The 57,156-nt window shown below is 46.4% G+C and carries 52 protein-coding genes, 1 tRNA gene and 1 other RNA gene (1 of these 54 cut by a window edge); 35 read left to right on the top strand and 19 right to left on the bottom strand.

Annotation, left to right across the window (positions count from 1 at the left end):
* Positions 1–32: 32 nt before the first annotated feature.
* From ACVA54_RS08385 to rpsU, 5 genes are all read right to left on the bottom strand, one after another.
* A tRNA-Ile gene (locus ACVA54_RS08385) sits at positions 33–108 on the bottom strand.
* A 144-nt stretch (positions 109–252) separates the two neighbouring features.
* Entirely contained in the window at positions 253–2,118 is a 1,866-nt protein-coding gene (rpoD, locus tag ACVA54_RS08380) for an RNA polymerase sigma factor RpoD (protein WP_099078819.1), read from the bottom strand.
* Positions 2,119–2,217: 99 nt separating this feature from the next.
* Entirely contained in the window at positions 2,218–3,981 is a 1,764-nt protein-coding gene (gene dnaG, locus ACVA54_RS08375; RefSeq protein WP_119464091.1) for a DNA primase, read from the bottom strand.
* 138 nt (positions 3,982–4,119) lie between these two features.
* Positions 4,120–4,563 (bottom strand): GatB/YqeY domain-containing protein, encoded by a 444-nt coding sequence (locus ACVA54_RS08370; RefSeq protein WP_099078820.1) that lies wholly within the window; start codon positions 4,561–4,563, stop codon positions 4,120–4,122.
* Between the two features lie 27 nt (positions 4,564–4,590).
* On the bottom strand, positions 4,591–4,806 hold the full coding sequence (gene rpsU / locus ACVA54_RS08365; protein ID WP_001145625.1) for a 30S ribosomal protein S21: 216 nt from the start codon (positions 4,804–4,806) through the stop codon (positions 4,591–4,593).
* Positions 4,807–5,036: 230 nt separating this feature from the next.
* On the opposite strand from rpsU, the gene tsaD reads away from it, so the two are divergent.
* The gene (gene tsaD / locus ACVA54_RS08360; RefSeq protein ID WP_099078953.1) at positions 5,037–6,053 is read left to right on the top strand and encodes a tRNA (adenosine(37)-N6)-threonylcarbamoyltransferase complex transferase subunit TsaD; all 1,017 of its coding nucleotides are present in this window, start codon (positions 5,037–5,039) and stop codon (positions 6,051–6,053) included.
* Positions 6,054–6,175: 122 nt separating this feature from the next.
* Positions 6,176–6,991, top strand: coding sequence for an alpha/beta fold hydrolase (locus tag ACVA54_RS08355; protein ID WP_099078821.1), 816 nt, complete (start codon positions 6,176–6,178; stop codon positions 6,989–6,991).
* Between the two features lie 40 nt (positions 6,992–7,031).
* Here the strand turns inward: ACVA54_RS08355 and plsY are convergent, their stop codons facing one another.
* Complete coding sequence (gene plsY, locus ACVA54_RS08350) at positions 7,032–7,643, bottom strand: glycerol-3-phosphate 1-O-acyltransferase PlsY (protein ID WP_099078822.1); 612 nt, start codon at positions 7,641–7,643, stop codon at positions 7,032–7,034.
* A 264-nt stretch (positions 7,644–7,907) separates the two neighbouring features.
* Between plsY and folB the strand changes: the two genes are divergently transcribed.
* The 3 genes from folB to ACVA54_RS08335 are packed head-to-tail and all read left to right on the top strand — an operon-like array spanning position 7,908 to position 9,565.
* A complete protein-coding gene (gene folB, locus ACVA54_RS08345; protein ID WP_099078823.1) occupies positions 7,908–8,270 on the top strand; it encodes a bifunctional dihydroneopterin aldolase/7,8-dihydroneopterin epimerase in 363 nt (120 codons plus the stop codon).
* A complete protein-coding gene (folK, locus tag ACVA54_RS08340; RefSeq protein ID WP_099078824.1) occupies positions 8,264–8,746 on the top strand; it encodes a 2-amino-4-hydroxy-6-hydroxymethyldihydropteridine diphosphokinase in 483 nt (160 codons plus the stop codon). The genes folB and folK overlap by 7 nt, the downstream gene beginning before the upstream one ends.
* A gap of 15 nt (positions 8,747–8,761) precedes the next feature.
* Positions 8,762–9,565 carry an undecaprenyl-diphosphate phosphatase gene (locus tag ACVA54_RS08335; RefSeq protein WP_446649519.1) on the top strand — a complete coding sequence of 268 codons (804 nt, stop codon included), beginning with the start codon at positions 8,762–8,764 and terminating at the stop codon, positions 9,563–9,565.
* Between the two features lie 67 nt (positions 9,566–9,632).
* On the opposite strand, the gene ACVA54_RS08330 is transcribed toward ACVA54_RS08335, so the two are convergent.
* Positions 9,633–10,874 (bottom strand): multifunctional CCA addition/repair protein, encoded by a 1,242-nt coding sequence (locus ACVA54_RS08330; RefSeq protein WP_099078826.1) that lies wholly within the window; start codon positions 10,872–10,874, stop codon positions 9,633–9,635.
* 137 nt (positions 10,875–11,011) lie between these two features.
* Here ACVA54_RS08330 and ACVA54_RS08325 point away from each other — a divergent pair, with 137 nt between their 5' ends.
* A complete protein-coding gene (locus ACVA54_RS08325) occupies positions 11,012–12,631 on the top strand; it encodes an AAA family ATPase (protein WP_446649518.1) in 1,620 nt (539 codons plus the stop codon).
* Complete coding sequence (locus ACVA54_RS08320; protein ID WP_119464046.1) at positions 12,631–13,341, top strand: general secretion pathway protein GspB; 711 nt, start codon at positions 12,631–12,633, stop codon at positions 13,339–13,341. Before ACVA54_RS08325 ends, ACVA54_RS08320 begins: the two co-directional genes overlap by 1 nt.
* 76 nt (positions 13,342–13,417) lie before the next feature.
* Here the strand turns inward: ACVA54_RS08320 and ACVA54_RS08315 are convergent, their stop codons facing one another.
* From ACVA54_RS08315 to ACVA54_RS08305, 3 genes are all read right to left on the bottom strand, one after another.
* Positions 13,418–14,029 carry a TIGR04211 family SH3 domain-containing protein gene (locus tag ACVA54_RS08315; protein WP_099078954.1) on the bottom strand — a complete coding sequence of 204 codons (612 nt, stop codon included), beginning with the start codon at positions 14,027–14,029 and terminating at the stop codon, positions 13,418–13,420.
* Positions 14,030–14,220: 191 nt separating this feature from the next.
* Positions 14,221–15,480, bottom strand: coding sequence for an inorganic phosphate transporter (locus ACVA54_RS08310; protein ID WP_446649517.1), 1,260 nt, complete (start codon positions 15,478–15,480; stop codon positions 14,221–14,223).
* A 130-nt stretch (positions 15,481–15,610) separates the two neighbouring features.
* Positions 15,611–16,291, bottom strand: coding sequence for a TIGR00153 family protein (locus ACVA54_RS08305; protein WP_172438090.1), 681 nt, complete (start codon positions 16,289–16,291; stop codon positions 15,611–15,613).
* 206 nt (positions 16,292–16,497) lie between these two features.
* Here ACVA54_RS08305 and ACVA54_RS08300 point away from each other — a divergent pair, with 206 nt between their 5' ends.
* Positions 16,498–18,030 carry a CYTH and CHAD domain-containing protein gene (locus tag ACVA54_RS08300; protein WP_446608938.1) on the top strand — a complete coding sequence of 511 codons (1,533 nt, stop codon included), beginning with the start codon at positions 16,498–16,500 and terminating at the stop codon, positions 18,028–18,030.
* A gap of 32 nt (positions 18,031–18,062) precedes the next feature.
* Here ACVA54_RS08300 and ACVA54_RS08295 read toward each other — a convergent pair whose 3' ends face one another.
* On the bottom strand, positions 18,063–18,836 hold the full coding sequence (locus ACVA54_RS08295) for an ion transporter (protein ID WP_409119917.1): 774 nt from the start codon (positions 18,834–18,836) through the stop codon (positions 18,063–18,065).
* An 83-nt stretch (positions 18,837–18,919) separates the two neighbouring features.
* On the opposite strand from ACVA54_RS08295, the gene ACVA54_RS08290 reads away from it, so the two are divergent.
* From ACVA54_RS08290 to hldE, 3 genes are all read left to right on the top strand, one after another.
* Complete coding sequence (locus ACVA54_RS08290) at positions 18,920–20,176, top strand: methyl-accepting chemotaxis protein (protein ID WP_119464049.1); 1,257 nt, start codon at positions 18,920–18,922, stop codon at positions 20,174–20,176.
* A gap of 101 nt (positions 20,177–20,277) precedes the next feature.
* Complete coding sequence (gene glnE / locus ACVA54_RS08285; protein ID WP_119464050.1) at positions 20,278–23,121, top strand: bifunctional [glutamate--ammonia ligase]-adenylyl-L-tyrosine phosphorylase/[glutamate--ammonia-ligase] adenylyltransferase; 2,844 nt, start codon at positions 20,278–20,280, stop codon at positions 23,119–23,121.
* 66 nt (positions 23,122–23,187) lie between these two features.
* Positions 23,188–24,618, top strand: a complete 1,431-nt coding sequence (gene hldE, locus ACVA54_RS08280; protein WP_099078835.1) for a bifunctional D-glycero-beta-D-manno-heptose-7-phosphate kinase/D-glycero-beta-D-manno-heptose 1-phosphate adenylyltransferase HldE — start codon at positions 23,188–23,190, stop codon at positions 24,616–24,618.
* Positions 24,619–24,881: 263 nt separating this feature from the next.
* On the opposite strand, the gene tolC is transcribed toward hldE, so the two are convergent.
* Positions 24,882–26,210 (bottom strand): outer membrane channel protein TolC, encoded by a 1,329-nt coding sequence (tolC, locus tag ACVA54_RS08275; protein WP_446596602.1) that lies wholly within the window; start codon positions 26,208–26,210, stop codon positions 24,882–24,884.
* Between the two features lie 231 nt (positions 26,211–26,441).
* Between tolC and nudF the strand changes: the two genes are divergently transcribed.
* The 6 genes from nudF to parC all read left to right on the top strand — a co-directional run bounded on the left by nudF (position 26,442) and on the right by parC (position 33,463).
* Positions 26,442–27,068: an ADP-ribose diphosphatase gene (nudF, locus tag ACVA54_RS08270; RefSeq protein ID WP_099078837.1), complete on the top strand. Its 627-nt coding sequence runs from the start codon at positions 26,442–26,444 to the stop codon at positions 27,066–27,068.
* Between the two features lie 23 nt (positions 27,069–27,091).
* The gene (locus tag ACVA54_RS08265; RefSeq protein ID WP_099078838.1) at positions 27,092–27,535 is read left to right on the top strand and encodes a DUF1249 family protein; all 444 of its coding nucleotides are present in this window, start codon (positions 27,092–27,094) and stop codon (positions 27,533–27,535) included.
* A gap of 62 nt (positions 27,536–27,597) precedes the next feature.
* Entirely contained in the window at positions 27,598–28,404 is an 807-nt protein-coding gene (gene cpdA, locus ACVA54_RS08260; RefSeq protein WP_099078839.1) for a 3',5'-cyclic-AMP phosphodiesterase, read from the top strand.
* A 54-nt stretch (positions 28,405–28,458) separates the two neighbouring features.
* Positions 28,459–29,043, top strand: coding sequence for an esterase YqiA (gene yqiA / locus ACVA54_RS08255; RefSeq protein ID WP_119464053.1), 585 nt, complete (start codon positions 28,459–28,461; stop codon positions 29,041–29,043).
* Positions 29,044–29,293: 250 nt separating this feature from the next.
* Positions 29,294–31,174 (top strand): DNA topoisomerase IV subunit B, encoded by a 1,881-nt coding sequence (parE, locus tag ACVA54_RS08250; protein ID WP_099078841.1) that lies wholly within the window; start codon positions 29,294–29,296, stop codon positions 31,172–31,174.
* Between the two features lie 3 nt (positions 31,175–31,177).
* On the top strand, positions 31,178–33,463 hold the full coding sequence (gene parC / locus ACVA54_RS08245; protein WP_446644154.1) for a DNA topoisomerase IV subunit A: 2,286 nt from the start codon (positions 31,178–31,180) through the stop codon (positions 33,461–33,463).
* A gap of 39 nt (positions 33,464–33,502) precedes the next feature.
* Here the strand turns inward: parC and degS are convergent, their stop codons facing one another.
* The 3 genes from degS to zapG all read right to left on the bottom strand — a co-directional run bounded on the left by degS (position 33,503) and on the right by zapG (position 36,750).
* Positions 33,503–34,570 carry an outer membrane-stress sensor serine endopeptidase DegS gene (gene degS / locus ACVA54_RS08240; RefSeq protein WP_099078843.1) on the bottom strand — a complete coding sequence of 356 codons (1,068 nt, stop codon included), beginning with the start codon at positions 34,568–34,570 and terminating at the stop codon, positions 33,503–33,505.
* 119 nt (positions 34,571–34,689) lie between these two features.
* Positions 34,690–36,057 carry a Do family serine endopeptidase gene (locus tag ACVA54_RS08235; RefSeq protein ID WP_446649516.1) on the bottom strand — a complete coding sequence of 456 codons (1,368 nt, stop codon included), beginning with the start codon at positions 36,055–36,057 and terminating at the stop codon, positions 34,690–34,692.
* Between the two features lie 249 nt (positions 36,058–36,306).
* Positions 36,307–36,750: a Z-ring associated protein ZapG gene (gene zapG / locus ACVA54_RS08230; RefSeq protein WP_099078845.1), complete on the bottom strand. Its 444-nt coding sequence runs from the start codon at positions 36,748–36,750 to the stop codon at positions 36,307–36,309.
* Between the two features lie 196 nt (positions 36,751–36,946).
* Here zapG and zapE point away from each other — a divergent pair, with 196 nt between their 5' ends.
* The 8 genes from zapE to sspB all read left to right on the top strand — a co-directional run bounded on the left by zapE (position 36,947) and on the right by sspB (position 43,487).
* On the top strand, positions 36,947–38,050 hold the full coding sequence (gene zapE / locus ACVA54_RS08225; RefSeq protein ID WP_119464055.1) for a cell division protein ZapE: 1,104 nt from the start codon (positions 36,947–36,949) through the stop codon (positions 38,048–38,050).
* Positions 38,051–38,283: 233 nt separating this feature from the next.
* Positions 38,284–38,712, top strand: a complete 429-nt coding sequence (gene rplM / locus ACVA54_RS08220) for a 50S ribosomal protein L13 (RefSeq protein ID WP_099078848.1) — start codon at positions 38,284–38,286, stop codon at positions 38,710–38,712.
* 15 nt (positions 38,713–38,727) lie between these two features.
* A complete protein-coding gene (rpsI, locus tag ACVA54_RS08215) occupies positions 38,728–39,120 on the top strand; it encodes a 30S ribosomal protein S9 (RefSeq protein WP_005436094.1) in 393 nt (130 codons plus the stop codon).
* A 544-nt stretch (positions 39,121–39,664) separates the two neighbouring features.
* A complete protein-coding gene (petA, locus tag ACVA54_RS08210; RefSeq protein WP_099078850.1) occupies positions 39,665–40,255 on the top strand; it encodes a ubiquinol-cytochrome c reductase iron-sulfur subunit in 591 nt (196 codons plus the stop codon).
* Positions 40,255–41,520 carry a cytochrome b gene (locus tag ACVA54_RS08205; protein ID WP_099078851.1) on the top strand — a complete coding sequence of 422 codons (1,266 nt, stop codon included), beginning with the start codon at positions 40,255–40,257 and terminating at the stop codon, positions 41,518–41,520. Before petA ends, ACVA54_RS08205 begins: the two co-directional genes overlap by 1 nt.
* Positions 41,517–42,254 carry a cytochrome c1 gene (locus ACVA54_RS08200; protein WP_446632321.1) on the top strand — a complete coding sequence of 246 codons (738 nt, stop codon included), beginning with the start codon at positions 41,517–41,519 and terminating at the stop codon, positions 42,252–42,254. Before ACVA54_RS08205 ends, ACVA54_RS08200 begins: the two co-directional genes overlap by 4 nt.
* A gap of 96 nt (positions 42,255–42,350) precedes the next feature.
* Complete coding sequence (gene sspA, locus ACVA54_RS08195; protein ID WP_005372897.1) at positions 42,351–42,986, top strand: stringent starvation protein SspA; 636 nt, start codon at positions 42,351–42,353, stop codon at positions 42,984–42,986.
* Between the two features lie 18 nt (positions 42,987–43,004).
* Entirely contained in the window at positions 43,005–43,487 is a 483-nt protein-coding gene (gene sspB, locus ACVA54_RS08190; RefSeq protein ID WP_099078853.1) for a ClpXP protease specificity-enhancing factor, read from the top strand.
* Between the two features lie 62 nt (positions 43,488–43,549).
* On the opposite strand, the gene ACVA54_RS08185 is transcribed toward sspB, so the two are convergent.
* From ACVA54_RS08185 to ACVA54_RS08170, 4 genes are read right to left on the bottom strand one after another with little or no spacing between them, the layout of a single operon-like run.
* Positions 43,550–44,146: a BON domain-containing protein gene (locus tag ACVA54_RS08185; RefSeq protein ID WP_099078854.1), complete on the bottom strand. Its 597-nt coding sequence runs from the start codon at positions 44,144–44,146 to the stop codon at positions 43,550–43,552.
* A gap of 21 nt (positions 44,147–44,167) precedes the next feature.
* Entirely contained in the window at positions 44,168–44,758 is a 591-nt protein-coding gene (locus tag ACVA54_RS08180) for a phosphoheptose isomerase (RefSeq protein WP_099078855.1), read from the bottom strand.
* Between the two features lie 3 nt (positions 44,759–44,761).
* Positions 44,762–45,130: a YraN family protein gene (locus tag ACVA54_RS08175; RefSeq protein WP_099078856.1), complete on the bottom strand. Its 369-nt coding sequence runs from the start codon at positions 45,128–45,130 to the stop codon at positions 44,762–44,764.
* Complete coding sequence (locus ACVA54_RS08170; RefSeq protein WP_446649515.1) at positions 45,117–46,928, bottom strand: penicillin-binding protein activator; 1,812 nt, start codon at positions 46,926–46,928, stop codon at positions 45,117–45,119. The genes ACVA54_RS08175 and ACVA54_RS08170 overlap by 14 nt, the downstream gene beginning before the upstream one ends.
* A 68-nt stretch (positions 46,929–46,996) precedes the next feature.
* Here ACVA54_RS08170 and rsmI point away from each other — a divergent pair, with 68 nt between their 5' ends.
* The 10 genes from rsmI to ftsW form a co-directional block, all read left to right on the top strand.
* Positions 46,997–47,860 (top strand): 16S rRNA (cytidine(1402)-2'-O)-methyltransferase, encoded by an 864-nt coding sequence (gene rsmI, locus ACVA54_RS08165; RefSeq protein ID WP_099078858.1) that lies wholly within the window; start codon positions 46,997–46,999, stop codon positions 47,858–47,860.
* Between the two features lie 174 nt (positions 47,861–48,034).
* An RNA gene (rnpB, locus tag ACVA54_RS08160) (RNase P RNA component class A) lies at positions 48,035–48,428 on the top strand.
* Positions 48,429–48,604: 176 nt separating this feature from the next.
* A complete protein-coding gene (gene rsmH / locus ACVA54_RS08155; RefSeq protein WP_119464056.1) occupies positions 48,605–49,555 on the top strand; it encodes a 16S rRNA (cytosine(1402)-N(4))-methyltransferase RsmH in 951 nt (316 codons plus the stop codon).
* A 5-nt stretch (positions 49,556–49,560) separates the two neighbouring features.
* Positions 49,561–49,878, top strand: coding sequence for a cell division protein FtsL (gene ftsL, locus ACVA54_RS08150; RefSeq protein WP_099078860.1), 318 nt, complete (start codon positions 49,561–49,563; stop codon positions 49,876–49,878).
* A complete protein-coding gene (locus ACVA54_RS08145) occupies positions 49,875–51,674 on the top strand; it encodes a penicillin-binding transpeptidase domain-containing protein (protein ID WP_099078861.1) in 1,800 nt (599 codons plus the stop codon). The genes ftsL and ACVA54_RS08145 overlap by 4 nt, the downstream gene beginning before the upstream one ends.
* A gap of 51 nt (positions 51,675–51,725) precedes the next feature.
* A complete protein-coding gene (murE, locus tag ACVA54_RS08140; RefSeq protein ID WP_119464057.1) occupies positions 51,726–53,207 on the top strand; it encodes a UDP-N-acetylmuramoyl-L-alanyl-D-glutamate--2,6-diaminopimelate ligase in 1,482 nt (493 codons plus the stop codon).
* On the top strand, positions 53,204–54,568 hold the full coding sequence (locus ACVA54_RS08135) for a UDP-N-acetylmuramoyl-tripeptide--D-alanyl-D-alanine ligase (RefSeq protein ID WP_446608933.1): 1,365 nt from the start codon (positions 53,204–53,206) through the stop codon (positions 54,566–54,568). Before murE ends, ACVA54_RS08135 begins: the two co-directional genes overlap by 4 nt.
* Positions 54,568–55,650, top strand: a complete 1,083-nt coding sequence (gene mraY, locus ACVA54_RS08130; RefSeq protein ID WP_099078864.1) for a phospho-N-acetylmuramoyl-pentapeptide-transferase — start codon at positions 54,568–54,570, stop codon at positions 55,648–55,650. Before ACVA54_RS08135 ends, mraY begins: the two co-directional genes overlap by 1 nt.
* Before the next feature lie 50 nt (positions 55,651–55,700).
* Positions 55,701–57,014: a UDP-N-acetylmuramoyl-L-alanine--D-glutamate ligase gene (gene murD / locus ACVA54_RS08125; RefSeq protein ID WP_099078865.1), complete on the top strand. Its 1,314-nt coding sequence runs from the start codon at positions 55,701–55,703 to the stop codon at positions 57,012–57,014.
* A gap of 18 nt (positions 57,015–57,032) precedes the next feature.
* Positions 57,033–57,156, top strand: the start of a protein-coding gene (gene ftsW, locus ACVA54_RS08120; protein WP_099078866.1) for a cell division protein FtsW. It continues 1,067 nt past the right edge of the window; 124 of the gene's 1,191 nt are visible here — the first part of the coding sequence; its start codon is at positions 57,033–57,035; the stop codon falls past the right edge of the window.

Genomic DNA, 57,156 nt, shown 5'->3' with positions numbered 1-57,156 from the left:
GCATGAATTTCTCCATACGCCTTATCAAGAATTGGTGGCCCCTATGTGACTTGAACACATGACCAATCGATTATGAGTCGACTGCTCTAACCACTGAGCTAAGGGGCCTTGTTAGGTCAACGATTATAGGGGAAGCGTTGCAAGGTGTCTAGCCACAAGGTAGGGAAATTGCGCTTAGTTTTTATTCACTTAGCACTGCAAATAATAAAAAAGGTGACCTAAGGTCACCTTTTTTGATTCTAATCGCTTGGATTATTCGTCTAAGAAGCTACGCAGTGTTTCTGAACGGCTTGGGTGACGAAGCTTACGTAGAGCTTTTGCTTCGATCTGACGGATACGTTCACGAGTAACGTCGAACTGCTTACCCACTTCTTCTAGAGTGTGGTCAGTGTTCATGTCGATACCAAAGCGCATACGAAGAACTTTTGCTTCACGTGGCGTTAGGCCTGCAAGTACGTCTTTTGTTGCCATTTTCAGGCTTGTCGCCGTTGCGGAGTCTAGCGGCAGTTCTAGTGTCGTATCTTCGATGAAATCACCTAGATGCGAATCTTCGTCGTCACCGATTGGTGTCTCCATTGAGATTGGCTCTTTAGCGATTTTCAGTACTTTACGAATTTTGTCTTCTGGCATTTGCATACGCTCTGCCAGTTCTTCCGGTAGCGGCTCACGGCCCATCTCTTGTAGCATTTGACGAGAGATACGGTTTAGTTTGTTGATCGTTTCGATCATGTGTACCGGAATACGAATCGTACGTGCTTGGTCCGCGATTGAACGAGTGATTGCCTGACGGATCCACCACGTTGCGTAAGTCGAGAACTTGTAGCCACGACGGTATTCGAACTTATCTACCGCTTTCATCAGACCGATGTTACCTTCCTGGATCAGATCCAAGAACTGTAGACCACGGTTGGTGTATTTCTTAGCGATAGAAATTACCAGACGTAAGTTCGCTTCAACCATCTCTTTCTTCGCACGGCGAGCTTTCGCTTCACCGATAGACATACGACGGCTGATGTCTTTGATACTTTGTACTGTTAGAGACGTTTCCTCTTCAATCATCCTTAGTTTGGTGATTGAACGGCGGAGATCTTCTTCACTACGCTTGATCTTCTCAGCGTATGGCTTATCTGATGCTAACACTTCATCTAACCAAGCTTGGTTTGATTCGTTGCCAGTAAATAGCGCGATGAACGATTTCTTCGGCATTTTGCCGTATTCAACCGCCGCTTTCATGATCAAACGTTCTTGAGTACGAACGCGATCCATAGCGGTACGCAGTTCATTTACAAGGTGATCGAACTGTTTTGGTGTTAGGCGGAATTCTTTGAATACGTCTAGCATCAATTCGTTAGCAACGGTCGCTTTCGGGCTGTCATAGCCGTGTTCGTTAATTGCTAGCTGAAGGTTTTGGTACGTGCTGCGTAGCTGGTTGAATTTCTCAAGCGCTAACTCTGGGTCAATACCAACATCTTCTTCAGATTCGCCTTCTGAATCGTCGTCGCCATCCTCATCTTCATCGACATCTCCGTCGTCTTCATCTTCTAGTTGAGATTCAGACAGTTCAGAGCCGATGTGCGTTGCCGTTGGCGCAGTTGTATCTTCTGCGTCAGGATCAACAAATCCAGAGATTAGGTCAGTAAGACGCAGTTCTTCTGCTTGAACTTTATCAAACTGTTCAAGAATGTATGGGATAGTGCCAGGGTATTCCGCAACAGACGATTGAACTTGGTTAATACCTTCTTCAATACGTTTTGCGATATCGATTTCGCCTTCGCGTGTTAGTAGTTCTACAGTACCCATTTCACGCATGTACATGCGAACTGGGTCTGTTGTACGACCAATTTCACTTTCTACGCTAGAAAGTGCAGCAGCAGCAGCTTCAGCTGCATCTTCATCGGTAATATTTGTGTCATCGTTCAGTGCGAGATCATCAGCATCAGGAGCAGTTTCTACTACCTTGATACCCATATCGTTGATCATCTGAATGATATCTTCTACCTGTTCTGAATCTACGATTTCAGCAGGTAGGTGGTCATTTACTTCGGCGTAGGTCAGATAGCCTTGTTCCTTGCCTTTAATAACAAGTGACTTTAGCTGTGACTGCGGATTTTGATCCATAGACGGTATCCAACTTCGTAATCTGGTGAAGGAATCAGTATGCGAAATGCAAACCACTTACTATAACAAATTAAATTGTTGCTGACTAATTAATCAGGGTTACGCTTTCAAGTCTCTCATGATTAAATCTTGAAGCTCCCTTTTTTCTTCGGTTGATAAACCGACACTTCTTGCTTTGGCCTGCAGGTTTTCAATTTGTTTTTCTACACACTGGGCAATAATTTTGTCCAGTGAGTCAAAAAATATTTCTTCTTGATTGTCTTCATCGAGGGGAATATCCCAGCTCGCAAGACGAGACAGAAGGGTCTCATTCTGGTTGTTACGCCAATGCTCTAATAATTGGCCTGTATTGATATGGGGATGCGCCTGACATTTATCAAGTACATCAACAAATAAACTTAGACCTGGTATGGATAACTCTCTAACGGTAGAGAGATCCGGTACCATTTGAGCATAGCTCGGATTTTGAATAAGTAGAGCGATAACCTCGCGCATTGGAGTACGTTTAATCTCCTTGTGCGGTTGAGGTCGAGATTCACTGCTCTTTCTACGTGATTGACGCAGGTTGTTGTCAAAGCCCGTGCGCTCATCAAGCAGTTTTTCAAGTAACTCCTGAAAGTATGGGTCAGGAATTTTGTCTATCAAGGCACTGGCGTAAGCTCGCAGTGCTGATTTCCCCTCATGGTTACCCAGATTGATTTGGTGCAGTTCAATCAGGTTATCAAATAGGTAGCTTGATAGCGGGGTTGCTTGCTCAATCTGTTGTTCAAATGCCGCTTTGCCATATTTACGAACATAGCTGTCCGGGTCTTCACCGTCAGGCAAGAATAAGAACTTCAGAGTGTTGCCTGTTTTTAGGTACTGAAGTGCGTTCTCCAATGCGCGCCAAGCGGCTTCTTTACCGGCGCGGTCACCATCGTAACAACAGACAACGGTGTTGGTTTGACGAAACAGCAGTTGAACGTGGTCGCCAGTAGTGGAGGTACCCAGCGAGGCGACAGAGTAATCTATGCCATATTGCGCAAGTGCTACAACATCCATATACCCTTCAACCACCAAGATTCGTGGTGGCTCACGATATGCCTGTAATACTTCATAAAGGCCGTAAAGTTCTTTGCCTTTATGAAAGATTGGCGTTTCTGGTGAGTTAAGGTATTTTGGTGTGCCATCGCCAAGTACGCGACCACCAAAACCAATCACTCGGCCACGACGATCGCGAATAGGAAACATAATACGGCCACGGAAGCGGTCGTAACGGTTGCCTTTATCGTTTTCAATCAACATGCCGCCAGTGACGAGCATGTCCTGATTGTCTTTTTGTTGGCCGAAGTTTTTACGTACCAAGTCCCATTCATCAGCGACGTAGCCGATGCCAAATTTCTGCACTATTTCACCAGACAGTCCGCGATCTTTTAGGTACTCAATGGCCACTTTGCTGGCTGGCTGTTTGAGTTGATTGCGATAAAACTGAGCAATACTGCCCATTAAATCGTAAAGACTGCGTTTTTCACTGCTGCTGGCTTGTGGGCCGGAATTCGATGGGCCGCTACCACCGCTGCGTTGTTCACGTGGTACATCCAAACCAAGATAAGAGGCCAGTTCTTCAATGGCTTCGACAAAGTCTAAACGTTCGAACTCCATGATGAAGTCGATGGCATTACCGTGCACGCCACAGCCAAAGCAGTGATAAAACTGTTTCTCTTGGCTTACGCTGAATGAAGGGGTCTTTTCGTTATGGAAAGGGCAACAAGCGCCGTAGTTTTTGCCTTTTTTCTTAAGTTTTACGCGTGCGTCGATGATATCGACAATATCAAGCCGAGCTAGGAGGTCATCAATAAAACTACGTGGGATGTGTCCAGCCATAAAACCTAACAAAAAAAGAAAACAGTGAGCAGAGAGATGGAACCAGCTTGAGAATGGCTGATTGTCTTCCATTCATCCAGATACAAACAAGCCGTGCGCTCCAAAGGATAGCACGGCTTGCTGCAATTGGGTGGGGTGTTAAGCTAATTTAGCGCGAACTAAACCGCTCACTTTACCCATATCTGTACGCCCTTGAATTTGCGGTTTCAGAACGCCCATTACTTTGCCCATGTCTTGCATGCCAGCTGCGCCAGATTCAGCGATTGCATTCTCGATAAGAGTTGCAACTTCTTCATCGGTCAGTGGTTGAGGCATAAAGTCCTCAAGAACGGTAATTTCTGCTTGTTCCGCATCAGCAAGATCTTGACGACCCGCTGCTTCAAATTGCGTGACAGAGTCGCGACGTTGTTTAACCATTTTGGTCAGCACAGCAATAATGTCGTCATCGTTCAGAGTAATCTGTTCGTCAACTTCACGTTGCTTAATTGCTGATAGGGCTAAACGAATAGTACCAAGGCGCAATTTGTCCTTGGCTTTCATCGCTAATTTTTGCTCTTCTTTGAGTTGATCAATCAGAGCCATAACTAAATTCCTACCGGAGCTCAGTTATTAGTACAGGCGAACGCGACGAGCGTTTTCGCGAGCTAGCTTCTTAGCGTGACGCTTTTGAGCTGCTGCTTTAGCGCGTTTGCGAACTGTAGTTGGTTTTTCGTAGTGCTCACGACGACGCACTTCAGAAAGGATACCTGCTTTTTCGCAAGAGCGCTTGAAACGACGTAGTGCAACGTCGAACGGTTCGTTTTCACGTACTTTAACTACTGGCATATGCCTTTCACCTCAGGGGTTATTCGTTAACGCTGGCATTCAATGGACCAAATCACAAATGTTTGATCACTTACCAGCTTGATCAAAAATGGTGCGGAATTTTAATCCGATCACTACAGCTTTGTAAAGTGTTTTATCGCTTATTGTCTGTACAAAATTTGTTTGAAGTGGAAAGGCAGGGTAATATGACGCTCAAATTTCCCCTAGACAGAAAACATACTGAGAAAACCATGCGCATTATCGGTATTGAAACCTCTTGTGACGAGACGGGCATCGCGATTTATGACGATGAGAATGGTCTGTTGTCACACAAGTTGTATAGCCAAGTAAAGCTACATGCAGATTACGGTGGCGTTGTGCCGGAACTGGCTTCACGTGACCACGTTAAGAAAACGATTCCTCTTATTAAAGAAGCGCTAAAGGAGGCCAATCTAACCCCGAAAGACATTGATGGTGTGGCGTACACCGCTGGTCCAGGTTTAGTCGGTGCTCTGTTGGTTGGCGCGACCATTGGTCGTAGTATCGCTTACGCTTGGGGAGTGCCAGCGGTGCCGGTTCACCATATGGAAGGCCATTTGCTTGCTCCTATGCTAGAAGACAATCCACCGCCATTTCCATTTGTGGCGGTATTGGTGTCGGGTGGCCACTCTATGATGGTGGAAGTAAAGGGCATTGGGGAATACAAAATCCTCGGCGAGTCGATTGATGATGCAGCAGGTGAAGCTTTCGATAAAACTGCGAAGCTGATGGGCTTGGATTACCCTGGTGGACCGTTGCTATCCAAGCTGGCAGAAAAGGGCACGCCGGGTCGCTTTAAGTTCCCACGCCCAATGACGAACGTACCCGGTTTGGATATGAGTTTCTCTGGCTTGAAAACCTTTACTGCGAATACCATCGCGGCAAATGGTGATGACGAGCAAACACGCGCGGATATCGCGTTAGCATTCGAAGAAGCGGTATGTGCAACGCTGGCAATCAAGTGTAAGCGTGCACTAGAGCAAACAGGCATGAAGCGTATCGTGATTGCTGGTGGTGTCAGTGCGAATCGTCGTCTGCGCGCAGAGCTTGAGAAGCTAGCGAAGAAAATCGGTGGTGAAGTGTATTACCCACGCACTGAATTCTGTACCGACAACGGGGCGATGATCGCTTATGCTGGCATGCAGCGGTTGAAGAATGGTGAAGTGGCTGATATGTCTGTAGAGGCGCGTCCTCGCTGGCCAATCGACCAACTAACGCCTATTGCGTAACGGCGATTAAAGTGAATGGTTAATGCGAAAGGTCTCTGAAATCAGAGGCCTTTTGTTTATGTTTCTTTGGAACATGATTTTGGTGATGGAACGGTTCATACCAAAAGAAAATGGAAATATGCATGAATAAATTTGAAATTGAAGGCCAGCAACTTGCTTATTTAGATATCGGCGAAGGTCCGGTGCTGTTGTTTGGTCACAGTTATTTGTGGGATAGCCAAATGTGGGCGCCTCAAATTGAAGTATTAAGTCAATCTTATCGTTGTATCGTGCCGGACTTATGGGCGCATGGCGAATCAGAAGCCGCCCCAGTGTCAACCCACTCTTTGGTGGATTACGCTCAGCATATGTTAGCGTTGATGGATCATCTCGAGATCGAACAGTTCTCTGTTGTTGGGTTATCTGTTGGTGGAATGTGGGGCGCAGAGTTGACATCACAAGCGCCGCAACGAGTGAAGTCATTGGTACTGATGGATACGTTTATCGGCCTTGAGCCGGAAGTGGCGCATAAGAAGTATTTCGCCATGCTGGATACCATCAGTCAAGTTCAGGCAGTTCCTGCGCCTATCGTGGATGCTGTGGTGCCTCTGTTTTTTGCCAATGATGCGGAGCAAACCAACCCTGAGATGGTATTGTCGTTCAAACAAAGCCTTGAAAATCTGAAAGGTGAGCGTGCGGTTGAAGTTGCTCGCATTGGTCGAATGGTGTTTGGTCGCCGTGATGTGATAGAAGACTCTGAAATGTTTGCTTTGCCAACCTTAATTGCGGTAGGTCGTGAAGATAAACCACGCCCGGTATTTGAGTCTTACTTGATGAGTGACTGCATCACTGGCAGTAAGTTAGTAGAAATTCCGCAAGCGGGCCACATTAGTGCGTTAGAGCAGCCAGAATTTGTGAATCAGATGCTATTGGACTTCCTAAATCAAGTACATGCTTAATTTCACCCTATGCACTTAACGCTTTAAATAAAGCTCGGCATTACGCCGAGTTTTTTTCTGCCAACTTCTTCTCACCGATTTTAGGCTCTTCACCAGACAACAATCGGCGTATGTTTTGGTGATGCTTAAACACAATCAAACAGCACAGCATGGCGACAGGCAATGTGTATTGTGGTTTGAACATCCAAGCGTAAAAAGGGGTCACCAACACCGTGACTAAGGCTGCGAGGGAAGAGTAGCGGAACAAAATGGCCACAGATAGCCAAGTGAGCATCACAAGGCCGGTTAGATCTAAACCGATAGGTGCGATCGCGCCCAATGCGGTCGCGACGCCTTTACCACCTTTAAAATGGAAGAAAATCGGATACATATGGCCTAAGCAGGCGGCAATGGCAATAACGCCAAGGATAATTGGGTCGATACCCAAGAAGTAACCACTCCAAACAGGAATGGTGCCTTTGAGCATATCGCACAGCAATACAGACACCGCAGCGCCTTTACTACCAATGCGCAAGACATTCGTGGCTCCTGGGTTATTGGAGCCGACTTTGCGTGGGTCTGGCAGTTTTAGTAAACGACAGATCAAAACCGCACTGGAGATCGAACCCAGCAAATAGGCAGCCATTGTCATTATCAGTGCCAGTGCGTCCATAGAAGTCCTTGATGGATTGGAAATTAATGCTCAGTTCCCGCGTAGTTGCTATCATAGCGCGAATCGGTGATGAGCAAAATCACTCTCTGCGATAGAGCTTGCATAATAGTCGTTCTTGTATATAAAGAGTCGTCGCAGTTTATACCCAAGTAACTTTTTATTTCTAAGTGTTTTGCTCACGAGCACTTAGGTTGCTTCGGTATAGAATATTACGATCAAATTACCCTTATCGGGTATCCGACCTCTGGGATTAAAGGACATAAGATGGCCCTAGATAAAGTATTTATTGAGCAGTTAGAAGTGATCACCACGATTGGTGTGTACGATTGGGAACAGCAAATTAAGCAAAAGTTAGTACTAGATATCGAAATGGCACACGATAATAAGCCTGCGGGTAAAAGTGATGACGTTCAAGATGCGCTTGATTACTCACAAGTGAGCCAAGCGGTACTCAATCATATTGAAAATGGTCGTTTCTTATTGGTAGAGCGCGTTGCAGAAGAAGTCGCAGAGTTGATCATGCAACGTTTTTGTGTGCCTTGGGTAAAAATTCGTTTAGCGAAACCTGGCGCGGTACCTCAAGCACGCGCCGTTGGCGTGGTGATTGAACGAGGTCAGGCATGGTAAAAGCTTATATCGGCGTTGGTACCAATATAGATAGAGAGCAGCATTCGCTTGCCGCTTATCAAGAGTTACAGCAGCTTGGAACGAATCTCCACATATCGCCGATATATGAATGCGAGCCAGTTGGCTTTAGCAGTCAGAATTTTTATAACTTCGTGATCAGTTTTTCCACGGAGTTATCACTCGACGTGTTAAGTGACCGCTTACGCGAGATTGAGTTTAAGTGGGGACGCGAGAAAAATGCGCAAAAGTATCAGGATCGAACCTTAGATCTCGATATCGTTTTGTTTGGTGATTGTATTTCGCAGCAAAAACCTGAGCTGCCTCGCAGTGATATATTCAAATATCCTTTTATCACAAAGCCCTTGTATGATCTGGAACCTTATTTGGTGATCCCCGGAGATGGGCGCACTGTTGCCGATATCTGGCAGGCGATGCAGCCTACAGGAACGCTCAGACCAGTTTCTTTTTCACTTTAATTTTGAGTTATTTACATGAGTTACTTTGAAGCTTTTATCTTGGCTCTGATTCAGGGGCTGACAGAGTTTTTGCCAATATCCAGCTCTGCGCACTTGATCCTGCCTTCCGCTATTTTGGGTTGGGAAGATCAAGGTTTGGCGTTTGATGTTGCCGTTCACGTCGGTACCTTGATGGCAGTAGTGATCTATTTCCACCAGGAAGTGATCACGCTATTTCAAGCGCTGTTTGCATCGATCTTTAAAGGCGATCGCAGTAAAGAAGCCAAACTTGCATGGATGATCGTGATCGCGACGATCCCGGCGTGTGTGTTTGGCTTGTTGATGAAAGACATCATCGAGGTTTACCTGCGCAGCGCGTATGTGATCGCGACCACAACCATCATTTTTGGTTTACTGCTTTGGTGGGTGGACAAGAACGCAGAGCTAGTAGCGGATGAGTACCAAACGGGTTGGAAGAAAGCGTTATTTATTGGTATAGCACAAGCGTTGGCGATGATACCGGGTACTTCTCGTTCAGGAGCTACCATTACCGCAGCACTTTACCTAGGCTTTACTCGTGAAGCGGCAGCACGTTTCTCATTTCTAATGTCGATCCCAATCATCACTTTGGCTGGTGGTTACTTGGGTATGAAGCTGGTGACCAGTGGTGAACCTGTGCATGTTGGCTTCTTGCTGACGGGTATCGTGACTTCATTTATTAGTGCCTACATCTGTATCCACTTTTTCTTGAAGATGATTTCACGCATGGGCATGACGCCATTTGTGATTTACCGTCTGATTCTAGGTTTTGGTTTGTTTGCAATCTTACTGAGCGCATAACCAACCGATCTATCAAGAATCCCGGATGAATTGAAAATGCCCACTCAGCTGAGTGGGCATTTTGGAGTCACTTATGTGGGGTGGATTCGGGATTATTTAGTGCAACGTTGACCGCTTCAATACGACGTTTTTCCTGTTCGTCACGGATTGCCGGGCCTTTGAACCCATCCTGGATAATGGCCTGAACATTAATAGATACCGCTGCTTGATAGGCACGCATAAACAACGCCGCTTGCGGGTAAGATTCACCTTCCAACCCTTTACGGCCTGCGTGGTCGGCTTGGCAGCAAATCAAGATGTCTTGCAAGCGTTCGGGCTTTCGCCACACATCAAATTTGTTAAGGATCTTGATGATAGTTTGTGGTTTGAGTTCGGTGGCGCGGTGGATATTGGAGTGTTGTTCGCACACCATTAAAGCGAGATCGCGAAACTCATTTGGCACGCGAACTCGTTCACATAGTCGCTTAATTAACGTTAAGCCGGTATGGCAATGCATCTTATGACTTGGCCATTCGCTTTTCGGTGTGACACCTTTACCTAAGTCATGCACTTGCGCTGCAAAGCGAACCGGCAGTGAATGGCTTAGTTTTGCTGCTTGCTCTGCGACCATTAAGGTGTGAATGCCAGTATCAATCTCAGGGTGCCACTTTTCAGGCTGAGGTACACCAAATAGAGCATCGATTTCTGGTAAAACAACGGCTAAAGCGCCGCAGTTTCTGAGTACAGACAGAAACACATCGGGACGAGGCGTTGAGAGTGATTTGTACCACTCTTGCCACACACGTTCAGCGGTGAGTGTACTCAGTTCACCAGAGCTCGTCATCTCCTCCATCAGTTGCATTGTTTCTTCCGCGACGGTAAAGCCTAGGTCTGACAATTTAGCTGCAAAGCGAGCAACTCGCAGAACGCGCAACGGATCTTCGATAAATGCATCGGAGACATGACGCAGTACTTTTGCGGTGAGATCTCGTTGACCACCGTATGGGTCATACAGTTTGCCGTCGTCATCCATCGCCATCGCATTAATGGTGAGATCGCGACGGATAAGGTCTTCTTCGAGTGTCACATTTTGATCAAAGAAGCATTCAAATCCCGTGTAACCAGCACCAGATTTTCTTTCGGTTCGTGCAAGTGCGTGCTCTTCTTTATTTTTAGGGTGAAGGAATACAGGAAAATCTTTACCAACGGCCGTGTACCCCTGGGCAAGCATGATCTCTGGTGTCGCACCAACCACTACCCAATCTTTGTCATAGCTGTTAATTCCGAGTAACTGATCTCGGACGGCGCCACCTACTAAATAAACTTGCACGAATTACCTCTTAATTTATCGATATGACGTTGGACATTGTAGCAAGCAATGGTACTTTTCTTTACTCCTAAGAGCAGATGCGCTGTGGTTTCGCCCATATCTGACTCTATGCGACCGTTTTTTAGCTGGAGATCCTAATGTATAAGGACTTTTTCGGGTTTGTTGAACTGCCATTTTCGATCGTTCCAAACTCGCGTTATCTGTACCTGAGCCAACGCCATAAAGAGGCCATTACGCATCTTCAGGCGGGGTTAGGCGATGGTGGTGGTTTTGCCATGCTGACAGGCGAAGTCGGGACAGGTAAAACGACGGTCGCAAAAGCGATGTTGGCGAACTTAGATGAAAACACCAAAGCGGGCTTGATTCTCAACCCTACATTTTCTAGCCGTGATCTACTAGAAGCCATCTGTGATGAGTTTAACGTAGCGTATCCACAAGATGCGACATTAAAGCAGCTTAACCAAACGATTCATGGCCACCTGCTGGACAATCACAAGTTCGGCAGGCAAACCCTGTTGGTCATTGACGAAGCTCAGCACTTGGCTGCGGATGTGTTAGAGCAGTTACGTCTGCTGACCAATCTAGAAACGGACACCAGAAAACTACTCAAAGTGCTACTGGTGGGTCAGCCAGAGCTACAACGTTTACTGCAAACCACTCAGCTGCGTCAGCTTGCGCAACGTATTACCGGACGTTACCACTTACTACCGCTGGATGAGAAGGAAACAGTAGATTACATTACTTTCCGTCTGCATACAGCCGGTGGTGACAAGCAACTGTTTGACCGCAGTTCAACCAAATTGATAGCGAAGTACAGCCACGGCATTCCACGCCTTATCAATCTGATTTGTGATAAGTCGCTGAATATGAGTTATTACAAAGGCAATGTGGTGGTCGATAAGCAGACGGTGCATCAAGCTTGTGAAGAAGTGATGCAGTTTCAAGCGGATATTTACCAACAAGATAAACCCGTTCAGAGTTTCGAATGGCCAATGTGGGGATCGGTGGCCGTTGGCATATTGGCCGCGTTGGGCATTGGGTGGGGAGTAACGCAGCAGGTGTCACTTAAATTGCCTTTGGCGACTAAGCCCGTCGAAGTTGCTCAAGTGGTCCAGCACATAGCCTCCCCAATGGTGAATGAACAATTGGCGAATGAGCAGCGCGATACTTTGTTGGAGCAGGCACAATCGAGTTTAGTGGTAAACGAACTTTATAAACTATGGGGTTATCAGGCTTCGGTGCGTGATAACTTATGTTTGTCAGAGCCGCAATCGACCATGCGCTGTGAACGAAAAATGGCGACTTGGGCGCACTTAGTCCAACAGAATCGCCCTGTGATTCTAGAGCTTAACTACCAAGGCCAAGTTGGCTACGTCATTTTGTATGCGATTGGTGATAACAAAGTCGAAGTACTCAATGGCAGCCAACGTCTACGTTTGCCAGTTTCATGGCTTAAACCGTTGTGGCAAGGCAATATCATTGAGTTATGGCAAGCGCCACTTAAAGAGACATTACGTTTGGGTATGCAGGGTCCAGCCATTGAAGTATTAGATGAACTGTTAGCCCAAGCCGTTAATGAACAGCCGCTGGAGTCCGATATTTTTGATCGCGCTTTAAAAGAGCGCGTCGAACTGTTTCAACGTTGGCAAGGCATTGCGGTTGATGGCATTGCAGGTCAGCGTACATTAGAACGCTTACAACAGAGCATACAGCCCAATGCACCAGTGTTAGAGAAAATCCGCGGGGAGGAAGCATAATGCCGATGATGAAACATGTAGGGCTCTTCCTGTTACCTGTCAGTTTAACCGCAGTTGGCGTAGCCTGGTATCTGGATTTATTTGCTCAGGCATCGCCAGAACCAGTTAGGGTGACGCAAGCTACCCCTGTGGTTGAAACCGCGCCAGTGGTCGTAAAGCAGACGTTTGAAAGTTTAAGTTATCCAGAAACGCCAATGCTTGCTCATTTGCCACGCGAATGGCCAACGGCAGAGCTACCAAGCGATATGGGCACTTTTAACGACGCACAATACACCAGTCATGAAACCGTACCAGGCGAGTTGGCTCTGTTAGAACGCCCTCATCAGGCAGGGAAAAATGCGTTGGATCAGGATGCGTTGGATCTATCGCTTGATGATCTTGACCTTTCCTCGTTAGCTCCAGATTTGGCGTTAAAAGTCGAAAATGCATTGGCCAATACAGAGCAACCAGATAGCGCCTCTGTCCAAGTGAACGATTTAGAACGTAACGCGCAGCAATGGTATGGACGTTTGCCTGCACTAAACCTGCAAACCCATATGTACGCCAGTGATATCAAGCGCCGCTGGGTGAAAATCAACAACGTAGAGTATCTTCAGGGTGATGTCGTTGATGGGCAAGTAACATTGAAAGAGATTCGGCCACAAGCGGTGATTGTCGAGTTCCAAGGTGAGCAGATTCGAATCCCAGCACTCTATGAGTGGAAAGGGTAATCTCGTTACTTGAATCGCAAATAGCAAAAAGCCAGTCGAATATCGACTGGCTTTTTTATTCAATCAGCGTTGGTGATTATGCCCAACCTGCTGGCGATTTTTTTCTACGTGGAATGAGAAGAGGAAGAATCAAACCAAACAGAAGGCCAAGGCCTGCCACACCACCACCGTAAGTGAAGTACTTCAGCAGCATGTCATCTTTTTGCGTGTCTAGCTTAGCGCGGAGTTCGCGGTTTTCTGTTTCAACAGATGTTAGCTGGTCGCTGATCTCTGAGTATTTCTTCTCTAGATCAGAAATTTGTTGGCTGCGCGTTTCTAGTGAGGTGACGAGACCCGCTTTTTCTGTGTCTGAGTTATGGCGTGCGTTTGCCAGTTGCTCTTTCACTTCTTTCAGTTCTTTCTCTACGCGAGGAAGACGAATCGCCATGCTCTCTTGGTTAGTAACAAACTTGCTTTGAACCCAGCCTGTACGACCACGAGCGTCACGAACTTGTGTGTATCCCGTGTCTTTGTTTGTTTGGAGAAGTTGTACTTTTGTGCCTGCGTTAACACTGCCCATAATACGGTAAGTGTTGTTTGGACCAGAGTGCATAAAAGTGAATAGGTCATCAGAAATGTAACGGTCTGCCGCTAGTGCTGCTGGCGCCGCTAGCAAAGTAAACAAAACTGTGATGAATAGTTTTTTCACAATAAATCCCTTAACGATTTTCTTGGATACAGCTTTGGCACCGATTGGAGCCGGAAATAGACGAATATTATGCAGTTTCAAACTGCGGTGCAACAAAGAAGGGAGGCAAAGCCTCCCTTTCTGTGCGTTTGAGTCAATAATGACAAAGCGCTTACATTGTATTGACGTAGAGCTTTTACACCAAAGCAGTCTTACGCGAACATCGCTTGGATGCCGTAGAAGAACACAACCGCCAATAGCGCACCTGCTGGCAGTGTCACAATCCAAGATGCTACGATGTTACGTACCACGCCTAGGTTAAGTGCTGCAATACCGCGAGCAAAACCAACACCTAGAACTGCACCAACAAGGGTTTGTGTGGTAGAGATAGGTAGACCAGTACCTGACGCGAGAACTACCGTACATGCAGTTGCTAGCTGAGCGGCAAAACCACGGCTTGGTGTCAGTTCAGTGATACCGGTGCCAACCGTTGCCATTACTTTGTGACCAAGTGTTGCTAGACCAACGACGATACCGAAACCACCTAGAGGAAGAATCCACCATGCGATGGTGCTTTTCGCTGTGACTTCACCCATGTGTTCAACAGTCGAAACAACCGCAGACAGTGGACCGATCGCGTTAGCTACGTCGTTTGAGCCGTGAGCAAATGCCATCGCACACGCTGTGATAACCATCAGTACGCTGAAAATGCTTTCTACGCCAGCAAAACCGTGGTCTTCTTCGCGGTTAGCAAATTTCTTCTGAATGTAGAAATAACCACCGGCCATTACCACTGCAGATACGATAGCTGCCCACATCCACGCTTCGCCATTGGTTAGGTGCAGGCCAACGTGCTTTAGACCTTTCTTGATCGTTACCAGTGCAATCACCATGGTAGTGATGAACATGTAAACTGGTACGAAACGTTTCGCGTTGATCAGCGGGTTTTCAGTATCAAAGATCAGGCGCTGTGCACTGACGAAAATGAGGTAAGCAAAGAAGCCTGAAATAACAGGTGTAATGATCCAGCTACCAACAATCCCTTGAACGCTGCTCCAGTCAACGGCTTCTGTACCGACAGACACACACGCAAAACCGATGATTGCACCGATGATTGAGTGAGTGGTAGATACAGGCCAGCCCATGTAAGAAGCAAGCAATAGCCACGTACCAGCAGCAAGAAGCGCTGACATCATACCGTAGACAAGAATGTCTGGTTGGTTAGCAAATAGAGATGTTTCGATAACACCTTTACGGATAGTGTCGGTTACTTCACCACCTGCAAGATATGCACCCGCAAATTCGAAGATCATCGCAATGATGATCGCTTGTTTTACGGTTAGCGCTTTTGAGCCGACTGATGTACCCATCGCATTAGCAACGTCATTCGCGCCAATACCAATTGCCATCATAAAACCAAAAATCGCTGCAACAATAATCAGGACAGTGCCGTAGTTCGCAAGGATATCCATCGTAGTACCTAGTTGTTTTATAACAAGCGGAGCAAAATTTTACGCGCATCAGTCCATAAGACGGTGAAAATAATCATCGTCCATCTGACAGGCGTTAGTCGTGCTCTTCGTTATGTCGTTAACTTATGTTTTAAGATCGAGATAGCATGACTTCCAAACGAGCACCTACGCGCTGCGCTTGGTCGGCAATACCACCTACCCATTCAAGAATCTTGTACAAGAACATGACATCAATAGGGTTCAATTCAGATTCAATCGCCATCAATTGTTGGCGCAGTTCAATCTGCATTGTATCGGTGTCATCTTCAATTTCGTCCAACTGATGAATCATTTCAGCAACGAGCGTTACTTCGCGGCCTTTGAAGCCGGTCTCTAGCAGTTCATCAAGTTCATTAATTACTTTTTGCGCCTGGTTAGCAGCATCAAGACAACGTTGAACGTAAGCGAGGAAGTTTGGTTGGAGAGTCTCAGGAATGACAAGCTGACGACCATATACACGGCCAGCAATGTCTTTTGCCAAGTTAGCAAGTTTGTCCTGCTGAGTCAGAAGCTCAAGCATGTCAGTACGGTCTACTGGCAGGAACAAACCGCGAGGCAGTTTTAGACGGATCTCACGCTTTAGCACGTCCGCTTCTTTCTCTAGATGAGAAATTTGAGCACGGATTTCAGATGCTTTTTCCCAGTCACCTTTTGAAGAGACTTCAAAAAATTTAACTAGGTGTGAACAACATTCGTTGACACACACAACGTGGCGTTGCAAAGGCTTAATAGGGGACTTTGCAAATAACCCCATAATTGTATTTACTGGCATGGTCATTCAACCTAATAGCTATAACCTTAAAAAAACATACACCATTTCTTGGCGAAATGTTGAACGGATGGCTATAAAGGCGCGCATGGTAACGCATAAAATGGCTCTTTAAAACTGTTTTAGATCATCATTCCGTTGATATTTCTTTCTTGCCGAGTGGGAAATTAGGCAATATCCTGTTTCTATCTGCTTTGAAAGGTATAGCTATGGAAACCGAGATAGAACTGAAGTTTTTTGTTTCTCCTGAATTTTCAGAAACTTTAAGAAACAAAATTTCTGAAACAAAAGTTCTTCAGCACAGTTGTCGTGACTTGGGTAACACTTATTTTGATACGGCTGATAAATGGCTACGAAAGCACGACATTGGTTTAAGAATTCGTCGCTTTGATGATGTGTTTGTTCAAACAGTAAAAACCACTGGGCGCGTTGTTGCTGGCCTTCATCAAAGACCAGAATACAACGCTGAGCACACGAGTAATAAGCCAGAGCTCACACTTCACCCATTTGATATTTGGCCAGTGGGGAAAGACGTTGCGACGTTACAATCTGAGCTTAGCCCTCTCTTTTCTACCAACTTTACTCGTGAACAGTGGTTGATTGGTATGCCTGATGGTAGCCAAATTGAAGTGGCTTTTGACCAAGGTGCAGTGATCGCCCAAGGTGAAGACGGAGAAGAGAAGCAAGATTCTATCTGCGAAGTCGAGCTAGAACTAAAATCGGGTCAAACTGATGCGCTATTTACCCTAGCTCGCAGCCTATGTGAGACGGGAGGAATGCGCTTAGGTAACTTGAGCAAAGCGGCTAAAGGTTATCGTCTTGCCTCCGGTTACTCAGGAGACGAGGTTAAACCACTGGCTTTAGTCAACACCAGCACGACGGACACGGTAGAATATTGCCTCATTAACTCATTAGAGCATGCTCTATCGCATTGGCATTACCACGAGCAAATTTATACTGAGCGCGATTGCGTTGAGGCATTGCGTGAAATCGCGAATGCAATCCGTTTTATTCGTCAAACGTTGACCATCTTTTCCAGTATAGTGCCACGCCGTGCCAGTGCAATCTTACGCCAGGAGCTCAAGTGGTTGGAAGAAGAGCTTGTGTGGTTAGATGAACATGCCCATTTGGAAGAGCTGTTAGATGATAAAGGAAATGTGCTGCGAAAATTGGATGCACGTAAGTTCCTTGTCTCTGAATTGACCGCTCAACTTGAAGAGTTACCGAGCCGTGAAGAAGTGCTGACGTTATTGAGTTCCGCACGTTATACCGGATTGTTGCTTGATTTAAGCCGTTGGATCTTAACCCGTGGTTGGCAGCCATTCTTGGACGAAAAAGCGCGCGAGAAAATGTCGAGTAACATCCAGCCATTTTCGGTGGCGCAGCTGGACCGCACGTGGGCAGAGCTGATAGAGGCTTTTCCTGCTGAGCGTGAGCTATCAGCACAAGACTATGTGGATCAGCGTTATCGTTTATTGCGTAACCTCTATACGGGGATTGGTTTTGCGAGCTTGTATGACGCTGAAGAGCGTAATAGCTTTCGTTTACCTTGGGCGGATTTAGTCCATGGTATTGATGATCTACTGATGCTTAATCACTTGTTGCCATTGGTTGGTATGCTTGAGGGGGAAGAGCAAGAGCAGTTAGAGCGCTGGCTAACCCGCCAAGAGCGCTCCATCTTGCATGCGATGGATCAAACGCGCGCCATCAGTGTTGAAGTTGAGCCGTATTGGCAAGAGTAATGATAAATAAAAGAGAATAGGTCCTTTGGGGCCTATTTTTTTGTCTGTTGTTTTTGCTCTTGCAGCGCCTGTTCGATGCTTTGCAGTCGATTTAAGATCTGTTCCTGCTTATCAAGAACCGCTTCCAATGCCTTCTCTTTGTTCTTCAAGCGGTGATCTTGCTGCTCAGTCTGTGCAGTGAGAATTGAAGTAATTAAACCCGAAATCATACCAAAGATGCCGACACCACATATGATGATCAGCACTGCGAGCAGTTTACCTGCCGTCGTGATGGGATAATGGTCGCCGTAACCGACCGTTGAAATCGTCACAAATGCCCACCACAAGGCATCGGCACCAGTCTGAATGTTCGCCTCTGGGTTTTTCCCTTCGATAAACAGCATGGCGCTGGAGCCAAGCGTAATCAACACCACCATCAGTAACAAGATGGAAGCCAGAGTGGTTTCTCTGCGGTTGCGCTTTAACTGGATAAGGATATGTTTGGAAGAGCGTAGCATCAGTATCACACGTAAAATATGAAACAGGCGAGCGAAGCGCAAAGGCTCAACCATTGGGATGCTCGCGACAAAATCGATCCAGTGATGTCTCAAAAACTGCCTGCGATCTGTGGCTCGGATCAAATCAATGCTTATCTGCAGTATAAAAATGCTACAGATTATAAAATCTAGACCGATAAGAACTTGACGGGTTTCGTGATCAATTGGGAAAAACAATAGGCCAGAGATCACAAATAGTGCCATAAAAGACAATATTAGTGATAGCAGCCCCATCGGTTTTGTGCTGTTTTTGATATCATTGTTTTTCATACGAAGCTCAAAATAAATCGCGTAATGAAAGCTAAGCGCGAAGGTAAGTATAAGTAATATAAAGACTCGGTGGAGAACTGACAATGGAAAAGCTGGCATTTAAGCCGTGGGAAAGGGTGATATCCGACATCAAACTCGTACCTAAAATGGTCATGTTGATGGTCTTCAGTACGATCTTGATTGTGTCGAAACAATTATGGGACGCGAATACTTTTTATAATGCCCTTCTTGCCGCAACCCAGAATGAGCAAGTGGCTCAACAACACTACGATGCTTACCTAACTCAAGTCGCCTGGCAAACGGCGATATTAATTGCTGTGTTTGTGGTTTTGTTACTCGCAGCGGCACGAGTGATGCTGCGCCAAACTCAATACTTGAGTGATGCGATTAAACTGATGGCGAGTAAAGATCTCTCGGTTTCATTCGGCATGGACTGTAAAGATGAATACGGTGATGTGGCTCGTGAACTAGAGAAAACGCGTCGTCAATTGCATGATGTGATTCAGTTACAAGTCCATGCTTCTGATGAGTTAGCCACGTTAACAGAAGTGATGACACTAAGCATGTCAGAAACGAAAGAGTCGGCTCAAGATGAGTTTAACGAGATAGACCAGCTGGCTACCGCCATGAGTGAGATGTCTTCTACGGTTCAGACGGTAGCGGAACACGCTCAAGTCGCTTCTTCTCTGACGGAGCAAGCCTCGACTCAAGCGGTGACTGGACAGAAATTCTTGCAAAGAACGATGTCTAAGATGAGCGAACTCTCTTCCGATATCTCTTCCTCTGCGAATGCCGTTAATCAAGTTGAAGAGCGTGTTGAAGCGATTGGTAGTGTCGTTGGTACGATTCAAGGTATTTCTGAACAAACCAATTTACTCGCGTTGAATGCCGCGATTGAAGCGGCCCGAGCAGGAGAAGCAGGACGTGGCTTTGCCGTGGTAGCGGATGAAGTTCGTAACCTAGCGCAGCGCACTCAGCAAGCCACCATTGAAATTCAAGAGATGATCTCTCAATTGCAAACCAGTGCAGAATCGGCTGTTGAGTTGATGGAGAAAAGTGTCGTGGAAGCGGCAGAAGGCGTTGAGTTGGTGTCGAATGCTGGCACGGAGCTCGATGGCATTGTTGGACAGGTGACTCAAATTAACGACATGAACTTCCAAATCGCAACCGCATCGGGCCAGCAAAGCAGCGTGGCAGAAGAGATGAGCCAGAACTTAACCAATGTTCGTGAGCTTGTCGAAGCCTCTGTTGTGGTGATGACTGAGTTACTTGAAACCTCTGAAATGATGCAAAACAATGCGGGTGAGCTAGATAGGAAGATTAAATCTTTCCAAGTCTAAGCCTGACAACCATTGATTAAACGCCCACAAACCTTTTGTGGGCGTTTTTATTTACCCTAACTCTGGTATAAATAGAGGGGGCTTTCAAACAAGGAAGAAAAATGCAACTGCCTTCGTCACTGATTTCTGTTGCCGATTCAGCGCTTCAATATGCAGAACAAGCGGGATACACCCAGCAATGGCCAACCGAAATTGCTGAGCAATTTCATTTCGTCTCTGGTTTAAGTAAGTTCATCACGGAGACGGTTCATCGAGATGAGAAGCTTGCCCAAGCGTTGCCAACCATGTTGGCCGAAAACAGTCGACTACACGCTTATCGAGCGCATCTCGCTGCATTATTAGCCGAGTGCCAAGATGAAATGTCAGGACACCGCGTGCTGCGCCAATTTCGTAATCGTGAAATGGTCTATATCGCATGGAAAGATTTCACCCACACTTGGACGTTAGAAGAATCATTGAGTCATCTGTCCCAATTAGCAGAAGCGATGATTTTCGAAACCTACCAATGGCAATACAAGATCTGCTGTAACGAGTGGGGCACGCCAACCAATGCCGAAGGTGAAGCGCAACCGATGCTGATCATCGGCATGGGTAAGCTCGGTGGTGGAGAGCTGAACTTCTCTTCTGATATCGATCTGATTTTCACTTACCCAGAAAACGGTGAAACTCAAGGTGCACGACGCAGTATTGCCAATGCGCAGTTCTTCACTCGTTTGGGACAACGCATTATTAAGGCACTCGATCAGCAAACCTTTGATGGCTTCTGCTATCGCGTTGATATGCGTTTACGCCCATTTGGTGAGAGTGGTCCATTGGTGATGAGCTACGCGGCGTTGGAAGACTACTACCAGGAACAAGGCCGGGACTGGGAGCGCTATGCGATGATCAAAGCGCGTGTCATGGGCTGCGAAATGTACCCGCAATACCAAGAACTACGCCAAATGTTGCGTCCATTTGTGTTCCGCCGCTACATCGACTTTAGTGCGATCCAATCGTTGCGCCGTATGAAGTCGATGATCAGCAGTGAAGTGCGCCGTCGAGGATTAAATAACAATATTAAGTTGGGGGCGGGCGGCATTCGCGAGATCGAGTTTATCGCCCAAGTATTCCAACTGATTCGTGGTGGCCGCGAACCCTCATTGCGAGGGCGTGGTTTGTTAGAAACGCTGCGGGCAATTGGTGAATTAGGTCTGCTAACAAAAGTGGAAGTCGAACATCTAAAGTTGGCCTATAAGTATTTACGGCAGTTAGAAAACCTGTTGCAAGCGATGGCGGATAAACAAACCCAAACCTTACCCGATAGTGAGGATGAACGCTTGAAGTTAGCGATAGCGATGCGTTTTGCTCATTGGGACGATTTAGCGGCTCAAACCCAACAGCATATGGCCAATGTGCACCATGTGTTTGAATCTTTGATTGGTGATGACGAAGAGGACGAAACCGAAGCAGTTGCGCGCCATTTTCATGAGTTATGGGACATGGCGACGAAGCAAGACGTGATTGAGCTTGTTCTGCAACAAGACATTAAAGTTGAGAGGTCCGAAGAACTCGCCAAGATCATCATGCAGTTCAAAGCCGATCTGGCGAAGAAAACCTTAGGGCCACGTGGTCGTGAAGTACTGACGAAGCTAATGCCGAAAGTGTTCTCTGCGGTATTTGCACACCCAGATGCGCAGTTCGGTTTGCCACGCGTATTGCATTTACTGCATAACATTTGCACTAGAACCACCTATTTAGAGTTGCTAGATGAACATCCTGCGGCGCTGGTTCAGCTCGTGCGCTTGTGTACCGCAAGTCCGATGATTTCTGAACAGTTGTCTCGATACCCGATCTTGCTTGATGAGCTGATTGATCCGCAACATTTGTATAATCCTATCCCGCTCGATAGTTACCGGACGGAGTTACGTGATTTTCTTGCTCGTATTCCTGAAGATGATATGGAGCAGCAGATGGAAGCACTGCGTCAGTTCAAGCAAATCTGCATCTTGCGCATTGCTGCCGCAGACATTGCGGGAGTGTTACCCGTAATGAAAGTGAGTGACCACTTAACCTACCTCGCAGAGGCTATTGTCGAAGCAGTAGTAAGCCAAGCATGGCTACAAGTATCGGAAAAATATGGAGAGCCAACACACGTCAAAGATCGTGAAGGCAAAGGCTTTGCAGTGATTGGTTATGGCAAAGTGGGGGGCTGGGAACTGGGTTACAACTCCGATCTCGATATTGTGTTCATGCACGATTGCCCAGTAAATGTGTACACCGATGGCAAGAAAGAAATTGATGGGCGTCAGTTCTACCTTCGCCTAGCGCAGCGCATCATCCATATTTTCTCTACCCGCACCGCATCAGGTATTTTATACGAAGTGGACACTCGATTACGTCCCTCTGGCGCTTCAGGTTTGCTGGTTAGCCCAACCGATGCGTTTGATGATTATCAGCATCAAGATGCGTGGACGTGGGAGCACCAAGCGTTAGTGCGCGCTCGCATGATTTATGGTGATGACCCGCTAGCAATCGCTTTCCACAACACTCGTCACGATGTTCTCTGCAAAGAACGAGAGCAAGAGACACTGAAGAAAGCGGTAGTGGAGATGCGTGAAAAAATGCGTGACCATCTTGGTGGAAAAAAAGCGGGACGTTTTATGCTCAAGCAAGATCAAGGTGGCATTACGGATATTGAGTTTCTCGCCCAATACTTGGTCCTTAACTACAGTCACACTAAGCCGAAGTTAACGCGTTGGTGCGACAATGTGCGTGTCTTTGAGACCTTGATTGGTCAAGGCGTGATGGACGAAGATCAAGCGATGCAACTCACACGTGCCTATACATCAATGCGTGACGAAATTCATCGACGTAATTTGCTTAACTTGGACGCGGACGTCGCTGAAGATAAGTTTGTTGCAGAAAGAGAGTGGGTGAAGCAAGCTTGGAATCAATGGCTTGCCTAAGTACAAGGTTCTGCCTAGATAAGGGCTGTGTTAAACTCACCATGATTTAATTTTTGGAGACCAATAATGAAACCAATTCTACCTGATTACAGCAGCGCTGGTGTGCTCATCATCGGTGATGTCATGCTAGATCGTTACTGGTATGGCCCAACGGGACGAATCTCTCCTGAAGCGCCTGTGCCTGTTGTAAAAGTAGAAAACAATGAAGAGCGCCCGGGTGGTGCTGCGAACGTCGCGATGAACATTGCCTCATTAGGTGGGCACGCTCACATTGTTGGTCTGACGGGCATGGATGAACCGGCGAAGGTACTAACGGAAACGCTAACGTCTTTAAAAGTAAAGTGTGACTTCGTCGCATTACCTGAATACCCAACTATCACCAAACTGCGTGTGATGAGCCGTGGTCAACAGTTGATCCGTTTAGATTTTGAAGACAAGTTTGAAAACACCGATCCTGAACCTGTGCTGTCACGCATGGAAATGGCGTTGCCTAACGTGCAGGCGGTGCTCCTGTCTGACTACGCAAAAGGCTCTTTAGAGCATGTTCAGGCTTATATCCAAAAAGCTCGCGCGGCGAACGTGCCAGTATTCATTGACCCGAAAGGTGTCGATTTTGAACGCTACCGTGGCGCCACGCTGCTGACACCAAACATGAAAGAGTTTGAAGATGTGGTCGGTAAAGTGAAGTCGGAACAAGACCTGGAAGAAAAAGCCCTTGCGCTGGTTGAAGAGTTTGACTTTGAAGCTTTGTTGGTCACACGCAGTGAAAACGGCATGACATTGATTCGTCGTGGTCAGAAGCCATTCCACCTGCCAACACAAGCAAAAGAAGTGTACGACGTGACAGGTGCAGGCGATACGGTGATTTCTGTATTAGCATCGTCAGTCGCTGCGGGTAAATCCTTTGAAGAAGCGTGTGCACTCGCAAATGCTGCTGCTGGCGTCGTGGTGGGCAAACTTGGTACCTCAACGCTGTCTGAGATTGAATTGGCAGAAGCGGTTCACGGTAGCCAAGACACCGATTTTGGTGTGATTTCGGAACAAGCATTGATTGACGCGGTGAAGAAAGCGCGCGCGAAAGGTGAGAAAGTGGTCATGACCAATGGTTGTTTCGACATTCTTCATGCGGGGCACGTTTCCTACCTAAATCATGCTGCCCAGCTCGGTGACCGTCTGATTGTTGCGGTGAATACGGATGAGTCTGTTAAGCGTTTGAAAGGTCCGGGCCGTCCTGTAAACCCGACGGATCGCCGTATGGCGGTATTGGCTGGACTTGGCGCAGTGGACTGGGTGGTTCCATTCAGTGAAGATACGCCACAGCGTCTGATTTCCGAAGTACTGCCAAGCTTGCTTGTAAAAGGTGGCGACTACAAACCAGAAGAGATCGCTGGTGGTAAAGAAGTGGTTGCTGCTGGTGGTGAAGTGCGCGTCTTGAACTTTGAAGACGGCTGCTCAACTAGTGAAATCATCAATGCGATTAAAGGTGGTAAAGGGTAAGTTTTTTCTCGCTAACCTAATGAGTAAAGGTCGCTTTTGAGTGACCTTTTCTTTTTTGTGGCGCTGAACTAGAAACGAACGCGATGTGATCCTCCCCCCTTTTTAAGGGGGGGAGTTAGGGGGGGTTAATGTCCGAAGAGCGGCCCCCTCCCTAACCCTCCCCTTAGAAAGGAGAGGGAACAAACTTTGAACCCAGTGATAATTAAAGCGTAAAAAACGCCAGCGAGAAAACTTACCGGCATTTGTTCATTTCAACCTGATGTTTAGCTTGCTGGCTTTAGGCCTGCGTCAATATCAAGTATATCTTGCTCGCTCAGTGTACCCACCGCTTGGCGTAGTTGCAGAACGCTTAAGATGTAGTTGTAACGTGCATCAGACAGGTTTTTGTTTGCATTGTACAGACTTTGAGTTGAATCTAGTACGTCAACGATAGTACGTGTACCCACATCAAAGCCGGCTTCTGTTGCTTCTAAAGCGGCTTTAGCAGAAATAACCGTTTGTTCGTAAGCTTTTAGCGCACCAATCGAGGCGTTGATGTTGTTATTCTGTGCACGAACATTGGAGACGACACTGCGGTATTCTTTTTCTAGATTTTCACTCGCAGAGACGTAATTGAATTCAGCCTGTTTTGTCAAAGAGGTGATTTTGCCACCAGTGTATAGCGGGACAGCAAGATTGACGCCTACATTGAAATTATTGGTCGTACCATCACTGTCGTCACTTTGAGAAATATCAGCATAATTGTAGCCACCATCTAGCGATAGCGTCGGCAGGTGACCAGAACTTGCAAGTGCGATGTTTTCGCGTGCAATATCTTGTGCTATGCGTGTTGATAAAAGGCTTAAGTTTTTGCTTTTCGCTTCATCGATCAGCGCATTGATAGGGGTGTTCGAAGGGCTAGCTGAGAAGCGTTTAGTATCAAGCTGATCCAGTGTTTTTGGTTCTTGTCCTGTAATTTCACGAATGGCTTCATAACTATTGAGTAGATCATTTTGAGCTAGAATTTCATTTGCTAATACAGAATCATACTGCGCTTGTGCGTCATAAACGTCAGTGATTGCTGATAGACCGACTTCAAAGCGCTGTTTAGTCTGCTCTAACTGGCGGCCAACTGCGGCTTTTTCCGCACGTACAAAGCCAAGGTTATCTTGAGCACGCAGTACTTCGAAATACGCTTGTGATACACGAAGGATTAAACCTTGTTGGGTCGCCGCGTATGACGCGTCGGCCTCGCGTGCCGTTTTTTCTGCGATATCAAGGGTTATCCAAGACGTACGGTTGTAAAGCTCTTGAGATAAACCGACACCAGCAGACAATGTGTTTTTGTCATTAGAGCGATTATTTCTGACACTATCTAAATCGGTATCTCCGCGAGTTAAATTATATCCCGCCGTTAGATTGATTTGTGGTAACAGGGCACTGCGGCTAGATGTGATAGCTTCAAATGCCGCATCACGTTGTGCAGCAGCACTAAGCAGTTGTGGGTCATTTTGTTTGGCTAAGTCATAGATCTCAGTAAGAGAGTCAGCCCATGCAGACGTGCTCATGCTACCTAGCGCTGCACTAATAAATAGTGGAAGCAGTTTTTTCATTTTCCATTCCCGCGGTCAATAGATTGTTTAATTCTCAGTAGTTTAACTCAATTTGAGCGATATTTACTCTAAACATTGCACTTTTTTACACATAACCATCCAGCTGTACGATAAGCATTTAATGAATAGGTTTAAAATAATTTATAACTATTGTACAAAAAGTTGAGCCAAGTCCTTTGAGCATGCGAATAAGAATGAGTAAACTACAAGATTCACTCTGAGAGGTGTTCGATGCAACAATGTGACAAGCAACAGAACGAGTTTACCCCACAAGATGTGGATATAATCTCAAAGGAAACCGTCTTTAAAGGCTTCTTTAAAATGGTGAAATACCGTTTTAAGCATAGATTATTTGCTGGTGGTTGGAGCGGTATTGTTGAGCGAGAAATGTTCGAACGTGGGCATGCGGCAGCGATGCTACCGTATGACCCGGTGACGGATCAGGTTGTGATCATTGAACAGATTCGCGTAGGGGCATTAGAGCATCATTCCCCATGGCAGTTGGAAATTGTGGCTGGCATGATTGATCGTGAAGAATCAGCTGAAGACGTCATTCGTCGTGAAGCGGAAGAAGAAGCGGGTATACAAGTGAAGCGGATTGCTGCGGTAACCTCTTATTACCCTTCTTCTGGTGGCTGCTCTGAAAAACTAGATGTTTTTGTCGGCGAGGTCGATGCATCTAAAGCGCATGGCATTCATGGTTTAGACTATGAAGATGAAGACATTCGAGTCCATGTGATCAGTCGCGAAAAAGCGTATCAATGGGTGAAAAGTGGAAAATTTGAAAATGGTGCATCTATCATTGCTTTGCAATGGTTGCAATTAAACCACCAAGAATTGAAAACACAGTGGGGATAAGCCCCATCGATGGAGAGTAAGTAATGGTGCAAGTGGCGGATAAACAGCGATATCATGTCGACTTAGCGGGTCTGATGAGAACATATGAGACTAACTATGCTAAGCTCAACGCGCTGCTGCCTGCTTGTGCCGAAGTGGGTGATGTTCGTTGCTATCAGGCTGCAAACATGGTTTATCAACTGACCGTGAATGAAATCACAAAATACACCACGGTTGTTGAGATATGTCAGAGTGATGACACACCAGTATTTCCTTTACCGAAGATGTCTGTCAGGCTTTATCACGATGCGAGAGTCGCTGAAGTCTGCTCGAGTGGAGATTTCTCTCGCATAAAAGCTAAATATGATTATCCCAATGATCAGCTGATGCAAAAAGATGAAAAGCATCAACTTAATACCTTCCTTGGCGAATGGCTGACGTTTTGTTTACGAAGTGGTATCAGTAGGACACCGCTTGCTTTCAATTAATCATCACGCCTTCACGGGAAAAATAATAAAAAACAATATAGTGGACGAGTCAGGTTTTCATTTTGCAATCATCGAGTGACAGCATCAAACTACTACAAATTACGGATACTCATCTGTTTGCCGCAGACGAGGGAAGCTTGCTGAGCGTAAGAACCGCCGATAGTTTTACCTCCGTGGTACAAGAAGTTCAACACCGTCAGGTGCCGTTTGACTATATTTTGGCAACAGGTGACATTTCACAAGATCATAGTGCAGAGTCCTATCAGCGTTTTGCTGAGGGAATTGCTCCGCTAGAAAAAGACTGTTTCTGGCTGCCGGGCAATCATGACTACAAACCCAATATGGGCAGCATACTGCCTTCTTTGCAAATACAATCGGTAGAACATCGACTTCTGGGGGAATGCTGGCAGTTGGTTCTATTGGATTCACAAGTCGTGGGTGTACCACACGGTCGTTTGAGCGACCAGCAATTGTCGCTACTAGAAGAAAAGCTAACTGAAAATCCGCAGCGGTACACTTTGGTGCTATTGCATCATCATCCACTTTTGGTTGGCAGTGCTTGGCTTGATCAACATACGCTTAAAGACGCGGAAGCATTTTGGCAAATTGTTGAAAGGTTTGAGAATGTGAAAGGCATTTTGTGTGGCCATGTTCACCAAGATATGAATGTTCTCCATAATGGCATTCGAGTGATGGCAACGCCTTCGACTTGTGTGCAGTTCAAACCAAACTCCGATGATTTTGCGCTTGATGTACAATCACCAGGATGGCGTGAGTTAGAGCTGCATCGCAATGGTGAGATAACCACGCAAGTCAGTCGCTTAGCAGATGGCTTGTTCTTGCCTGACTTTTCTTCCAACGGATACTAATCAACTATCATGCCCGAACCTTATGTTCGGGCTTGCTTTTCGTGTGAGGCTTTTATGAGTAAACCCTCGTTATTATTGTACATCCATGGTTTCAATAGTTCGCCGCTCTCAATGAAGGCAAACATCATGAAAGCATTCTGTGAGCAACATCGCCCAGATATCAAGGTCATTATCCCTCAGTTACCGTGTTTTCCTCAGCAAGCCGCTTTGTGTTTATTAGAGATCATTGATCGACATAAACAAGACTACAGCATCGGTGTCGTTGGCAGCTCATTGGGCGGTTATATGTCGACATGGCTGAACGCTAAGTTTGGTTTTCGCGCAGTGGTAGTTAACCCGGCAGTTAAGCCATATGAGCTTTTATTAGATTACTTAGGTGATCAAACCAACCCATATACGCACGAAAGCTATACACTTGAAGCACATCATATTGACGAATTAAAAGCTCTTGATGTACAAAGCATCGCGTCACCTCAATCTTTCTGGTTGTTACAACAAACAGAGGATGAAGTGTTGGACTATCGCCAAGCAGTAGAAAAGTTTGCTGATGCTAAGCAAACGGTAGAAGAAGGCGGTGATCACAGTTTTGTTGGATTTGAACGCTATCCTGCGCAAATCATTGAATTCCTAAAACTGTAAATTGAAGAGGCGATGGGCATAGGCTCATAGTTTTTATTGATATATCCAAGCGTTTCTTGACATAGACGGCATGCTTTCCGACTATGTTTTGCCGAAAAGATCTTAAGGGTATGAAGCCCTGACTACTTTGTTATGCACGAATTTATCGATGGGTAAGTATGCAGACGGAGTAGTTTTTTCGTTTCTCGAGTAGGGCTTACCAGTGGGTGAGGCTCGGGTTACAAGTAAACTTTGAGAACAATTCCGTATTATGACTGAACAATATAATGCTGGTGCCATTGAAGTACTAAATGGCTTGGAGCCAGTACGTCGCCGACCAGGGATGTATACGGATACAGCGCGCCCAAACCACTTGGGCCAAGAAGTTATCGATAACAGTGTCGATGAAGCGCTAGCCGGACATGCCTCAAAAGTACAAGTCATCTTACATGCGGACCAATCACTAGAAGTGATCGATGATGGTCGCGGCATGCCAGTTGATATCCACCCAGAAGAGAAAGTATCAGGCGTTGAACTGATCCTATGTAAGCTTCATGCTGGTGGTAAATTTTCCAATAAGAATTACCAATTCTCTGGTGGTCTGCACGGCGTTGGTATTTCGGTAGTAAATGCGCTGTCTAAGCGTGTTGAAGTGACCGTTCGCCGTGATGGTCAGGTATATGACATCGCTTTTGAACATGGTGACAAGGTTTCTGACCTCACCGTAACGGGGACGTGTGGCCGTCGTAACCGTGGTACGAGTGTGCATTTCTGGCCAGATGCAAAGTATTTTGATTCAGCGAACTTCTCTGTGACTCGCTTGGTGAACAACCTACGAGCGAAAGCGGTGTTGTGTCCTGGTCTAGAAATTACCTTCACGGATAAAGTGAACGGCAAAGACTACAAGTGGTTTTATGAGGATGGTTTAAAAGACTATCTGGCAGAAGGCGTTAAAGGCTACCCAGTCATGCCTGAAGAGCCTTTTACTGGTGAGTTTTCAGCAGAGACTGAAGCGGCAAACTGGGCGGTAATTTGGCAGCCTGAAGGCGGTGAGATGATCACCGAAAGCTACGTTAACCTGATTCCAACCGCGCAAGGTGGCACGCACGTTAATGGTCTGCGTCAAGGCCTACTTGATGCGATGCGTGAGTTCTGTGAATTCCGCAATCTGCTTCCTCGTGGCGTGAAGCTAACCGGTGATGACGTTTTCGACCGCTGTTCATACGTTCTGTCGGTTAAGATCCAAGATCCTCAATTTGCCGGTCAGACCAAAGAGCGTCTCTCTTCTCGTCAAACCGCAGCATTTGTTTCTGGTGTGGTAAAAGACGCTTTCAGCCTATGGTTGAACGAGAAACCACAACTGGCAGAGCAGCTGGCTGAAGTCTGTATTGCTAACGCACACCGTCGTATGCGCGCGAGCAAAAAAGTCGTACGTAAGAAAGTCGCGTCAGGCCCAGCACTGCCAGGTAAGTTGACTGACTGTTCGGTACAAGACTTAAATCGTACTGAAATCTTCTTTGTAGAGGGTGACTCGGCGGGCGGCAGTGCAAAACAAGCGCGTGACCGTGAATTCCAAGCGGTGATGCCACTACGCGGTAAGATCCTGAATACGTGGGAAGTATCTGCAGACCAAGTGCTTGCTTCCCAAGAAGTGCATGATATCTCTGTTGCATTGGGTATTGATCCTGATAACGACAATCTCGATGGTCTACGTTACGGTAAAGTGTGTATCCTTGCCGATGCGGACTCGGACGGTCTGCACATCGCAACACTGTTATGCGCACTGTTCACGCGTCACTTCCGTGCTCTTGTTGAGGCGGGTCATATCTATGTGGCAATGCCACCTCTGTATCGTATCGACTGTGGTAAAGAAGTGTTCTATGCCCTAGATGATGACGAAAAAGATGGTGTCCTTGAGCGATTATCGAAGAAGAAAGCCAAAATCAACGTACAGCGATTTAAAGGTCTGGGTGAGATGAACCCACTTCAGCTGCGTGAAACAACCATGGATCCAAACACACGTCGTTTAGTTCAGTTAACCATTGATGACGCTGATGCGACTATGGAGATGATGGACATGCTGCTTGGTAAGAAACGAGCAGATGATCGCCGTGCTTGGCTTCAAAATAACGGCGATATGGCAGAGGTTTAACGGATGTCTACAGAAATTACCTACGATGGCGTTGAACAATTGCCGATGCGCAAGTTCACCGAAGACGCTTATCTGAACTACTCGATGTACGTCATTATGGATCGTGCATTGCCATACATTGGCGATGGTTTGAAACCGGTTCAACGACGCATCATTTACGCGATGTCGGAGCTGGGTCTATCGGCATCAGCAAAATACAAAAAATCCGCGCGTACCGTTGGTGACGTACTGGGTAAATACCACCCGCACGGTGACTCAGCGTGTTACGAAGCAATGGTATTAATGGCACAGCCGTTCTCTTACCGTTATCCTCTGGTAGACGGTCAGGGCAACTGGGGTGCGCCGGACGACCCGAAATCGTTCGCGGCAATGCGTTATACCGAAGCAAAACTGTCTAAGTTTGCTGAAGTACTGCTAGGTGAGTTAGGCCAAGGTACGGTGGAATGGCAACCAAACTTTGATGGCACGATGAAAGAGCCACAAATGTTGCCTGCACGTTTGCCTCATATCCTGTTGAATGGTGTCACGGGTATTGCGGTTGGTATGGCGACAGATATCCCACCTCACAACGTTCGTGAAGTGGCAGAGGCAACGATTCACCTTATCGACAATCCGAAAGCGGAATTGTCTGATGTGATGCAGTATGTAAAAGGTCCTGACTACCCAACGGAAGCTGAGATCACGTCGCCTAAAGCAGAGATTGAGAAGATCTACCGTAACGGTCGCGGTAGCATTAAAATGCGCGCAGTATGGCATAAAGAAGGTGCCGATATTGTCATCACTTCTCTGCCTCACCAAGTATCGGGTGCGAAACTGCTTGAGCAAATCGCCAACCAAATGCGTGCGAAGAAACTGCCGATGGTTGACGATCTTCGCGATGAATCGGATCATGAAAACCCAACTCGCATCGTGGTGGTACCAAAATCAAACCGCGTCGATTGCGACTTGTTGATGAACCACTTGTTCGCATCAACGGATCTTGAGCGCAGCTACCGAGTTAACTTGAACATGATTGGTCTCGACAATCGTCCCCAAGTTAAAGGCCTGGTACAGATCTTGTCAGAGTGGATTGAATTCCGTCGCACAACGGTACGTCGCCGCTTACAGTACCGCCTAGATAAAGTAATGGCTCGTCTACACATCTTGGAAGGTTTGTTGATTGCTTACCTAAACCTAGATGAAGTGATTGAAATCATTCGGACAGAAGACGATCCCAAAGCAGTACTGATGGCTCGTTTCGGGATTACCGATATTCAAGCGGATGCGATTTTAGATACCAAACTTCGTCACTTAGCAAAACTTGAAGAGATGAAGATCCGTGGTGAGCAAGACGAGCTAGAGAAAGAACGTGAGAAGCTAGAGCAACTACTGGGTTCAGAGCGTCGTCTAAATACACTACTGAAGAAAGAAATCAAAGCAGATGCTGAGAAATACGGTGATGACCGCCGCTCTCCAATGGTTGAACGTGCAGAAGCAAAAGCGCTGACTGAGCGTGATCTAGTACCAAGTGAGCCAATTACGGTTGTGCTTTCAGAGAAAGGCTGGATTCGTCACGCGAAAGGTCATGATGTGGATGCAGAAGGCCTAAGCTACAAGTCTGGTGATAAATACCTAGCGCATGCGCGTGGTAAGAGTAGCCAGCAAGCAGTGTTCTTTGGCAGTGATGGCCGAAGCTACTCACTTGAATCGCATTCATTGCCGTCTGCGCGAAGCCAAGGTGAGCCAATTACTGGTCGCTTGAATATCACTGCTGGCAGCAGCATTCGTCAAGTGTTCATGGGTGAAGAAGAGCAGTTATGGCTGGTGGGGTCTGACGCAGGTTACGGTTTTGTTTGTAAAGGCTCTGATTTGTTGTCGAAGAACCGCAGTGGTAAAGCATTAGTCACTCTACCTGCTAACTCAGAAATCATGACACCGAAGACAATTGAAGACTTGGATTCGGATGAAATCTTAGCGATCACTAACCAAGGGCGTATGTTGTTGTTCCCAATTAAGGACCTGCCGCAATTGGCGAAAGGCAAGGGGAACAAGATCATTAACATTCCTGCCGCAAAAGCGAAAGAGCGTGAAGAAGTATTGTCGCATTTGATGGCGTTGCCACAGGGCGCTTCTCTGACTCTGTATGCAGGGAAACGCAAGCTAGGGCTGAAACCTGCTGATCTGGATAACTTCCGTGGTGAGCGCGGTCGCCGAGGCGGCTTATTACCAAGAGGTTTACAGCGCGTAACGCAAGTTGAAGTTGAACTGGGTACATCTCAGAAAGCAGAAGAACCTAACGAAAGCGAATAATGCGAACAAATAAAAATCCCAGCCAATGGCTGGGATTTTTTATGCTTCTTGCTTGTCTTCGGCGATGGTGACTTTTAGATTTATCTTTTTGCCTTTGCGGATAATACCGACATCGACAGTCGTCCCGGGACGTAAGTCAGTAACAATATCCATGACGCTTTGGCGTCCCTGAACTTTGGTACCGTTAATGCTAATAATGATGTCTTGTGGCTCAAAGCCTGCGGTGCTTGCTGGGCCGTTTGGATCAATGCCGAGCACGATGATGCCACCAATATGTTCATTGCCAAGTAAGCGAGCCGTTACTGCATTGATATCCTGCCCATCAATGCCAATATAGCCACGAATGACTCGGCCATCGGCAATGATCTTCTGCATGATCTTATTCGCCAATGGGGCTGGAATCGCAAAAGAAATACCATAAGTTTCTAAGTCAGTCGCTTGTTGGAAAGAGGCCGTGTTGATGCCAACCAACTCCCCTTGAGTATTCACTAAGGCTCCCCCTGAGTTACCTTCATTGATAGCGGCATCGGTTTGGATAAAGGCTTGGCGACCATCACTAATTGATGAACGGCCCGTCGCAGAGATAATACCGAAGGTGGTAGTTTGACCTAAGTTATATGGATTGCCGATAGCCAGTACCACATCACCAACTTGAGGTTTGTATTCCGGGTTGAGTGGAATGACCGGAAGATTCGACCCTTCTACACGCAAGATGGCAATATCGGTTCTCTTATCTGTACCAACTAACTGTGCAGCCGCAACGCGACCATCTTGCAGTGCGACGACAATTTGATCAGCTTGAGCGACAACATGGTAGTTCGTGATGATGTAGCCTTTTTCGCTGACGATCACGCCAGAGCCTAGACCTTGCGTCGATAGCTTACTGCGATCATTTTCCACGTACTTACGGCTGTAGATATTAACCACGGCCGGAGCGGCTTTTCTTACTGCCTGGTTAAAAGAGACTTCAAGTGAAGCGATATTGTGAGGCTTCGGATCGACGAGATCGGCAGGAATGAGGTTGCTACGCAGTGATGGAACGGCGAGTAGCACAATAATGGCCGTTGCTAAGCCTAAAAAGACAGAACGTAACAAAAAGCTAAGCATATCCTCTCCATGCATAGATGCCTAAAATGGCATAGAAAAATGAAGGATAGCATTACATTGATGAATAACAAAAGAGCAGCATGATTCCATACTGCTCTTTAGAGAGGTGATTCAAATGATCAACGTACGACTTGGTAGATAGTTTGATCGCCTCGTTGGATATTTAGAGCTAATACCCCTTTGTAATTTTCAGCAATTGCTCGTAGGTCAGCTAAGTTCTTAACGCGTTTGCGATTTACACCAATTATGATGTCCCCTTGCTCGAGTTGGAACTGTGCCGCCGGAGAGTTCGCTTCCACACTGGTGATTTTAACCCCTTGTATCGGATCGCTAGAGGTTGTATTACCTAACACCGCGCCTTTTAGACCTTCATGCAAGTTTTCTGCTTTGGCTTTCACCGTGTTTGACTTGCCGAGCGTGACGTTAAAGTTCTTGCTCTTTCCATCACGAATTACGCCAAGCGTAATCTCTTTACCAGCACCTAAGGTTGCCACCTTTGCTCGTAGTTCGGAGAAGGTATTGATGGATTTTCCGTTGATTGAAACAATCACATCCCCGGCTTGTAGACCCGCTTTAGCGGCGGCACTGTCAGGTACCACTTGGCTAACGAAAGCGCCTTTGCTTGATTCATAGCCCAGCGCTTTTGCGAGCTCTGAGGTCATTTCGCCCCCTTGAACACCTAGCATGCCGCGTTTCACTTCGCCAAATTCAAGGATTTGCTCGGTGAGGCTTTTCATCATATTGGATGGAATCGCGAAGCCAATACCGACATTACCGCCATTCGGGCCTAGGATCGCTGTGTTAATACCGATCAGTTCGCCATTGAGGTTAACCAAAGCGCCGCCAGAGTTACCGCTGTTGATAGCCGCGTCCGTTTGAATGAAGTTTTCAAAGTTCTCGACATTCAAGCCGCTGCGCCCAAGCGCTGAAACAATACCAGATGTTACCGTTTGGCCTAAACCGAATGGATTACCGATAGCCACTGTAAAATCCCCTACACGCAGTTGATCAGAATCGGCAACATGAATCTGAGTAAGGTTTTTGGCTTTTTCGAGTTTTAGTAGCGCAATGTCAGACATTTCATCACCGCCAACCAGTTTAGCATCGTACTCACGGCCGTCATGGAGGCGTACCCGAATATCATCCGCGCCTTTAATGACATGATAGTTGGTTACGATCTGACCTTTCTTCGCATCAATGATGACACCTGAGCCTAAACCACGGAAAGGGCGTTCTTGAGTTTGTTCTACCGGAAAGTCCGGACCAAAGAAAAATTGAAATTGGTCTGGAATTCGGCGGGATTGCACTTGCTTACCTTCCACTGCAATGCTCACAACCGCCGGGGTCACTTTTTCTAGCATTGGGGCAAGGCTAGGCAACTGCTGGCCATCAACACTGAATGGAAGAGCTGCAGAAGCGGAAATAGGGGTGATGATTGCACTTAAGCTCAAAGAGAGAACGGTTAGTGCAAGCAAAGGTTTTTTCATCCAATTACTCCTCTAGATAACGGGTCTGCCAAAAAGAAATATTCGAGTTTGTCGCTGTCGAATTCTAAGCTGCATAAAAACAGCCTGAGAGTCTATGCGTCCTATTTTTATATAGGGGCGGTTCGAATAATCACAAGGTAAAGGCAGTTCACTGCAAGTTAGAGATGAGTTATTTCTGAAAAGTTCAAATAGGGTCAATACAAATTGATAAAAAAGTCTCTGTATTGACCCTAAGGAAGGCAGGCATCGTTATGATGCTTTAGCGGTAATGACTTCAGGGGCTTTGATGATTTCTTTTTCTTGAACCTTCAACAGCCCTGTTGCGCCATTAGCGTAATCTTTTGGTTGCTTATTGGCATCAGGCTGATCTTCTTCAATTTGTTCCGAAGACATCGCCGCTTTTTTATCGAATGGGTTATCTTGTTCAGGCAAGTTAGGCAGAAGCTCTGAAGAGGTCTTTGCCATATGCTGGTACAGCTTGGTGTAATCTTTACCTAGGGTATCTAGCATCTCTGCTGTTTGTGCAAAATGATCGACCAGCTCTTGGCGTTGCTGTTCTAATTCAAATTTGGCAGCTTCCAGCTCCTTTTGTACAGACTTTTGTTTTTTGTATTCTGGTGTGGTTAGTCGACTAATGATGACGCCTACGATGGTACCGACCAGCAAACCCACAATGGCATAAATCCAAGGCATAACTGCTCCTTACAGTTGTTTTAACAAGTCTATTACTACTTAGTTACATGCAGTGCTTGACCATGTTACTATGGCTTGCACAGTCGATAAAGAAAATTAGCGGTATGTTTTCGGGGACTGATAACTACTTCTCTCTTATCTCAAAACTGACCCTGAGGTGACAATTTGCACCGTCCCTCTGATATGACCCAATGCGATGACACCATTAGAACGATATAAAAAAGACATAGCAGACCATGGATTCCAGCGTGATGATGCCCAATATAATGCGGTTGTTGCTTTAGATAAGCTCTATCATGCGATATCGGATTATCAGTCTGCACCGATTCCTCAGCTTAGCACTTGGCAGAAACTTCTTGGAAAAAAATCTGAGTTACCCGAACCACCCAAGGGATTGTACTTTTGGGGAGGTGTAGGGCGGGGCAAAACTTATCTCATGGATGCCTTTTTTGATGCTTTGCCAACCGAAAGAAAGATGAGGGTGCATTTTCACCGTTTTATGTATCGAGTTCATGATGAGCTCAGGCGTTTAGGGGATGTTGAGAACCCCTTGTCAAAAGTAGCGGAGCAATTTAAGAAAGAAGCTGATGTAGTTTGCTTTGATGAGTTTTTCGTTTCTGATATTACGGATGCGATGATTTTGGCCACGTTATTGCGAGAGATGTTTAAGCGACAAATGATCTTGGTCGCGACGTCCAATATCGAACCGCAATACTTGTATCGTAATGGCCTGCAACGAGCTCGTTTTCTTCCAGCCATTGCCATGATCCAAGAGCGTTGTGACGTGCTCAATGTAGACAGTGGGGTGGATTATCGTCTTCGTACTTTAGAGCAAGCTGAAATTTATCATTATCCTTTGGATGAGCAGGCATCGATTAACCTTAAGAAGTATTACCACCAGTTGGTTGGTGAGAGAAAAGTGGCAAGCAACGTGATTGAGGTTAATCATCGTGAAGTTGCGGTTATTGAAGTAAGTGATGGCGTATTGCATGCCTCTTTTGAGCAACTTTGCCAAACTGCACGAAGCCAGAACGACTACATTGAACTCTCGCGTATCTACCATACGGTCTTATTGGCGGATGTGAAACAGATGGATCGCAAGATTGATGATGCGGCAAGACGCTTTATCTCTCTTGTCGATGAGTTCTATGAGCGTAACGTAACATTGATTATCTCAGCAGAGGTCCCGATGACGTTGCTTTATGGGGAAGGGCAGTTAGAGTTCGAGTTTAAGCGTTGTCAGTCTCGATTAACCGAGATGCAGAGTCTTGAGTACTTAAGTCGAGAGCATTTAGCTTAAAAAAGTTAAGAAAAAAATAGTGATTGAGCGCAAAAAAAGGTGATTTTTTCTTCGCTCTTCTCTATAATCCTGCAACCCACCGTTACTGCAGACCTGATTATCGAAGTTACTTCGACATAATAGGTCGAGAGTACCAACGACTCGAAGGGGTGATGACTGGGCTCTTAGACAGTGTGGGAGCACTCTACGGTGTTCCTTAAAGTTTAAATTTTAATTAACGGGTTATTATTAGCATGAAAACTTTCGTTGCTAAACCAGAAACTGTAAAACGCGACTGGTACGTTGTAGACGCTGAAGGTAAAACTCTTGGCCGTCTAGCAAGTGAAATTGCATCTCGCCTACGTGGCAAACACAAAGCTGAATACACTCCACACGTTGACACAGGTGATTACATCATCGTTATCAACGCGGAGAAAGTTACTGTAACTGGTAATAAAGCTAAAGGTAAGATTTACTACCGTCACACTGAATTCCCAGGTGGCCTAAAGTCAATCAGCTTCGAGAAACTGATTGATCGTAAGCCAGAGATGGCTCTTGAGCTAGCAGTTAAAGGTATGCTACCACGTGGTCCTCTAGGCCGTGCTATGTACCGTAAGCTGAAAGTTTACGCTGGCGCTGAGCACAACCATGTTGCTCAACAACCTCAAGTACTAGACATCTAATCGGGGATTTCGAAAATGGCAGAGAATCAATACTACGGCACTGGCCGTCGCAAAAGCTCAGCTGCACGTGTTTTCATCAAACCAGGCAGCGGCAACATCGTAATCAACAAGCGTAGCCTTGATGAGTACTTCGGTCGTCCAACTTCTCGCATGGTTGTTAAACAACCTCTTGAGCTAGTTGAACTAACTGAGAAACTAGACCTATACGTTACTGTTAAAGGTGGCGGTATTTCTGGTCAAGCTGGTGCTATCCGTCACGGTATCACTCGTGCTCTTATGGAATATGATGAGTCTCTACGTCCTACTCTACGTGCAGCTGGTTACGTTACTCGTGACGCTCGTTGCGTTGAACGTAAGAAAGTTGGTCTACGTAAAGCACGTCGTCGTCCACAGTTCTCTAAGCGTTAATTTCCACTTATTGGAAATTATGCTGTTCCAGGCTTGTTCTGGAAACTGTGCATCAAAGCTCGGCTATATGCCGAGCTTTTTGTTTTTTGTGTTCAAAACACCCTTATCTTATTACACTCATGTGTAGTACTGTCTATTTAATGTTCTCGTAACATTTATTGGGCTAATTACCGTATTTTTCTTATTTGGCGTGCTACATAGGTCATGGCGACAAACAAGGCTCTTTCTGCGTATATTTGCTATTTCTTCCGACCTAATTTCTTGAAAACAACCCAAATAAAAGGCGTGTTCTGGCTTTTTGGAATGTTATTCCTCTCGCTTTCTTGTTTCAAATCACATCTATTTTTTAGAATTTTACTGCTTTTGTGACGGCGTGGGCGATTTGCCTCACAATTGTTACGAAAAGGTAGCTTTATCTTGTCAAAAAGTAGGGTTTTCTTTATCATTTCCCCCCAATAATTAGAACTAAATTCATTATTTGTTAGCCATGCTCTTATAAGCGGAATAATAACGATCCAAAGGGAGCAAATGGGAGAATGTTTGGATGAGCAACGCGCCTTTAAATAACGGTCGCAGGCGTTTTCTAACCGCTACAACGGCAGTTGTTGGTGGCTTAGGGGCAGCTGCCGTCGCCGTTCCTTTTATCAAATCATGGAATCCGAGTGCCAAAGCAAAAGCGGCGGGTGCACCGGTGGAAGTGGATATCAGTAAAATTGAAGCCGGTCAGATGGTCCGTGTTGAGTGGCAGGGGAAACCTGTATGGGTAGTTCGCCGTACTCAAGAAGTGGTCGATAACCTTAAGAACATTGATGGCCAGCTTCGCGATCCACAATCAGAAATGGAACAACAGCCAGTTTATGCTCAGAACGAGTACCGCTCGATTAAGCCTGAGTATTTTGTGGCCGTTGGCTTTTGTACTCACTTAGGTTGTTCTCCAACCTATCTACCTGATACGTTCGCAGAACAAGTTCAAGGCGTTAAGTCTGGCTTCTTTTGTCCTTGTCATGGTTCAAAGTTTGATATGGCTGGCCGAGTGTTCCAGGGTGTACCTGCACCACTGAACCTTGTGGTTCCTAAGCACATGTATTTGAGTGACACGAAGCTCATTATCGGTGTTGATGAGGGAGACGCATAATGCAAGCACTATTAGACTGGGTTGAAAAACGACTTCCGGCAATGAATGCTTATAAAAAGCATTTGTCTGAATACCCAATGCCAAAGAACTTTAACTTTTGGTATCTTTTTGGTTCTTTGGCAATGTTGGTACTGGTTAACCAAATTCTTACAGGTATTTGGCTGACGATGAACTATGTTCCTTCTGGTGAAGGTGCGTTTGCTTCTATCGAATACATCATGCGTGACGTTGAGTACGGTTGGTTACTGCGTTACATGCACTCGACTGGCGCGTCAGCGTTTTTCGTTGTTGTTTACTTACATATGTTCCGTGGTTTGATTTACGGTTCATACCAAAAGCCTCGTGAGCTATTGTGGATCTTCGGTATGTTGATCTTCTTGGTTCTAATGGCAGAAGCCTTCATGGGTTACCTGCTACCATGGGGTCAGATGTCATACTGGGGTGCTCAGGTAATCATTTCGCTGTTTGGAGCGATTCCAGTGATTGGTGATGACCTGACGCTTTGGATCCGTGGTGACTACATCATCTCTGGTGCAACACTGAACCGTTTCTTTGCACTGCACGTGATCGCACTACCTATTGTTCTGCTACTTCTTGTTGTACTGCACGTATTGGCTCTGCACGAAGTGGGCTCAAACAACCCTGATGGTATCGAGACTAAACTACCAAAAGGCTCAATGGGTGATGATTACAAAACGCAATTCAAGTTCCATGAGTACTACTCGAATAAGTACGACATCATTGATTCGATTCCTTTCCACCCATACGGTACGGTGAAGGACTTGGTGGGTGTGGCCGGTTTCTTATTCTTCTTCTGTTACGTGTTGTTCTTTAACCCAGAAATGGGTGGGTACTTCCTTGAGCCGCCTAACTTTGAAGCTGCAAACCCACTGAAGACACCTGAGCACATCGCTCCAGTATGGTACTTCACGCCGTTCTACGCAATTTTGCGTGCGGTTCCTGACAAACTATTGGGTGTCATCCTAATGGGGGCGTCAATTGCCGTACTGTTTGTTCTCCCTTGGCTGGATCGCTGTAAAGTACGTTCGTACCGTTACCGTAGTAAAATCCACCTATTAAATATTGTTCAGTTCACTATCGCCTTTATCGCTCTGGGCATTTTGGGGGCACTACCGGCAACGCCGCTGTACACGATTCTGTCTCAGATCTTTAGCTTGTGTTACTTCATGTTCTTTGTTCTGCTGTTTTTCTACAGCAAAAATGAAGCAACCAAACCTTTACCAGAGAGGGTGACATTCAAATGAAGAAGTGGATTGTAATTCTATTTGCTATGTTGCCATCTCTCGCGATGGCAGCGGGGGCCAGCGTGCCGCTAGACAAAGCGAACGTTGACCTATCGGATAAAGCCTCGCTGCAAAACGGTGCGAAGTTATTCATGAACTACTGTTTTGCTTGTCACTCAACGCAATACCAGCGTTACGAGCGTGTCGCGACAGACTTGGATATTCCCATTGACCTGATGAAGGAAAACCTAATTTTCGATCCTGAAGCGAAAGTGGGCGACCTGATGGTTAATGCGATGCCAGCGAAGCAAGCGGGTCAGTGGTTTGGTGCTCCGCCACCAGATCTGACGTTGGTTGCTCGTGTTCGTGGTGCGGATTGGCTCTATACGTACCTTCGTTCTTTCTACACCGATCCATCTCGTCCATTTGGCGTGAACAACTTGGTATTCCCAAGTGTTGGTATGCCACATGTGTTAGAAGAACTACAAGGTATTCCAACTCCGGTATACGGCACAAAAGTCGTCGACGGTGAAGAAGTTCAAGTGGTGGTTGGCATTGAAACCGATGGTACTGGTGAACTTAGCACTGGCGAATACGATAAAGCTGTCGGTGATTTGGTCAACTTCTTGGTTTACTCTGGTGACCCAGTTCAGCGAGAGCGTCATGCACTTGGTTGGTGGGTAATGGGCTTCTTGGTATTGCTGACGATTGTTGTTGTGATGCTTAAGAAAGAGTATTGGCGTGATGTGCATTAATTGTGCTATCATACCGTGCTAATTCCCAATTTTAATTGATGGATAATGGAGGCTTAGCCTCCATTATTTTTATTTGTAAGTGTACTGGAGGGCTCTATGGCTGTAGCTGCCAATAAACGTTCTGTGATGACTCTTTTCTCAAGTGCATCAGATTTGTATAGCCATCAGGTTCGCATCGTACTTGCTGAAAAAGGCGTAAGTGTAGAGGTCGAGCTTGTTGATGAAGCAAACCTTCCTGCTGAGCTTGTAGAGCTAAACCCATACAAGTCAGTGCCAACTCTTGTTGACCGTGAGCTTGCTCTTTACGATTCAAAAATCATCATGGAGTACTTGGACGAGCGTTTCCCTCATCCACCTCTAATGCCGGTTTACCCTGTTGCTCGTGGTAACAGTCGTTTGATGATGTACCGTATCGAACGCAACTGGTACTCACTGGCTGAAAAAGTAATGAAAGGCAATGCTGAAGAATCAGAAAAAGCGCGTACCAAACTACGTAATGATCTTCTGACTCTAGCGCCAATTTTTGCTGAATACGAATACTTCATGAGTGAAGAATTCAGCCTAATTGATTGTTACCTAGCACCACTATTGTGGCGTTTACCTCAACTAGGTATTGATCTTGTTGGTCCTGGCTCAAAAGAAATTAAGGTTTACATGAACCGCGTATTCGAACGCGACTCATTCCTGGCTTCTCTAACGGAAGCAGAACGTGAAATGCGCCTAGTTCGCTAAGCGACTCAGTAACACGTTATGGATATTGCAAAAATGACGGCTCGCCGCCCATATATGCTTCGTGCATTTTATGATTGGCTAGTAGACAACGACTTAACTCCCCACCTGGTTGTTGATGCAACCATGCCAGGTGTGCGCGTACCAGTGGAGTTTATTCAGGATGGTCAGATTATCTTGAATATTGCGCCACGTGCTGTAGGCCACTTAGAGTTGGGGAATGATGCGATTACGTTCCAGGCTCGCTTTAGTGGTCGTCCGCACTCTGTTATCGTGCCAGTGTATGCGGTTCAAGCTATCTACGCGCGTGAAAACGGCGCAGGCACTATGTTTGAGCCTGAAGAAGCGTATACGAACATCGAAGATGAAGCGATGGTTGAAGAAGAGCAAGCGTCGACATTTACGACAGTAAGTGATGAGCCTTCTGAAATGGTTGACTCGACATCGGATGAGGAGCAAGCGCCTCGCCCGAAAGGTAGACCAAGTTTACGAGTAATCAAATAACAAAAAAGCAGCGTGTAACGCTGCTTTTTTTGTTTGGTTAGACAGACACCGTCTGGATAGACTTACAGATTAGCTGTGCTGTTTTCTACAGACTCAGTCTCACCATATTGAAACCCCTTGATGACCTGTTTCACACCTGAAATATTACGTGCGATTTCTATTGCTCGTTCCCCCTGCGCAGGAGTGACATAACCAAAGAGGAAGACTTCACTGTCTTCCGTAATTACTTTAACTTTTATCCCATTAAGTTCACTGTCGGTGAGTAGAGATGATTTTACTTTGGTGGTTATCCAGCTATCGTTGCTGATTTGGGTAACGGTTAATGGCTCTTTGAGCTTGATTTGGTTGTGAACATTTTTTACCCCTTCGACTTCTCTCGCTCTGCGTTCCAGTTCATTGTTCCACTCTTGTGTTGGGGCCTGACCCATTAACACAACCGTTCCGTTATAAGAACTGGCCACAACGCGAACTTTGCCTTTAAAAGGGGCTTTGTTACCAATGGCAGCAACCTCGAATTCGATATTGTTGTCTTGCCAGATTTGTTTGGTCGAACGAGTATCAGTGACAATGTTCGCTGTGGTGGCAGCACCAGCAATAAACAAACCAGCACAGCCACTCATGTTGAGTACGGCACACAAAATGACAAAACTACGTATCATAATTCTAACTCTTAATATCCATTATTCTTCGTGAGCAGGGAAAAGCACTTGGTCTATCAAATCACATAAACAGTGAAGCGTAACCATATGTACTTCATGAATACGTGCTGTGCGGTGAGATGGAATTCGAATCTCAACATCATGTTCACCTAATAAACCCGCCATCTCGCCACCGTCTTTGCCGGTTAACGCGATGATGGTCATATCACGCGTTACGGCGGCTTCCATTGCTTTGATGACGTTTTTGCTATTACCGCTAGTTGAGATGGCTAGCAGGATATCCCCTGGCTGGCCAAACGCACGCACTTGTTTTGAGAAAATCTCTTGGTAGTGGTAGTCGTTGGCTACGGCGGTTAGGGTAGTGTTATCTGCCGTCAGTGCCATCGCTGGTAAGCTAGGACGCTCGGTTTCAAATCGGTTTAAAAGGCATGAAACAAACTGCTGAGAGTTCGAGGCGCTCCCCCCGTTACCGCAACACAAGATTTTATTGCCATTGAGCAGGCTCGAAACCATGGCTTGAGCTGCATGAGTAATGGCATCTGGCAGCGCTTCGGCTGCCGCTATTTGAATTTGAATACTTTCTGTAAAACTGTCTTTAATGCTGTCTAGCATCACTTATCCTTCAGATATTGCATTTTGTATCCAGTTGATATCTCGACCATTATCATGAATGGCTATCACATCAAACCGATAATCTATATTTTGTGCAGCGCGTCTTTTCTGGCTAAGCCAAATCTGTGCGGTTTTGACCAGTTTACGCATTTTTGTACGGGTGACCATTTCTGCTGCTGAACCAAACTTATCGTTCTTGCGATATTTGACCTCAACAAAGACGATAGTTTCACCTTGTTGGAAGATTAAATCAATTTCTCCGACTTTAGTCAGAAAATTTTGATCAAGAAAGTGTAAGCCCTGGCGTTGCAAATATTGCTTCGCCAGGGTTTCATATTGATTGCCTATTTGTCGTTGACTAAAGAGCCCCACGCTCTGCCCAGCTTAGCTCGCGTTGCACAACACAGTTATTGTCGATACTGAGTGTACCGGTCTGGCCGTCAACGGTGTGACCTAGAACGACTTTCATTTTAGGAAGTTCGCCAATCAACTTGTACGCGTCCATCCCCAATGCCTCTAAGCGTTTTTCCATGTTGGATTGCTCAGACCAAAGCTCACTCATTTGTGCCGTGATGCTTGGGTCTGCTTGGATGAGAAGTGGGATGTCGCTGTAAGTGACGCCAGTGAGATCTTCATATGTCGTACCGCCACTGTTGCTCCGTGAGTTGGAGAACAATTTTGGTGGCTTAGCGTCAGGGTTGATCGCCACTTCAATAAACGGTTTTATCAACGTGAGCTCAGAGCTTTTTGCTACAATATAGACCGCATCGACATCGCGACGACTACGTGGTTGACTTTCTAGTGGGATACCCATGAGAGATTGCATTTGAGCAATACGCTGCTGGCTCTCCTGTAGGCCGAACACCTCGTTGATGTTCTTTTGCAGTTGGCGTTTGTCACCAAAGTAGTTGGTGGCGACTTTGTTAGAACTATATTTGTCCCATTCTTGATTAAACGCATCCACAACACGCTGACCGTAACTGCCGCTTGGAGCTAGAATCATCGGGAATTTGTACCCCTGACTGAACAGGTATTTTGCTGCCTGCGCTACTTCTTGTTCCGGAGATAAAGCCAAGTAGCACATGTTGGTACCAGGTTGGACGTCTTCAGGAATGTTCAATGCAAGAGCAGGGATCGCCACGCCAGTCTCTGACCCATCCAGTGTTGATTGCAGCCGTTCGACGTTTTCTTTTTGCAAAGGACCGACAACAAAGTCGATGTTTTCGCTGATCAAACGCTGCTTAATTTGCTCAGCATTGTATGCGTGTGTATCGATAACGGTAAGCGTTGAACTTGGATCCCGATGAGTGTCATTCATCATCGCAAAGATAAAACCATCCCGAATAAGCTGAGCTTGCGGCGCAAATTTACCCGTTAACGGGAGCAATAGTGCGGTGTTGCTTGGCTTGACGATGTTCAAAGACAAGATATTTTGGATCTCAGCGGGCGTGTATACCGCTGCCGGGTGGGAGGGGTTTTCGCTCAACCAGCGCTCTAGAGTATTCTTGAGCTGAGGGATATTGCCCGATAAGGTTTTGGCGTAAATCGCCAGTTGTAGCCAGCCATCTAATACGTCTTCGTTTGGATCGGTATGAAGCGAGGTGAGCTCGTTTTCTGAGTAGCTGTTGAGATTCATCCAAATGCGGCTAGAGATGTCACGTTGCTCTGCTGATGAAGAGTATTGACCTAAGGCAACCAGTTCACGGTTAGCGTCAAATGTCTGGTTTAAGTTTTGGTATGCTTCTGCGCGTAGTGAGTAGTAGTCTTTCCATTGCTCACTTGGCAGTTTCCACCAAGGTTTGAAGTTGAGTTGCTGCAGCAACTGTGAGTAATTGCCTTGTTTATGCTGCATTGTCGCGCGAGTCAGTTGCCACTCCGCCTGCTGAACTTCCGTCAATTGCTGACGAGCAAGACGTTTGATAAGCCGTTCCGCTTGGTCGAAGTCGTTAGCTTGAATCGCAGCCTTGGTTGCCATGATCAACCAGTCGTTTTGTAAGCTACCTTCGGTGCTATCCGCTTGAATCATGTAGTTCTGAACAGACTGGGTAGGCTCAAGTGTTATATCGACGCTGCCAGGCTGTCGAGGACCTGAAGAACAGGCGGCGAGCGTAATTGCCAGTGCAACAGGAGTGAGTAAGCGTGGTACACTGAGTCTCTTATGGTTCATCATTGCCGTGAGTTCTCTATAATTTTGTACAAAATTGTCTCTATATTAATCGTTGAAGTGATGGTAAACAAATGACAGATAAAAATAAGTTGCCGAATGAGGGGCCAACTCTCTACATCGTACCGACGCCAATCGGAAATTTAGCGGATATCACTCAACGTGCTATCGAAGTTCTGTCGAATGTGGACATCATTGCCGCTGAGGATACTCGACATACAGGCAAATTACTGTCTCACTTCAATATCCAAACCAAAACCTTTGCGTTACACGATCATAATGAGCAGCAAAAAGCACAGGTACTGGTTGAAAAGCTACTTTCAGGTCAGTCCATTGCACTGGTCTCTGACGCTGGTACGCCGCTAATCAGCGATCCAGGATACCATTTGGTGACAAAATGTCGTCAAGCGGGCGTAAGAGTTGTGCCGCTTCCCGGTGCATGTGCGGTTATCACCGCGTTAAGTGCATCTGGTTTGCCATCGGATCGCTTCAGCTTTGAAGGCTTTCTACCACCGAAAAGCAAAGGTCGTAAAGATAAGTTTCTTGAGATTGCTTCAGTTGAGCGCACTTGTATTTTTTATGAATCGCCACATCGTATTTTAGACTCTTTACAAGATATGTTAGACGTTCTTGGGCCAGATAGGGAAGTGGTATTAGCTCGAGAGTTGACGAAAACCTTTGAAACCATTCAGGGAATGCCACTTGGTGAGTTGATTGGGTGGGTAAAAAGTGACGGCAACCAGCAACGTGGTGAGATGGTGCTTTTGATCCATGGATATCGTGATTCTAGTGAAGAAACGCTACCGGATGAAGCGACTCGTACACTGGGTATTTTGACCAAGGAGTTGCCTCTTAAGAAAGCGGCGGCCTTAGCGGCGGAAATCTACAACCTAAAGAAAAACGCGCTATATAAGTGGGGGTTGGAACATTTAGGCTAACCTCATTGAGATAGTCAGTTTCATTTTGCAAAAAGGGTTGGTGTGAGAGCATCGGCCCTTTTTCTTTGGCTGTTCATTTGTATTTGTCTAAAATATCGCCAATTGATTCATTCATTTCATCATATCTGTGATCTCACTAGACTCTGAGTGGATAACTCTATACAATCCGCCCTTGGAGCTGACTGGGTAGTCGCTGCTTTGTTGATGTCCTTCGGGAGACTGACAAAGGGGAGGAAAGTCCGGGCTTCATAGAGCAAGGTGCCAGGTAACGCCTGGGGGGCGCAAGCCTACGACAAGTGCAGCAGAGAGAAGACCGCCGATGGCCCCTATTTTCGAGTAGTGGTGCACAGGTAAGGGTGAAAGGGTGCGGTAAGAGCGCACCGGACGACTAGTAATAGTTCGTAGCAGGGTAAACTCCACCTGAAGCAAGACCAAATAGGCCTCCACATTGCGTTGCTCGCGTAAGGAGGCGGGTAGGTTGCTCGAGCCAGTGAGTGATTGCTGGCCTAGACGAATGGCTACCGCCGCGCAAGCGGAACAGAACCCGGCTTATGTGTCGGCTCCACCTATTCGAGACCCATCACTACTTTGGTAGTGATGGGTTTTTTGCATTTTATTGACGCAAACCATGTCATTACCAATAAACTTGGCGCTGAATCACGTCTAACTTTAGACTTGTGGTGGCGATGATGTGGGAAATCAGTACACTAAAGAATCGCTTCAAGATCATTCAACGAGAAAGCTATGACCGAAACATTTCAACATATCTCAGTGTTATTAAATGAATCCATTGATGGCTTGGCTATCAAACCCGACGGTATCTATATCGATGGAACATTTGGCCGTGGCGGTCACAGTCGAACTATCTTGTCGAAATTAGGTGAAAATGGTCGACTGTACAGTATTGATCGTGACCCTCAAGCGATAGCTGAAGCGGGCAAGATTGATGATCCTCGTTTTACCATTATTCACGGACCATTCTCAGGAATGGCAAAGTACGCAGAAGAGTACGGTTTAGCCGGCAAAGTCGATGGGGTTCTTTTGGATCTTGGCGTGTCTTCACCTCAGCTAGACGATGCAGAGCGTGGCTTTAGCTTTATGAAAGATGGCCCGTTAGACATGCGTATGGATCCAACTTCTGGCATCCCTGTCTCTCAGTGGTTGATGGAAGCTGACCTTGATGACATCACTTGGGTGATTCGTGAGTTTGGTGAAGACAAACATGCACGTCGCATTGCTAAAGCCATCGTGGCATACCGTGAAAACGAAGAAAACGAGCCAATGGTTCGTACAGGTCAACTAGCAAAATTGATTTCAGATGCGGCACCAAAGAGCTTTAAAGAGAAAAAGCACCCGGCGACGCGTGCTTTCCAAGCATTTCGTATTTACATCAACAGTGAGCTAGAAGAAATTGATACGGCACTAAAAGGTGCGGCGAGCATTTTAGCGCCTGAAGGCCGTTTGTCAGTGATCAGTTTCCACTCATTGGAAGATCGCATGGTGAAACGCTTCATTCGTAAAGAGAGCAAAGGCCCTGAAGTGCCACACGGTATTCCAATGACGGAAGCGCAAATCCGTGCGCTTGGTAGTGCGAACATGAAAGCCGTTAGCAAAGCGATCAAACCCACTAAGCAAGAAATTGAGCTTAACCCTCGTTCGCGCAGCTCTGTGCTAAGAGTTGCTGAAAAGCTGTAATTGTTATGACGAAATCCACTCCCAATCTTGCTAAGTTGATTGCAATAGATCTGTTTACTGTCGGTCGCTGGTCACTTGTGCTGATGCTACTGATATTCGCATCTGCGATGGGAGTGGTGTTTGCGACTCATCACGCACGCCAAGCGATCACCGAGAAAGATCATACATTCGTTGAGCGTGAGCAGCTTGACAGTGAATGGCGCAATCTAATGTTAGAAGAAACCGCCCTCGCGGAACACAGTCGCGTCCAAGATCTTGCCAAAATCGATCTTGAGATGAAACGTCCCGATGGCGATAAAGAAGTGGTTATCACGCTAAAATGATGGGAAAGAAAGCCAAATCTAAACAAGGAAACCCGAGTACTTCTGCTGTGAAAGAAAAAATTGCAACGGAGAAGCCGCAAGTTAAAAATGAAGCGGTCAGTACAGAGCCTGAGGCATTTTTAATTCGTTGGCGTTTTCATTTGCTATTGTTTTTTGTCTTTTGTGCTTTCGCCCTACTTGTGGGGCGTGTGGCTTATATCCAAATTATCGAGCCTGATAATCTTATTAAGCAAGGCGATCTCCGTTCTATCCGTGTCAAGGCTATTCCGTCTGCTCGAGGTATTATCTCTGACCGCAATGGTGAGCCTTTGGCCGTCAGTGTCCCTGTGGAAGCCGTTTGGGCGGATCCGAAAACCATCTTTAAAGAAGGTGCGTTAGAGCAAACCCAAAGCTGGTATGCGCTAGCCGATGTACTTGGCCTCAATCGCCAAGGCTTAATTGACAAGATTAAACGCAACGAAAAGCGTCGTTTCATTTATCTTCAGCGCCAAGTCAGTCCTGCTATGGCCAAATATATTCGTGAGCTCAAATTGCCCGGCGTCGGTCTTAAGTCCGAATCTCGTCGTTATTACCCTGCAGGCGAAGTCAGTGCTCACCTAGTCGGCGTTACCGGTATTGATGGTCATGGTTTGGAAGGCGTTGAACGCAGTTACGATAAATGGCTAACGGGTGAGGCGGGCAAAAAGATCATTCGCAAAGACCGTTATGGCCGAGTGGTAGAGAACATCGCACTTGAGGAGAAGCAAGAAGGTAAGCCGCTTAAACTCACAGTGGACCAACGTTTACAAGCGATTGCGTATCGTGCAATCAAGCAGGCCGTTGCGGATCACCGGGCGACCTCCGGCTCTGCGGTGATGTTGGATGTTAAAACGGGCGCAGTGCTGGCGATGGTGAACGCGCCATCCTACAACCCGAATAACCGCAGCGACTGGCAAAGCTACAAAATGCGTAACCGGGTCATCACTGACTCAATGGAGCCGGGTTCGACGATTAAGCCATTTGTGATTCTGGCCGCCTTAGAAAATGGAGTGGCAGATGAAAACACCATTGTGGATACCGGTAATGGTATTCTTCAGCTTGGTGGTAGCCGCGTACGTGACGTCTCTAAAGTAGGCAAAGCGAGCCTAACTCAGATCCTGAAAAAGTCGAGTAATATCGGTGTGACCAAGTTGGCAATGCAAATGCCAGTTGAAGCGTTGTTGGGACTCTATAGTTCAGTGGGGTTGGGGGAGCTTTCAGGTTTAAATCTAGTCGGTGAAGTGACGGGCATTTTCCCTAGCCGTTCACGTTGGTCTCCAATCGAACGCGCCACCATTTCTTTTGGTTACGGTTTGTCGATCACACCAATTCAGCTTGCTCATGCTTACGCGACCTTAGGAAATCTGGGTAAATATGAGCCTGTGCATATGATTGAAAGTAATGATATGGGTATGTCGCGCCAAGTCGTAAGCCATGAATATGCTCGTCAGGTGCTTGATATGCTTGAAACGGTTACTCAAAAGGGCGGTTCAGCTCGAAGAGCGGCGGTGCCTGGTTATCGGGTAGGGGCAAAAACGGGTACTTCACGTAAAGCGAGTGCAGGTGGTTACAGTGATGAATACATTACTTATACGGCAGGCCTTGCTCCAGTCAGTGATCCCCGTATTGCACTTGTTGTTATCGTCAACGAGCCGCAAGGCGATGATTACTACGGTGGCTCAGTAGCGTCCCCCGTTTTTTCTGAAATTATGAAAGGTGCGCTGCAAATCCTGAACGTTGCGCCAGATGAAAATAAATTCCAGCCGCATGCTAAGTAGTGTGCAGCAAAAAATGTTAAGAAAACCTGAGCTTAAGCTCGGAGAACAAATATGACCAAAGCCATCAGTATGGACGTATTGCTTTCCCCTTGGGTGGATTGCCCTAGCTTGTCGTCCGTCCTCGTCTCAGAACTAGAACTTGATAGTCGAAGAATTCAACCTGGTACAACATTTGTCGCCATTGTTGGCCACGTTGTGGATGGACGTAAGTTTATCCCAACAGCCATTCAGCAAGGCGCGAATGCGGTTATCGCTCAAGCCTGCGATGTAAAAACGCATGGTACGATTGAGATTATGGATGACGTACCCGTTATTTACCTCGATGCATTGGACAAATGCTTATCTCAAATCGCTAGTCAGTTGTATCACTATCCAAATATGGATCTGATTGGTGTCACTGGCACTAACGGTAAAACCACCATCACCCAATTGATTGCGCAGTGGATTGATTTAGTTGGTTCAAAAGCCGCTGTCATGGGCACGACGGGTAATGGTTTCCTTGATAACTTGCAAGAAGCCGCAAACACCACTGGCAATGCGGTTGAAATTCAAAAAACATTGTCTTCGCTCGCTGAGCAAAAAGCGCAATACACAGCGCTTGAAGTTTCTTCACACGGTTTGATTCAAGGTCGTGTGAAAGCGCTGTCGTTTGCCGCAGGCGTTTTTACGAACTTAAGCCGAGATCACCTTGACTACCACGGTACGATGGAAGAATACGCCAATGCAAAGTTAACCCTGTTTACTGAACATCAATGTGAACACGCGATCATCAATGTTGACGATGTAGTCGGTGCTGCGTGGGCGAAGCAATTAAGTAATGCACTTGCTGTGTCGTTGAAGCCCCATTGTGAGTTTGAGCAGGCTGTTTTTGCGAATCATATTGCTTACGCAGAGTCCGGCATTATGATTGAATTTGATGGCAAGTTCGGTTGCGGTACGCTTCATGCCCCTTTGATTGGTGAATTTAATGCGGCAAATTTGATGTTGGCGTTCACAACCTTGTTGAGTCTCAATTTTGACAAGCAAGCTTTACTGGCAACAGCAGGCCAATTGCAGCCAGTGCTTGGTCGGATGGAGCTGTTTCAAGCCGATGACCGCGCTAAAGTGGTTGTGGATTACGCTCATACGCCAGATGCACTAGAAAAAGCACTGCAAGCGCTGCGTGTGCATTGCCAAGGGCAGTTGTGGGCTATCTTTGGCTGTGGTGGTGACCGCGATGCAGGTAAACGTCCAATGATGGCAGAAATTGCTGAGCGTTTAGGCGATAAGGTGGTTCTGACCGACGATAACCCACGCAGTGAAGATCCTGTTCTTATCATGAAAGACATGCTAGCAGGGCTTGCTACACCTGCCGATGCGATTGTGCAGCATGATCGCTTTAAAGCACTTTCTTACGCTCTTGAGCATGCTTCTCCACAAGATATCATCCTGTTGGCTGGTAAAGGCCATGAGGATTACCAAATTCTAAATAGCGGAACCATTCATTACTCTGATCGAGAGTCCGCCATGCAACTATTGGGGCTTTCATCATGATTACCGTATCACTCTCTCAAATTGCTGACACCACTCGCGGTGAATTAATTGGTCATGATCTGACGATCGATTCTGTATCGACCGATACTCGCACTATTGAACAAGGTGCGCTGTTTGTTGCCTTAGTTGGCGAACGTTTTGATGCGCATGACTTTTGTCAGCAAGCGGTTGAGTTGGGTGCCGGTGCGCTACTGGTGCAAAAACGTTTAGAGATAAATGTGCCTCAAGTAGTCGTGGTCGACAGTAAAGTCGCAATGGGTGAGTTGGCTTCATGGGTTCATCAATCTTGTCAAACGCCAACGGTGGCGATCACCGGTAGTTGTGGCAAAACGACAGTGAAAGAGATGGTGGCCAGTATCCTACAGTTGAAAGGTAAAGTGCTGTTTACTGCGGGTAACTTCAACAATGATATTGGTGTACCGCTCACGCTACTGCGCTCACAGCAAGACGATGATTACGCGGTGATAGAGTTGGGGGCTAACCATATCGGTGAAATTGCTTATACAACGCAGTTGGTTAAACCAGATATCACCTTGGTAAACAACGTGGCAGCGGCACATCTCGAAGGTTTTGGCTCTATCGATGGCGTGAAGCAAGCTAAGGGTGAAATTTACCAAGGGCTTTCTTCTGGAGGGGTGGCGATTGTTAACCTCGATAGCAATGGTGAAGATAAGTGGCAAACTGTGTTGGCAGATAAAAAAGTCATTACTTTCTCGCCAACGAACACAGATGCCGATTTTTACGCGTCTAACATTGTGATGAACACAGCGGGTGAAGCAAGCTTTAACCTACATATCGCAGCAGATTCACAAGAAATTGAACTGTCTCTGGGTATCATAGGTCAGCACAACGTGGCGAACGCGATTGCGGCTTCTATCATTGCGCTACAAATGGGAGCAACGTCAGAAGAGATTCGGGCTGGCCTTAAGCACTTAAACAAGGTTAAAGGCCGTGTTGAGGTGGAAGAGCTGAGCGATAAGATTAAGCTGATTGATGATAGCTACAACGCAAGCGTTCCAGCGATGAAGGCGGCGGTTGATTTGCTGGGGGCATTCCAAGGTCAACGTTGGTTGATTTTGGGTAATATGGCGGAATTGGGTGAGGAAAGTCTTGCACTTCATCGCCAAGTCGGGGAACATGCTGCCCCACAAAAATTTGAACATGTTCTCACGTATGGTGCAGACGCGAAGGTCATTAGTACACTTTGTGACGGTATCCATTTCGAGACCCATCAAGAAATGATTGACTACATCAAGCAGCATTTAGATCAAGCCGCTCCTGAGTGCCATACAATTTTGGTGAAAGGGGCAAACGGTGCTCGTATGTTTGAAGTCGCTGCTGCTTTGAAGGAGTATTATTAATGATTATTTGGCTTGCCGAGCTGCTACAGCCATACCTGTCTTTCTTCCGTTTGTTTGAATACTTGTCTTTTCGAGCAATATTAAGCGTACTGACTGCACTAGGCCTGTCTCTTTGGATGGGGCCTATCATGATCAAGCGTCTTCAGATGCTACAAATTGGTCAGGTTGTCCGTAACGAAGGACCAGAATCTCACTTTAGCAAACGTGGCACCCCAACGATGGGCGGTATCATGATTTTAGCGGCAATCTCTATCACGATTCTGTTGTGGGCTGATTTGTCCAACCCTTACGTTTGGGCTGTGCTGGTTGTGTTGCTTGGTTATGGCGCAGTTGGCTTTGTCGATGACTATCGCAAAGTGGTGCGTAAGAACACCGATGGTTTGATCGCGCGTTGGAAATACTTCTGGCAGTCATTGATTGCGTTTGTTGTCGCTTTTGCACTGTACGCCTATGGCAAAGATACGGCTGCAACTCAGCTAGTGGTGCCATTTTTTAAAGACATCATGCCGCAGCTTGGCTTGATGTACATCATTCTGACTTACTTTGTGATTGTTGGTACCAGTAACGCGGTAAACCTAACGGATGGCCTAGACGGCTTGGCAATCATGCCAACGGTGCTGGTTGCGGCTGGTTTTGCCTTCATTGCATGGGCGACGGGTAACGTTAACTTCTCTGAATACCTACATATACCATACCTACCGCACGCTTCTGAGCTGGTTGTTGTATGTACGGCAATCGTTGGTGCTGGTCTTGGTTTCTTGTGGTTCAATACCTACCCAGCACAAGTATTCATGGGCGATGTTGGCTCACTAGCATTGGGTGGTGCTCTAGGGACCATTGCTGTTCTGGTTCGCCAAGAGTTGGTTTTGGTGATCATGGGTGGTGTATTTGTAATGGAAACGCTATCGGTTATCCTACAGGTCGGTTCTTACAAATTGCGTGGTCAGCGTATTTTCCGCATGGCTCCTATCCATCATCACTACGAACTTAAAGGCTGGCCAGAACCTCGCGTCATCGTGCGCTTCTGGATTATTTCTATGGTTCTTGTTCTGATTGGTCTAGCGACACTGAAAGTGCGTTAATCGCACTTTCCAATAACTTTCTAAGAATAACAGATACGGTGTGATCAAATATGGAACGTTGGCAAAACATACATAAGGTCGTCATTGTAGGGCTCGGTATTACCGGGCTCTCTGTCGTTAAACACCTAACAAAAACACAGCCGCAACTGGCGGTTAAAGTCATCGATACGCGTGCTAACCCACCAGGTGCTGAGCGTTTACCTGAACAGGTAGAGTTGCACAGTGGTGGTTGGAATAGCGAATGGTTAGCTGAAGCCGACTTGGTAGTGACCAACCCAGGTATTGCCTTAGCTACGCCAGAAATCCAAACAATAGTTGCGAAAAGCACACCTGTTGTTGGCGATATTGAGTTGTTTGCTTGGGCAGTAACGAAACCCGTTATCGCGATCACTGGCTCTAATGGCAAAAGCACGGTCACTGACTTGACGGGCGTGATGGCGAAAGCCGCTGGACTAACCGTTGGCGTTGGCGGCAATATTGGAGTGCCTGCTTTAGATTTGCTAGAGCAAGACGCGGATTTGTACGTGCTTGAGTTATCGAGTTTCCAACTAGAGACTACGTCGAGCCTGAAGCTTAAAGCCGCCGCGTTTCTAAACCTTTCTGAAGATCACATGGATCGCTATCAAGGCATGGCGGACTACCGACAAGCGAAGTTGCGTATTTTTGATAATGCCGAGCTAGCAGTCGTTAACCGTGATGACCAAGAAACCTACCCTGATAGTGACATGCCGTTGATGACGTTTGGCACTGATGAGCGAGCTTATGGTTTGGAATCAGATGCCGGTCGCACTTGGTTGCTTGATCACGGCCAGCGTGTGATTGCTAGCGATGAGCTCAAACTGGTCGGTAAGCACAACTTGGCGAATGCCTTGGTCGTGCTCGCTTTACTCAAGGCCGCTGGTATTGACTATCACAAAGCGTTACATGCACTGAAAACTTACACGGGTTTGACGCATCGATGCCAGGTGGTTGCGGATAATCGTGGCGTAAAATGGGTGAATGATTCCAAAGCAACTAATATTGCTAGCACGATGGCCGCACTTTCCGGACTAGAATCGAAGGGCAAACTGTATTTGTTGGTTGGTGGGGTTGGTAAAGGCGCAGATTTTTCGCCGTTAAAGCCTATCTTCACTACGTTGAATCTGCAACTTTGCTGCTTTGGTACCGATGGTGATGCCTTTATGCCACTGCACGAATCGGCAACTCGTTTTGACAGCATGGAAGATGTGATTCAACAAATATCTTCGCAGTTAAAACCTGGCGATATGGTGATGCTCTCTCCGGCATGTGCTAGCTTTGATCAATTCGATAACTTTATGGCAAGGGGCGATGCCTTCGCTAATCTTGCTCAAAAATACGCATAATTAAAGGTCACACATTTCGTGGTTTTAGGTAACGTTAAACGCAGCATTGGCACTTGGCTTAAGCATCCAGCACCAGAGGCGCTCTTTGATCGTCAGTTGGTATGGATTGCGCTAGGTTTGATGTTAACTGGCTTGGTGATGG

This window comes from Vibrio sp. PNB23_22_6 (assembly GCF_052877535.1).
The sequence above is the reverse complement of the archived record's forward strand: the minus strand, read 5'-3'. Positions and strand labels throughout refer to the sequence as shown.

Excerpts from the sequence above, each read along its gene's own strand:
- rpoD (WP_099078819.1), bottom strand. The coding sequence starts at position 2,118 with ATGGATCAAAATCCGCAGTCACAGCTAAAGTCACTTGTTATTAAAGGC.
- dnaG (WP_119464091.1), bottom strand. The coding sequence starts at position 3,981 with ATGGCTGGACACATCCCACGTAGTTTTATTGATGACCTCCTAGCTCGG.
- ACVA54_RS08370 (WP_099078820.1), bottom strand. The coding sequence starts at position 4,563 with ATGGCTCTGATTGATCAACTCAAAGAAGAGCAAAAATTAGCGATGAAA.
- rpsU (WP_001145625.1), bottom strand. The coding sequence starts at position 4,806 with ATGCCAGTAGTTAAAGTACGTGAAAACGAACCGTTCGACGTTGCACTA.
- tsaD (WP_099078953.1), top strand. The coding sequence starts at position 5,037 with ATGCGCATTATCGGTATTGAAACCTCTTGTGACGAGACGGGCATCGCG.
- ACVA54_RS08355 (WP_099078821.1), top strand. The coding sequence starts at position 6,176 with ATGAATAAATTTGAAATTGAAGGCCAGCAACTTGCTTATTTAGATATC.
- plsY (WP_099078822.1), bottom strand. The coding sequence starts at position 7,643 with ATGGACGCACTGGCACTGATAATGACAATGGCTGCCTATTTGCTGGGT.
- folB (WP_099078823.1), top strand. The coding sequence starts at position 7,908 with ATGGCCCTAGATAAAGTATTTATTGAGCAGTTAGAAGTGATCACCACG.
- folK (WP_099078824.1), top strand. The coding sequence starts at position 8,264 with ATGGTAAAAGCTTATATCGGCGTTGGTACCAATATAGATAGAGAGCAG.
- ACVA54_RS08335 (WP_446649519.1), top strand. The coding sequence starts at position 8,762 with ATGAGTTACTTTGAAGCTTTTATCTTGGCTCTGATTCAGGGGCTGACA.
- ACVA54_RS08325 (WP_446649518.1), top strand. The coding sequence starts at position 11,012 with ATGTATAAGGACTTTTTCGGGTTTGTTGAACTGCCATTTTCGATCGTT.
- ACVA54_RS08320 (WP_119464046.1), top strand. The coding sequence starts at position 12,631 with ATGCCGATGATGAAACATGTAGGGCTCTTCCTGTTACCTGTCAGTTTA.
- ACVA54_RS08310 (WP_446649517.1), bottom strand. The coding sequence starts at position 15,480 with ATGGATATCCTTGCGAACTACGGCACTGTCCTGATTATTGTTGCAGCG.
- ACVA54_RS08305 (WP_172438090.1), bottom strand. The coding sequence starts at position 16,291 with ATGCCAGTAAATACAATTATGGGGTTATTTGCAAAGTCCCCTATTAAG.
- ACVA54_RS08300 (WP_446608938.1), top strand. The coding sequence starts at position 16,498 with ATGGAAACCGAGATAGAACTGAAGTTTTTTGTTTCTCCTGAATTTTCA.
- ACVA54_RS08295 (WP_409119917.1), bottom strand. The coding sequence starts at position 18,836 with ATGAAAAACAATGATATCAAAAACAGCACAAAACCGATGGGGCTGCTA.
- ACVA54_RS08290 (WP_119464049.1), top strand. The coding sequence starts at position 18,920 with ATGGAAAAGCTGGCATTTAAGCCGTGGGAAAGGGTGATATCCGACATC.
- glnE (WP_119464050.1), top strand. The coding sequence starts at position 20,278 with ATGCAACTGCCTTCGTCACTGATTTCTGTTGCCGATTCAGCGCTTCAA.
- hldE (WP_099078835.1), top strand. The coding sequence starts at position 23,188 with ATGAAACCAATTCTACCTGATTACAGCAGCGCTGGTGTGCTCATCATC.
- tolC (WP_446596602.1), bottom strand. The coding sequence starts at position 26,210 with ATGAAAAAACTGCTTCCACTATTTATTAGTGCAGCGCTAGGTAGCATG.
- nudF (WP_099078837.1), top strand. The coding sequence starts at position 26,442 with ATGCAACAATGTGACAAGCAACAGAACGAGTTTACCCCACAAGATGTG.
- ACVA54_RS08265 (WP_099078838.1), top strand. The coding sequence starts at position 27,092 with ATGGTGCAAGTGGCGGATAAACAGCGATATCATGTCGACTTAGCGGGT.
- yqiA (WP_119464053.1), top strand. The coding sequence starts at position 28,459 with ATGAGTAAACCCTCGTTATTATTGTACATCCATGGTTTCAATAGTTCG.
- parE (WP_099078841.1), top strand. The coding sequence starts at position 29,294 with ATGACTGAACAATATAATGCTGGTGCCATTGAAGTACTAAATGGCTTG.
- parC (WP_446644154.1), top strand. The coding sequence starts at position 31,178 with ATGTCTACAGAAATTACCTACGATGGCGTTGAACAATTGCCGATGCGC.
- degS (WP_099078843.1), bottom strand. The coding sequence starts at position 34,570 with ATGCTTAGCTTTTTGTTACGTTCTGTCTTTTTAGGCTTAGCAACGGCC.
- ACVA54_RS08235 (WP_446649516.1), bottom strand. The coding sequence starts at position 36,057 with ATGAAAAAACCTTTGCTTGCACTAACCGTTCTCTCTTTGAGCTTAAGT.
- zapG (WP_099078845.1), bottom strand. The coding sequence starts at position 36,750 with ATGCCTTGGATTTATGCCATTGTGGGTTTGCTGGTCGGTACCATCGTA.
- zapE (WP_119464055.1), top strand. The coding sequence starts at position 36,947 with ATGACACCATTAGAACGATATAAAAAAGACATAGCAGACCATGGATTC.
- rplM (WP_099078848.1), top strand. The coding sequence starts at position 38,284 with ATGAAAACTTTCGTTGCTAAACCAGAAACTGTAAAACGCGACTGGTAC.
- rpsI (WP_005436094.1), top strand. The coding sequence starts at position 38,728 with ATGGCAGAGAATCAATACTACGGCACTGGCCGTCGCAAAAGCTCAGCT.
- petA (WP_099078850.1), top strand. The coding sequence starts at position 39,665 with ATGAGCAACGCGCCTTTAAATAACGGTCGCAGGCGTTTTCTAACCGCT.
- ACVA54_RS08205 (WP_099078851.1), top strand. The coding sequence starts at position 40,255 with ATGCAAGCACTATTAGACTGGGTTGAAAAACGACTTCCGGCAATGAAT.
- ACVA54_RS08200 (WP_446632321.1), top strand. The coding sequence starts at position 41,517 with ATGAAGAAGTGGATTGTAATTCTATTTGCTATGTTGCCATCTCTCGCG.
- sspA (WP_005372897.1), top strand. The coding sequence starts at position 42,351 with ATGGCTGTAGCTGCCAATAAACGTTCTGTGATGACTCTTTTCTCAAGT.
- sspB (WP_099078853.1), top strand. The coding sequence starts at position 43,005 with ATGGATATTGCAAAAATGACGGCTCGCCGCCCATATATGCTTCGTGCA.
- ACVA54_RS08185 (WP_099078854.1), bottom strand. The coding sequence starts at position 44,146 with ATGATACGTAGTTTTGTCATTTTGTGTGCCGTACTCAACATGAGTGGC.
- ACVA54_RS08180 (WP_099078855.1), bottom strand. The coding sequence starts at position 44,758 with ATGCTAGACAGCATTAAAGACAGTTTTACAGAAAGTATTCAAATTCAA.
- ACVA54_RS08170 (WP_446649515.1), bottom strand. The coding sequence starts at position 46,928 with ATGATGAACCATAAGAGACTCAGTGTACCACGCTTACTCACTCCTGTT.
- rsmI (WP_099078858.1), top strand. The coding sequence starts at position 46,997 with ATGACAGATAAAAATAAGTTGCCGAATGAGGGGCCAACTCTCTACATC.
- rsmH (WP_119464056.1), top strand. The coding sequence starts at position 48,605 with ATGACCGAAACATTTCAACATATCTCAGTGTTATTAAATGAATCCATT.
- ftsL (WP_099078860.1), top strand. The coding sequence starts at position 49,561 with ATGACGAAATCCACTCCCAATCTTGCTAAGTTGATTGCAATAGATCTG.
- ACVA54_RS08145 (WP_099078861.1), top strand. The coding sequence starts at position 49,875 with ATGATGGGAAAGAAAGCCAAATCTAAACAAGGAAACCCGAGTACTTCT.
- murE (WP_119464057.1), top strand. The coding sequence starts at position 51,726 with ATGACCAAAGCCATCAGTATGGACGTATTGCTTTCCCCTTGGGTGGAT.
- ACVA54_RS08135 (WP_446608933.1), top strand. The coding sequence starts at position 53,204 with ATGATTACCGTATCACTCTCTCAAATTGCTGACACCACTCGCGGTGAA.
- mraY (WP_099078864.1), top strand. The coding sequence starts at position 54,568 with ATGATTATTTGGCTTGCCGAGCTGCTACAGCCATACCTGTCTTTCTTC.
- murD (WP_099078865.1), top strand. The coding sequence starts at position 55,701 with ATGGAACGTTGGCAAAACATACATAAGGTCGTCATTGTAGGGCTCGGT.